Source organism: Curvibacter sp. EU05-FHT14A10 (assembly GCF_058791075.1).
Window position 1 is genome coordinate 55,579 of sequence record NZ_JBYTDE010000010.1, and the last position, 46,982, is coordinate 102,560.

Here is a 46,982-nt window from a genome sequence, read left to right on the forward strand (position 1 = left end):
TCACCCACGGCGGCGTGCAGGGTGCCCATCAGGTCGATGGCCACGGCACGGGCGGCGGCCTTGCCTTCTTCGGTGGCCATGTTGCGGCCGAACTGTCCGACCCAGGGCTTGCCGTCCTTCTTGGCGATGTGGCCCGAGAGGAAGACCAGATTGCCGGTCTGGGCAAAGGGCACATAGGCCGCAGCCGGGGCGGCCACGGGCGGCAGTTGGATGTTCAGCGCTTGCAGCTTGTCGTAAATGCTCATGGAAAGGCGTCCTGAAAAGGGTTGGGCGGGCCGGCCGAAGCCGAAAGACGCATTGTGCCGCCTTGCCGCCGCAGCCGTGCCGTGAGCCGGCCTTCTGGGGCTTGAAAAGAAGTGATTGAATTTCTAAGAACGTGCAGACGATTTGTCGCGAGTTCATGCGAGATCGAAAGCACCCTCCAAGGGCTCCACGGTCACGGCCACGTTCAAACGGTGGTTGGCCCCGCCATGGATCACCCCGCGCATGGGCGACACGTCGGCGTAGTCGCGGCCGATGGCCAGGGTCACGTAGTCTTCGCCCGGAGAACGGTTGTTGGTGGGGTCGAAATCGAACCATTGGCCGAGCCCACCATCCTCGCCGGGTGAGTACACCGCCACCCAGGCATGGGAGGCGTCGCTGCCCACCAGGCGCGGCTGGCCCGGCGGCGGGGTGGTCAGCAGATAGCCGCTCACATAGCGGGCCGGCAGGCCCAGGCCGCGCAGGCAGGCGATCATGATGTGCGCGAAATCCTGGCACACGCCCTTGCGCTGGGCCAGGGCCTCGACGGCCGGCGTGTTGATCTCGGTGCTGTTGGAGGCGTAGGTGAAGTCTTCAAAGATGCGCTGCATCAGCGATTGAGCCCCATCGAGCACACTGACGCCGGCTCCGAAGCTGGGGCGGGCGTAGGTCAGAAAATCGTCGTGCCGCGGCACATAGACCGATGGAAACACGAATTCGGCGGCTGGGTCGTAGCGGCCACCGGCACGGTAGCGGAAGCGTTCGCGCACCTGTTCCCAGGGCAGGCTGCCGTCCGGCCCCAGGGGCGGCTGTGGCGGCTCGCGGGTCTCGACCACGCTGTGGGCGAGCACGCACAGTTCGGCATGGGCCGTCTGCAACGAGAAAAAGGCACGCGCATTGCCGAACACATCACGGGTCTCGCTGGTTTGCGCGGCTTCAGGCTCAATGGCCAGCCGATGGCTGACCAGGGTCTGGGTGGCCGTCTGCAGCGGCTTCAGATGCGCCATGTGCTGAGCGGTTTCCACTTGGGGGCTGTAGTCGTAGCGGGTCTCGTGGGTGATGCCGAGTCGCATGGCTTCAGGCTCCCAGGCTTTGCCGTGCTTCGCCCGAGTGGGTGAAGTACTGGGCGCTGATCTCGTCGGAGATGTTGTAGGCCGAACTGGTGCACAGGGCCAGCAGCTCGGCCAGCGGTGGCTGGGTCTCACTGGGCGCAGGGTGAGGCTCTTCGCTGCACAGCTGTTCCAGGCTCCAGATGTCGGGGTTGGGGATCAGCAGTGACAGCGTGCTCAACTGGCCCGGCGCACTGCCGGCCAGGCGGGCCAGACGTCCGCGCAGGGTCTGGGCCACCCAGGCCAGCGAGCGGGGGTTGTCGCGGTCCATCACCAGCAGGTCGAGCAGGGCAGGCAACTCGCGGCTTTGCTGGAACTGGGCGTGGAAGGTGATGGTGCTGTCGAACAGGGCCAGCGTGGCCTCAAAGCCGGCATCGTCGTGCAGGGCGCCGGCCTTGAGGCCCAGCGACAGCGCCGACGCCAGGAAGGCCAGGCGTTCGATGTGGCGCCCGATGGACAGCAGGCGCCAGCCGTCATCGCGGGTCATCCGGTCGGTCTGGCCCCCGGTGATGGCCGCCAAGTGTCCGCTGGTGATCTCCAGGGTCTGAAGCGCATCCGTCGATCCCATGGCGCCTGCGGATGCCGCCGCCTTGCATCGGCTGAAGAATTCGTCTTCGGCCTGCATGATCACGTTCCAGTGTTCTTGCGACAGCCGCTCGCGCACGGCCGAGGCCGACTGGCGCAAGGCGCGCAGGTTGAAGCCCACGCTGCTGGCATGGCTGGTCTTGTCCAGGCCATCGATCAGCGAGCGCTCGAACACGCGGCGGGCCTGGGTGGCGGGCGGCACACTGGGCAGCACCAGGCCACCGAACACGGCCATGTCGCTGAGCCAGGCCAGCAAGGGTTGGGCGGATTGGTCGTCGCCGTTCAGACAGGCCAGCGTGAGGCGGGCCAGGCGCAAGGTGTTCTCGGTTCGTTCGGTGTAACGGCCCAGCCAGAACAGGTTCTCGGCCGCCCGGCTGGTGACCAGGCGCTTGCGTTGCACCACGGCGGCCACGCCAGGGTGGGGGTTGAGCAGGCTGGTGCTGTCCACGCGCCCCTCGGTCTGCACCCACACGTCGGCACTGCTGCCGCCGCGTTGCATCGAGGCAATCTCGGCATTGGCACTGGCAATGCGGGCCATGCCGCCTGGCAACACCTGCCAGGAGCCCGGCCCATCGGCGACCGCAAAGACGCGCAGCATCACCGAGCGGCGGGCCAGCCGGCCCTGGCCCTTGACCTGGCGCCACACCGGCATCTGCGACAGCGGCAGCCGCTGCTGTACCGTGTGCTCGTCGCTCTGGCGCAGGATGCGGCCTGCCCATTCATCAAGCTGGCGCTGCGACAGTGTGGGACCCGACACCGATTCGAACCAGTGCCGGCCGGCGCTGGCCGGGTAGGTGGGCTTGATCACCGACTCACTCAGCAGGGGCAGCACCTCTTCGAGGGCTGCGCGCTCGCCGCACCACCAGGTGGGCAGGGCGGGCAGTTGCAGTTCTTCGTTGAGGAGATGCCGCGCCAGGGCGGGCAGAAAGCCCAGCAAGGCGGGGGATTCAAGGAAGGCCGAGCCCGGGGTGTTGGCCACCAGCACGTGGCCGGCGCGGATCGCCTGCAACAGGCCAGGAACGCCCAGGGTGGAGTCGGGACGCAGTTCCAGCGGGTCGAGGAACTCGTCGTCCAGCCGTTTGAGCAGGCCATGCACGGGCTTGAGGCCCTGCAGGGTCTTGAGGTAAAGGCGCTGATCGCGCACCGTCAGGTCGCTGCCTTCGACCAGGGTCAGGCCCAGGTAGCGCGCCAGGTAGGCGTGCTCGAAATAGGTTTCGTTGTACGGGCCCGGGGTCAGCAGGGCGATGTGCGAGTCGGCACCGGCCGGGCTCATGGCCTTCAGGCCTTCGATCAGCGCGCGGTAGGTGGCCGCCAGGCGCTGCACGTGCATGGCCTCGAAGGCCTGGGGGAACTGGCGCGACACGGCCAGCCGGTTTTCCAGGAGGTAGCCCAGACCTGAAGGCGCCTGGGTGCGCTGAGACACCACCCACCAGTTGCCGTCGGGGCCACGGGCCAGGTCAAAAGCGGCGATGTGCAGGTGGCTGCCCCCCACGGGTTTGACGCCTTTCATGGCGCGCAGATAGCCCGGATGCCCTTGCACCAGCGCGGCGGGCAGCAGGCCGCTGGACAGCAGGTGCTGCGGGCCGTAGACGTCAGCCATCACGCGATCAAGCACGCGCACGCGTTGCAACACGCCGGCTTCGATCTGTTGCCAGCTTTCGGGGCTGATGATCAGCGGAAACAGGTCCAGTGACCAGGGCCGTTGGGGGCCCGAGGCGTCGGCATAAACGTTGTAGGTGACCCCGTTGTCCCGGATCTGTCGCTTGAGGCTGGCCTCGCGGTGGTCCAGGTCGGCCAGGCCTTCACCGCCCAGGTGCTTGAAGAAGTCGCTCCAGGGGCCGGTGAAGCCGGGGGCTGCGCCGCCGTCGGCCGTTTCGGCTGCCGTGGCTTCTTCGCCGCGCAATTCGTCGTAATGCCCTTGGGTGGCGGGTAGCACCAGATCACGCGCCTGCTGGGGCGGGCGCGTGTCAGAGGGCTCGGACGAGAGGGGGGAGGTCGGTTCCACGGGCGTCATTGTCCCATGAGCGGCTTGTTGACCTGATGCAAGTCATGAAACCGTCATGCTGTTGAGGCAGGACGATTTCACGAAACACCAGGCCAGCTCAGCGCCGCAGGTCGAGCGTGAAGGGGAACTCACGGCTGCCCGGCACGCCCACGGTGGCTTCGGGCACCTGCAGGGTGCCCGGGGTGTGGCCCATGCGGAAGAAGCGCGACAGGCGGCGGCTTTCGGCCTCGTAGGCGTTGACCGGGAAGGTCACGTAATTGCGCCCGCCCGGGTGGGCCACGTGGTACTGGCAGCCCCCAACCGAGCGTTTCATCCAGCTGTCGACAATGTCGAACACCAGGGGCGCATGCACGCCGATGCTGGGGTGCAGGGCCGAAGGTGGGTTCCAGGCCTTGTAACGCACGCTGGCGACAAATTCGCCCTCGATGCCGGTGGGCTGCAGCGGCAGCGGTCGGCCATTGACGGTGATCACGTGCCGCGCATCGTTGAAGCCGCTCACATGCACCTCGATGCGTTCCAGTGACGAGTCGACGTAGCGCACCGTGCCGCCGGCCGAGCCTTCCTCGCCCATCACGTGCCAGGGTTCCAGCGCGTTGCGCAGGGTCAGCTCGATGCCCATGGACTGCACGTTGCCGACCAGCGGGAAGCGGAACTCGAAATGCGGGGCAAACCAGGCGTCGTCGAAGGCGTAGCCCGCCTGGCGCATCTCGGCCATCACGTCGTTGAAGTCCTGCCGCACGAAGGTGGGCAGCAGCCAGCGGTCGTGCAACTGGGTGCCCCAGCGGGTGACGGGCGCCTTGTAGGGCTGCTTCCAGAAGCGGGCGATCAGGGCGCGCAGCAGCAGTTGCTGGGCAATGCTCATGCGGGCGTGCGGCGGCATCTCGAAGGCCCGCAGTTCCAGCAGGCCGAGCCGGCCGGTGCTGCTGTCGGGCGAGTACATCTTGTCGATGCAGAACTCGCTGCGGTGGGTGTTGCCGGTGACGTCGACCAGGATGTTGCGCAGGGTGCGGTCCACCAGCCAGGGCGGCATGTCCTGGCCGTACAGCTCGCGGTTGCGCTCGATCTCGCGCAGCGCGATCTCGAGTTCGTAGAGCTGGTCATTGCGGGCTTCGTCCACGCGCGGGGCCTGGCTGGTCGGGCCGATGAACATGCCCGAGAACAGGTAGCTCAGCGAGGGGTGGTTGTGCCAGTAAAGGATCAGGCTGGCCAGCAGCTCGGGCTTGCGCAGGAAGGGGCTGTCGGCCGGCGTGGCGCCGCCCAGTACAAAGTGGTTGCCGCCCCCGGTGCCCGTGTGCCGACCGTCGGTCATGAACTTCTCGGCCGTCAGGCGCGACTCGAAGGCCGCCTGGTACAGGAACTCGGTGTGCTGCACCAATTGTTTCCAGTTGTGCGCCGGGTGGATGTTCACCTCGATGACCCCCGGGTCCGGGGTGACCTGCAGCAGCTTCAGGCGCGGGTCGCGTGGTGGCGGGTAGCCCTCCAGCACGATCTGAACGCCCAGTTCTTCGGCTGTGGCCTCGATGGCGGCCAGCAGGTCCAGGTAGTCTTCCAGCCGCGAAAGCGGGGGCATGAAGATGTACAGAAGGCTCGATTTGACGCTGGCCGCCTCGACCTTGGGGCCGTTGGCGCGCGCCGGGTTGCGCGCCTCGACACACAGGGCAGTGCGGGTGATCCAGTGGGCCGAGGTACCACGGGCGGGCGCCAAGTCCCATCGGCCGGGTTGGGGTTGGCCGGGCTGGGTGGCGGCGTCGCCATCGCCCTGGCCGTTCTGGCCCCCTGGGCCGGTGCCGAGGCCCTGGACGCGGCGCTGGGCTTCGCCCGGGCTGGCCGTGCCCGCGATGTAGGGCACGCCGCGCAGGTCGGTGCTGCCGCTGGCGTAGCGGCTGTGCAGGGCCTGGGCCGCCGGCAGGGTGGAGCGCGGGGCCATCGGGTCGGTCTCGACCATGTAGGGGTACTCGGCGCTGCTGACCCAGGGCAGGGAGTCCAGGGGCAGGCGGTAGCCCATGGGCGAATCGCCCGGGATCAGGTACATGCGCTCGTCGCGGAAGAACCACGGGCCGGTCTGCCAGCGCGGGCCGACCATGGCCGGGTTGTCGGCGTCGGGGTTCACATCCAGTGGCAGCACATAGCCCACCACCGAGTCAAGCTTCTGATCGAACACGCGGCGCAGGCGCACGCGCTCCATCTCGTCGTCGAGCTTGGAGTTGAAGGGGTCGACGTTGACGGGCAGGCGGCGCTCGCGCCACAGGTAGTACCAGGTGTCTTCGTAGCCCGCTTCGATGTACTGGTCGGTCATGCCCAACTTGCCGGCCAGGGTGCTGGTGAAGCGCTGGGCGTCGGCGGCGGTGTAGTGGGCCGTGACACGTTCGTCGGCGAACAGGGCCGGGTTGTTCCAGACCGGCTGGCCATCTGCCCGCCAGCAGATCGACAGGGCCCAGCGCGGCAACTGCTCACCCGGGTACCACTTGCCCTGGCCAAAGTGCAGGAAGCCGCCCTGGCCATATTCGTCACGCAGCCTGTGCACCAGCTCGGTGGCGTAGGCGCGCTTGGTGGGGCCCAAGGCGTCGGTGTTCCATTCGGCGCCTTCGCGGTCGTCGGTGGCCACATAGGTGGGCTCGCCGCCCTGGGTCAGGCGCACATCGCCCGCCACCAGTTCGGCATCCACCGCTTCGCCCAGGGCCAGCACGCGGGCCCATTGTTCGTCGGTGTAGGGCATGGTGACACGCGGCGATTCGTAGATGCGCGTGACTTCCATGTGGTGGCTGAACTCGACTTCACACTTGTCGACCGCCCCTTCAACGGGGGCGGCCCCCGAGGGCTGCGGCGTGCAGGCCAGCGGAATGTGGCCCTCGCCGGCCAGCAGACCGGAGGTGGGGTCCAGGCCGATCCAGCCGGCGCCGGGCAGGTAGACCTCGCACCAGGCGTGCAGGTCGGTGAAGTCGACTTCGGTGCCGCTGGGGCCGTCGAGCGCCTTCACGTCAGGCTTGAGCTGGATCAGGTAGCCCGACACAAAACGGGCCGCCAGGCCGCAGTGGCGCATCAATTGCACCAGCAGCCAGCCTGAATCACGGCAGGAGCCCGAGGCATTGCCGAGGGTTTCCTCAGGCGTTTGCACACCGGGTTCCATGCGGATCAGGTAGCGGATGTCGTTTTGCAGCTTCTGGTTCAGGCGCACCAGAAAGTCGATGGTCCGGCATTCGCTGCGGTCGATTTCGGCCAGGTATTTCTTCAGCAGCGGTGTCGGGGGCTCGGTGGCGAGGTAGGGCGCCAGTTCCTGCTTGACCAGCTCCTCATACTGGAACGGGAAGTTCTCGGCCGCAGGCTCCAGAAAAAAGTCGAAGGGGTTGTACACCGCCATCTCGACCACCAGATCGACCGTGACCTTGAATTCGGTGGTGGGGTTGGGAAAGACCAGGCGGGCCTGGTAATTGGCAAACGGGTCTTGCTGCCAGTTGATGAAATGGTTTTCGGGTTCGATGCGCAGCGAGTAGGAAATGACCTTGCTGCGGCAGTGCGGTGCCGGGCGCAGGCGGACCACCTGGGGGCCCAGGTTGACGGGCCGGTCATAGCGGTAGTGGGTGACGTGGTTCAGTGCAGCGTGGATCGACATTCGTCTTGTCTCTCTGGCAAAAGTGCCGGGAAACGGCCGCCTCGGGTTGGCAGCCTCTAAGAGCCTGTTCAATGTCTCGCACGGACCGAGGGAGACATTGAACAGGCTCCAAGCTCATCCTAGCAAGAGCCGCGCCACTGTGTGTGTCAATTCGACGGTGTCGGGTCACTTCTTTGAGTTTGATGCACTCCGGTCACCACAGTTTCCCGTGAGGGCAGGACCGGCGGCCCGACTGAGCGCACCGAGGGGGCCGCAAATGCACGGGGCCCCCCTGTGACCCCGGTGGGCTGCCGGTGGTCGTCCCTAGGATGCTTGATGAACTGGATTTCCCGGCGTGAGTCAGCGTCGTTGCACCTGAGCCGCGAGGCCGGCGCGCGCTGGCGTCTGCCCTGGCGGGCTTGGGGGGTGTTGGGGCTGGGGGTCCTGGCCGGAACCCTGCTGCAGGTGCAGCAAGGCCGGCTGTCAGCCTCTGGCGTGTATGTTGCAGTGCTGTTCTTCGGGCTGCTCGGCTTGCTTGGCGTGGCCTGGGGCCGACGCCGTGCCGCCGTGGCGTCCCCGGCCCGGCTGGCGCTGGTGGCGGCCCTGGCGGGGGCCGTGGCCTGGGGCGGCGCGGGCTTGCGGGCGGCTCAGTTGCTGCAGCAGGCGCTGGCGCCTGAGCTGGAGGGGCGGGATCTGGTGCTGGTGGGACAGGTGGCCAGCCTGCCGCAGGCGGGGCCCTGGGGTTGGCGCTTTGTCCTGCGGGTTGAATCCGCTGCACTGCAGGGGCAACCGGTGGCGTTGCCGCCCGACCTGTTGTTGGGTTGGAACCCGCTGCAACACCCCGCCAGTCCCCCGGGGGCGGACGAGGAGGGTGAGCAAGATCTGGTCGAGGGGCTGATGGGCGGTGTCGATGCGGCCTCAGGCCTGGCCGTCGCCGCGCCCGAGGCCCCGGTGCCGGGCCAGCGCTGGCGTTTCACGGTGCGGCTCAAGCGCGTGCATGGTGCGCGAAACCCGGGGGGCTTTGATCATGAACTCTGGCTGTGGGAGCAAGGCATCCTGGCCTCGGGCTGGGTGCGCGCCCGCACGGCTGCGCAGGCGCCACGTCTGCTGGCCGTGACCGCGGCCTACCCGGTCGAACGGTTGCGGCTGCGAGTGCGTGAGGCCATCGTGAGCACCTTGGGCGCTGCGGCCGACCCCGGAACCGGCGCCGGGGTGGTGGTGGCGCTGGTCACCGGGGACCAGCGATCCATCCGCCGCGAGGATTGGTTGCTGTTCCGGCAGACCGGCGTGGCGCATTTGATGAGCATTTCGGGCTTGCACATCACCCTGCTGGCCTGGCTGTCGGCGCGGGTTCTGGCCTGGCTCTGGCGCCAGACTGCGCGTTGGCCTGGCGCCTGGGGGCGGGGCTGCCTGTGGTGTCCGGCGCCGGTGCTGGGGCGCTGGGCTGGCCTGCTGGTGGCGCTGTGTTATTCGGTCTTCTGTGGGTGGGGGATTCCGGCCCAGCGCACCGTGGGCATGCTGGCGCTGGTCTGTGCGTTGCAGTCGGGGGGGCGCCGCTGGCCCTGGCCCGCGCTTTGGTCGGTGATGGTGGCGGGTGTCTTGCTGTGGGACCCGTGGGCCTGCCTGCAGCCGGGCTTCTGGCTCAGCTTTGTGGCAGTAGGTGTCCTGTTTGCCACGGATGTCGGGCGCCCCACCTCGTCGAAGGTGGCGGCCACGGCGCTGTCTCTCAGGGCGCTGAGGCCCCTGTTGGGTCTGCTGCGCGAGCAGGGCGTACTGGGCCTGGCCCTGGCGCCGCTGAGTCTCCTGCTGTTTGGCCAGGTGTCGGTGGTCGGCTTGGTGGCCAATCTGGTGGCGGTGCCGTGGGTGACGGCGGTGGTCACGCCGCTGGCCCTGCTGGGCTGCCTGCTGCCGCCCCTGTGGTGGCTGGCGCAGCAGGCGCTGCAACTGTTGCTGTGGGCCTTGCAGTGGATGGCGCAATGGCCGGGCGCCACTTGGTCGACGGCTGTGGCACCGGTTTGGGCGGTCTTGGCGGGCGGGTTGGGTGGCCTCCTGTGTGTCGGCCCCTGGCCTCCGGCCTGGCGCTGTCTGGGGCTGCCCTTGCTGGTGCCGGTGTTGCTGTGGCAGCCGGGCGTCCCAGCACCGGGGCGTTTTGACCTGCTGGCCGTTGACGTGGGGCAGGGCACCGCCGTGTGGTTGCGCACGGCCACTCGGAGCCTTCTGTATGACGCGGGGCCCCGGTACTCCCCCGACAGTGATGCGGGCGAGCGGGTCCTGGTGCCGCTGTTGCGGGCGCAGGGCGCTGACCTGAGCACTTTGGTGCTCAGCCACCGCGACACCGATCACACCGGTGGGGCTTCGGCGGTGCTGCAGGCCTACCCAGAAGCCCGCTTGCGGGCCACCTGGAGCGGGTTGGCCGCCTGGGCAGGGCGCCCGGCACAAGCCTGTGTCGCCGGTGAGCGCTGGCAATGGGATGGCGTGGGCTTTGAAGTGCTGCACCCTGCTGCAGCAGACGTGGTGCCGGGGGCGCGCAGCAATGCCCTGAGTTGCGTGCTGCGCGTGCAGGACGCGCAGGGCCAGACCGCCTTGCTGACCGGCGACATCGAGCGGGATCAGGAGCGCGCCCTGCTGGCGCGCGGGGCACCCTTGAAGGCCGATTTCCTGTTGGTACCGCACCACGGCAGCACCACGTCCTCCAGTGAAGAGTTCCTGCGGGCTGTGCAGCCCTCGGTGGCGGTGGCCCAGGCCGGTTACCGCAATCGCTTCGGTCACCCGGCCACGCGGGTGGTGGACCGATATGCCGGGCTGAACATCGCCTGGGCAGCCACCCCTGAATGTGGGGCCGTGCATTGGTCCAGCAGCCATCCGGATCGCTGGACCTGCCAGCGGGTGCTGGATCGCCGCTACTGGCAGTGGCCGCAGTTACCTTGATGTGGAAAATTTTCGTTTTGGATCAGCGCTGTGCACAAAACAAGTGCAGATTGGGCCCGGAAATTGCTATGCTGAAAGCAGGAGATGGTCCATGCTGAAATTTGACGAGATGTACACCCGTTTGCCCATCGCGGGCAGCCCCGTGCGAACCCACTACGAGGCGTATGAGCGTTGGCTGGCCCGACAGCCGGCCGAGATGATGAAGGCCCGCCGCGAAGAAGCAGAGATGATCTTCCGCCGTGTGGGCATCACCTTCGCGGTCTATGGCGCCAAGGATGAGGACGGTGCAGGCACCGAGCGCCTGATCCCCTTCGACTTGATTCCGCGCATCATCCCGGCGCACGAATGGCAGTCGATGGAAAAAGGGCTGGTCCAGCGGGTCACCGCGCTGAACCGCTTCATCCACGATGTCTACCATGATCAGGACATCATCCGTGCCGGTGTCATCCCGGCCGATCAGATTCTCAACAACGCGCAGTTCCGCAGCGTGATGATGGGCGTCGATGTGCCCAACAACATCTACTCGCAGATCTCGGGCATCGACATCGTGCGGGCCCCCAATGCCAATGGCGACGGCGAGTACTACGTGCTCGAAGACAACCTGCGCGTGCCCAGCGGCGTGAGCTACATGCTCGAAGACCGCAAGATGATGATGCGGCTGTTCCCCGACCTGTTCAGCCAGCACCGGGTGGCCCCGGTGGCGCATTACCCCGACCTGCTGCTGGAAACCTTGCGCGCCTCGGCACCTCCGGCCACGGCTGAGCCGACCGTGGTGGTGCTGACCCCTGGCATGTACAACAGTGCCTATTTCGAGCATGCCTTCCTGGCCCAGCAGATGGGCGTTGAGCTGGTCGAGGGGCAGGACCTGCTGGTGAAGGACGACTTCGTGTGGATGCGCACCACGCGTGGCCTCAAGCGGGTGGATGTGATCTACCGCCGGGTGGACGACGATTTCCTCGACCCACAGGTGTTCCGCCCCACGTCCACGCTGGGCTGTGCCGGGCTCATGAACGCCTACCGTGCCGGCAACGTGGCGATCTGCAATGCCGTGGGCACGGGCGTGGCCGACGACAAGTCGATCTACCCCTACGTGCCCAAGATGATCGAGTTCTACCTGGGCGAAAAGCCGATCCTGAACAACGTGCCCACTTACATGTGCCGCAACAAGGACGAGCTGCAGTACACCCTGGACAACCTCAAGGACCTGGTGGTCAAGGAAGTGCACGGTGCCGGCGGCTACGGCATGCTGGTCGGCCCTGCCTCGACCAAGGCCGAGATCGAAGAGTTCCGCGCCGCGGTGCTGGCCAACCCCAGTGGTTACATCGCCCAGCCCACGCTCAGCCTGTCGAGCTGCCCGACCTTCGTCGAGTCCGGCATCGCGCCGCGCCACATCGATCTGCGGCCCTTTGTGCTGTCGGGCAAGACGGTGCAGATGGTGCCCGGTGGCCTGACCCGCGTGGCCCTGAAAGAAGGCTCTCTGGTGGTCAACTCGTCGCAAGGCGGGGGCACCAAGGACACCTGGATTCTGGAAGTTTGAGAGGGGATATTGAATGCTGTCGAGAACCGCTGATCATTTGTTCTGGATGTCCAGGTACACCGAAAGAGCTGAGAACACCGCCCGGATGCTGGACGTGAACTACCAGACCTCTCTGTTGCCCCAGTCGGCCGCCGTGGCCCAGGTGGGTTGGCAGGGCCTGCTGTCCATCAGCGAGTTGTTGCCGTCCTACCAGGCTTTGTATGGCGAGGTGACGCCTGCTCGCGTGCTGGAGTTCATGGTGAAGGATGAGGACAACCCCTCGTCGATCATGTCCTGTCTGCGTGCGGCGCGCGAGAACGCCCGTGCGGTGCGCGGTTCGCTCACCACCGAGGCCTGGGAGATCCAGAACCAGACTTGGCTGGAGGTCAACCGCATGTTGCGCCAGGGCGATTTCGAGCGCGATCCGGGTCAGTTCTTCGAGTGGGTGAAGTTTCGATCCCACCTGTCTCGCGGTGTGACCGTGGGCACCATGTTGATGGACGAGGCGCTGCATTTCATGCGCCTGGGCACCTTCCTGGAGCGAGCCGACAACACGGCGCGTCTGGTCGATGTGAAGTTCCATGCCGTGCAGAGCGATTTTTTCGGCGCGGCCAGCGAGAAGGATCAGGAGTACGATTTCTACCACTGGAGCGCGATCCTGCGCAGCGTGTCGGCCTTCGAGATCTACCGCAAGGTGTACCGCGACGTGATCAAGCCCGAGCGGGTGGCCGAACTGCTGATTCTGCGTGCCGACATGCCACGCTCCCTGCATGCCAGCCTCAATGAGGTGGTGCACAATCTGGAGATGGTGTCCAACGACCAGTCGGACGAGACGCTGCGCCGTGCGGGCAAGCTGCGGGCCGATCTGCAATATGCCCGCATCGACGAGATCCTGGCCACCGGTCTGCACGCCTTCCTGACCCAGTTCCTGGACCGGGTCAATGAGCTGGGTGGGCGCATCAGCCGAGACTTCCTGATCCCGGCAGCGGCCTGAGGGGCTTCGCCGTCAGGCCCTGGGCCCTTGAGCAGGCCCGTGGCCCCAATGGCCGAAGTGCATCGCAGGAAGGTATCTGAGGTCATGGCGCCGTTCTTGGCACAGGAGGTTCGTGGGTGAGACTGTTGAAGCCCTTGATTGGCTGGCTGGGGCGTTTGAGCGTCGGGCGCAAGCTCACCCTGATTTACCTGCTGGATCTGACCGCGGTGATCTATGTGTCGGGCATCCTGATCCACGAGAAGTACCTCGCGATTGACTTCGCCCGCAAAGAGATCGTGGGCACCCGCTACAGCGTTGCGGTGCGTGACCTGTTGCTGCCGCCTTTCCGTGATGCGGCGCCCGGGAATCAGGCCGCCGCTGTTGAGCCCGCCAACACTCGCCAGGCCCGGCAAGGGCTGCTGGACGAGTTGCGCCAGCAGCACGATGAGTCGCTGGGGGCCGCTGAACTCAGCGCAGCCTGGCTGAAGGCCCTCGCAGCGGCCCAGGCCCAACCTGAGTCGCGCCAGCTGCTGGGGGCCGTGGCCCGGCAGGGGCGTGAGCTGCTGACCATGGTAGGCAACCAGTCCAACCTCATCCTCGACCCCGATCTGGACAGCTATTACGCCATGTCGCTCGGGGTTTTGAGATTTCCCGAATTGCTGGAGGTGCTGTACGACACGGCGCAAGCCCTTGATGGCGTCTCTGAGCAGGCACTTCGCTCGGGCCGACGGCGCACCGAGTTGTTGATCCTGGCCGGGCGACTTGATGCGGTCTCGCTGGGGATCGCCGCAGACTACCAACAGGCGCTGGCGGCCGGCCAGTTGCCCTTGCGGCAGGCCTTGGGCGATTCGCCCGCGCAGCTTCAGCAGCAATTGCAGGCCCTGTTGGCGGTGGTGCGAGCGCTGTCTGACGACAGCGGCCCGCCGCCTCCTGATCTGGCGGCATTCCGCGACGGCTATGGTCAGACCCTGCTGCGGCTGGATCAGGCCTGGGCCCAGGTGCTGGGCGCGCTGGACGCCATGCTTCACAAGCGCGTCGAGGCCTTGTTCCTGCGCATGTGGCTGCACCTGGGCACGGCCTTGTTGCTGCTGGGCTGCATCCTGAGCCTGGTCTATACCGTGGCGCGTCTGATCTCTCACCCGCTGCGTCACCTGGCCGAGGTGGCTGACGAGGTGAGTCGCACTGGCGATCACAGCCGGCGAGCGCTCTGGCACAGCCGCGACGAGATCGGGCAATTGGTGACGGCCTTCAATGACATGCTGGCGCAGTTGGATCGCGAGCGCCTGACGCAGCAGGAACTGGCGGCCAGTGCTCGCGCGGCCCAGACCCAGCACGACATGGTGGAGGCGATTCCCATCGCCATGGTGGTGACATCCGTGCCTCGGCATCAGGTGTTGCATGCCAACGCACCTGCGCAGCCCTGGTTGGCCGGGCGCAGCGAAGACCCCTGGGCCACCGGGCTCGAACCAGGTGTGCGGGCCCGCTTCTTCCAGCGCCTCGCTGATCAGGGGGCGGTGGACGAGTTCGAGGTGCGTTGGCTGGGCGGCGAGACGCCGTCCTGGGCCGTGCTGTCGGCGCGGCGCCTGCAGTTTCAGGGGCAGGATGCGGTGCTGACGGCCTTCACGCCGATCAACATGCTCAAGCTCATGGAGCAGCGCCTGGAGCTGTGGGCCAAGGTGTTCGAGGCCTCGTCCGAAAGCATCATCATCATGGACGAGCGCCAGCGCATCCTGAGCGTCAACAAGGCTTTCTGCCGCAGCACCTATTACGACTACTACGAGGTGATCGGGGAACAGCTCAGTCAGTTGATCCTGCCCGGCGAGGTGGAGCACTGGCCCGCCAGCCTGCCCGCCTTGCTGGGTGACCGCGATGCCTGGCAGGGCGAGGTGCATTTTCGTCGGCGCTCGGGCGAAAGCTATCCGGCCTGGCTGATGATTTCGGCGGTGCGCGACGCCTCGCGCCAGGGCGAGGTGTCGCACTACATCGGGATCTCGGTCGACATCACCGACCGCAAGCGCACCGAGGCGCGTGTGCAGTTCCTGGCCGAGCACGATGTGCTCACCGAACTGCCCAACCGTTCTCTGTGCATCACCCGGCTGGGTGAGGCCCTGAGCGCTGCCCAACAGTCGGGTGGGCGAGTGGCGGTGCTGTTCATCGACCTGGACCGGTTCAAAAACATCAACGATTCGCTGGGGCATCACATCGGAGATGGTTTGTTGCGTTCCGTGGCCCATCGCCTGACCCAGGCTGTGCGCGGTGGCGACACCGTGAGCCGTCTAGGGGGGGACGAGTTTGTGGTCATCATGCAAGGCGTGGCCGACGGCGACGAGGTGCGTTCGGTGGTCGAGCGCCGCCTGATCCCGCTGATCCGCCAGGCGCACCCGGTGGAGGGGCACAGCCTGCAGGTGTCCTGCAGCGTGGGCATGGCCATCTACCCCGATGACAGCACCGATCTGGACGAGTTGATGCGACAGGCCGATGCGGCCATGTACGAGGCCAAGTCTTCGGGGCGTGACACCGCGCGCTTCTTCAGCCCCGAGATCGACCAAAGCACCCGGGAGCGGCAAGAGATCGAGCAGTACCTGAGGCAGGCCCTGGCCCACGAAGAGCTGTCTGTTCATTACCAGCCGCGCATCGATGCCAACACCCTGGCGGTGGTGGGGCTGGAGGCCTTGCTGCGCTGGCAGCACCCGGTGCTGGGGTCGGTGTCGCCAGCGCGCTTCATTCCGGTGGCCGAGGAGACCGGCCTGATCCATCCGATCGGGCAATGGGTCATCCAGCAGGCCTGCGAGCAGATTGCCCGCTGGGGCGACGAGGGCCTGCCACCCCTGGTGGTGTCGGTCAATCTTTCTGCGGCCCAGCTCACGGATGAGGGCTTGGTGTCGCACCTGCAGACCTGCCTGCGGGCCAACCGCGTGGACCCAGGCCGGCTGGAGCTGGAGCTGACCGAGTCGCAGCTGATGGAGCATGCGGCGGTCTCGGGTCGGCTGCTGACGAACCTCAAGGCCCTGGGGGTGCAGTTGTCGATCGATGACTTTGGGACCGGCTACTCCAGCCTGGCCTACCTGAAGCAGTTTCCGATCGACAAGCTCAAGATCGACCAGTCCTTTGTGCGTGATCTGCTGACCGATCCGGCCGACCTGTCCATCGTCCGCGCCATCATCGCTCTGGGCCACAGCCTGAGCCTGGTGGTGGTGGCGGAGGGCGTGGAAACCGGCGAGGCCAGCGAACTGCTCAAGGCCCTGGGCTGCGACGAGCTTCAGGGCTATCACTTTGCCCGTCCCATGTCGCCGGCTCAGTTGCCCGCGTGGCTGGCCGACCGGGGGGTGCCCCAGGAGCGGCGGCGGTCTCAGCCTCGGGTCTGAGCGGGCAGGGCCCGAGGGCGCTCTGGCTCGCTCGTCATCAGCATCGGTAACTCGGTCTTCAGAAAGTCGACCAGGGCCCGTGCCGCGGGGGCCAGGCCGCGCCGACTCGGGAAGAGCACCACCAGGTGGCCCGCCATCGGGCGCCAGCCCGGCAGCACGCTGACCAGCCGTCCGCTGGCCAGGTCGTCGGCGCACAGGTAGCCGGGCAGTCCGCACAGGCCGAGATCGCTGCGCGCCGCCTGGCGCAGCACCCCCAGGTTGTCGCTTTGCAGGCGGATGGGCATGGGCAGCGCGTGGACCACACCTTGCTCGTCGATCAGGCGCAGGTCGGTGTCACCTTCATCGTTGGGGGTGTAGAGCAACAGGGCGGCCTGCTCCAGATCCCCCAGGCTGTTCAGCGGGCCGATTTTTGCCAGGTAGGCGGGGCTGCAGACCAGCTTCCAGGGCACGGTGCAGACACAGGCCTGAACCAGGCTGGAGGTGTCGAGCCGCAGCGCCGTGCCGACGCCGCGTACCACCACGTCAACCTGTTCGGCGATCAGGTCCACGCTGCGGTTGGTGGCCTGCACCGCCACCTGGACCTCTGGAAAGCATTGCAGAAAGCGCGGCAGCAGGGTGCCGGCAATCATTTCTGACAAACCCACGGGCAAGCTCAAGCGCACCTTGCCCATGGGCCGGGTGCTGCGCTGCTGCACGGCTGCGATCCCGGCCTCGGCCTCTTTCAGCATCACCTGGCAATGGGCGTACAGGGCCTGACCGGCATCTGTGAGGCTGAGCCTGCGCGAACTGCGTTGCAGCAAGCGGGTGCCCAGGCGCGCCTCCAGCAAGGTCACCCGGCGCGACAGGCGTGACTTCGGAATACCCAGCGCTTCTCCTGCAGAGGTGAAACCTTTGCGCTCCACAACTTGTAAAAAAAGCAACAAATCATTCCACTCGACACTCATATTTATCATATATAACAAATTTGTTCTATTGTTCCATTGAAATAAACAATTTTTGTAGATCGTTCTATATGTGGAACTTTACGTTATCAGCACGCCCCTTTTTCTTGGGCCTGAAACCTTTCACAGTCCAGTCCTGTTCATTCAACCTCTCAGGAAAACAGCATGGATCGACGACATTTTCTTGGCACAGGTTCGGTCAGCGCCGTCGCCTTGGCACCCCTGGCCGCTGGCATGGCCGCCGCCGCACTGCCGGCTTCTGCCGCTACCTCCTCCTCCAGCAAAGAAAGCAACGCCATGTCCAATGCCCAGAATGCCTACCTGAACCTGCTCAGCCGCGAGAACACCGTGCTGCTGCTGACCGACCATCAAGTGGGCCTGTACACCGGCGTGCGCGACATCACCGTGGGTGACCTCAAGCACAACGTGGTGGCGCTGGCCAAGGCCGCCCGCATTTTGGGTGTGCCGGTCATCCTGACCGCCACCATGACCGACGGCATGTGGGGCCCCGTGATCCCTGAACTGCTGGCGGCCGTGCCCGACGTGCAACCCATTGTGCGTTCCAAGATCAACGCCTGGGAAGATGCCCGCGTGGTGGCTGCCGTGGCCAAGACCGGCCGCAAGCAACTCGTGGTGGCCGGCGTGTCGCTCGAAATCTGCGCCACCTACCCGGCGCTGTCGGCCAAGGCTGCTGGCTATGACTCGCGCGTGGTGCTGGACGCTTCGGGGACCTTCTCTGAACCCAAGCGCACGGCCGGTCTGGCCCGCCTGGCCGGCGCAGGCATCCCGGTGATGGATTACGCCAGCGTGGCGGTCGAGATGCTGGGCGACAACAACGACCCCAAGGCCCATGACGTCTATGGCGCCCTCGACATGCCTTTTGCCACCCTGGTGTGGCAGGTGACCAGCTCGGCTGCCAAGAAGTAAGCCACCCAGCCCAAGAAGACGCCGAAGCCCGCTGCCCGCGGGCTTCGGCATGACAGGACCCAGCCTATGCAAGCCTCTCCCAGAATCGCCATCGTCACTGGTGGCTCACGCGGCATCGGCGCCGCCGTCGCCGTCAAACTGGCCTCCCAGGGCCTGGCGGTGGCCATCGTTTACCAGCGCAATGCCCAAGCCGCCGAACAGGTGCTGGAGCGAATCCGCGCCGCTGGCGGCGTGGCCGAGGCCTTTGCGGCCGACGTCAGTGATGAAGCCAGCGTGAAAGCCGTCATGACGCGCATCGTCGAACGCTTCGGGCAGGTGGATGCCTTGGTCAACTGTGCCGGCATGCTGGAGATGCGCACCCTGGCCGAGATGGACGCTGCCAGTGTGGCGCGGGCCTTCAACGTCAACTTCAACAGCGTGATCTACATGGTGCAGAGCGCCTTGCCGCACTTTCCGCTGCGCGGGGGGCGGATCGTGAACTTCTCCACCAACCTGATCTACCAGCCCCGGCCGGGCTCCGGTCTGTATGCGGCCAGCAAGGCGGCGGTGTCGGTGCTGACGAACGCGCTGGCCAAAGAGTTGGGTCCGCGTGGCATCACCGTCAATGCCGTGGCCCCATCGATGACACGCACCGACATGACCGCTGCAACACCGCCGGCACGCCGTGAGGCTGTGATGGCCGCCACCCCCTTGGGGCGCATCGGTGAGCCCGAAGATGTGGCCGATGTGGTGGCCTTTCTGGCCTCCGATGATTCGCGTTGGATGACGGGCCGAACCTTGCTGACGGACGGTGGTCTCACCGACGCCTTGTGATGCCATCCAGCGATGCTGCCCAGCCCTGGGTCATCACGGTGACCCTGCGCGTGAAGCCTGGTTGCCGGGACCAGCTGCTGGGCGAGCTGTTGGCCCTGCGCCAGCAGATCCTGCAAGAGGGGGTGTGCCTGGGCTTTGATGTGCTGGCCAATGCCGAAGAAGCCAACGAATTGCTGCTGTACGAGGTCTGGCCCAGCCGTGAATTCGTGCAGGAGGTGCAACTGAAGAAGGCCTATTACGACCCCTACTTCGAGCGCATCGACCCCTGGCTTGATGGCGTGCGCCCGATCCGGCATTGGCAGGCCCTGGCCCGCCAGGCCTGAGGCTGATTCAGCACCGCCGATCCGATCTTCTGCTTTCGAATCTGACTGGAGTCCTTGATGAGTTCATTGAAAATTTCCAAGCCTGTGGCGGGCCACGACATGCGGATTGGCACGGGTTTCACGGCCAAGCACCTGCCTGAAGATGCGTTCCAGGGCCTGATCGACCCGGTGGTGATGGTGGATCACTTCCACATGACCTCGCCCACCTTCCAGCCGCACCCCCACGCGGGCATTTCGGCCGTCACCTACATGTTCGAGGACTCGACCTCGCCCCATGTGAACTACGACTCGATGGGCAACAACGGGCCCATCCACCCCGGCGCACTGCACTGGTTTGCAGCCGGACGCGGTGCCGTGCACACCGAGCAGCCCGAGGGCCTGAATCCGCACGTGCATGCGCTGCAGATCTTCGTCAACCTGCCGGCTGCCAAAAAGGGCCATGCCCCGTTTGCCGTCCACCTGGAGCCCGCCGAGGTGCCCGAGATCCGCCACCCCGGTGTGCGGGTGCGCGTGGTGCTGGGCGAAAGCCAGGGCGTGGCCTCGCCAGCGACCGCCCAATTGCCCGAACCCTTCACCCTGCTGGACGGCTTTGTTCAGCCAGGCGCCCACTTCGAGCACGTGCTGCCGCGGGGCTGGGGGGGCTTGCTCTACGTGCTCGCGGGCGAGTTGCTCTTGTCTGCCGCTGGCGAGCAGCGCACCCTGACGGCCGAGCATGGCCTGGGCCTGCAATTGCCAGCCGAGTCGGCCACCGCCCAGGAAACCTTGCAGTTGCAGGCTCAGGGTTCGGCGGTCCTGCACTTTGCGTTGCTCAGCGGCCCGGCCCTGCGCGAGCCTCTGGTCAAGCAGGGCCCGTTTGTGATGAATACCGTCGAGCAGATGCAGCAAGCCATCCGCGACTTCCAGGCTGGCAAGTTCGGCCAGTTGGTCATGCCCTCCTGACGAGGGCCGTGTTCAAGAGCCGACGGCCGCTGTTCTCAGTGGGGCAGTGCGGCCTGGATGGCTTCGCCCAACTCGAGCACCGCCATCGCGTAGTAGCTCGACCAGTTGTAGCGGGTGATTACATAGAAGTTGTCGGTGCCGGCCACATAGCTGGGCTGGGCGCCGCCGTTGTGCAACTCAATCAGGGCCAGCTTGGTGCCTGGCGCCACCGGACCCTCGTCGATCACCGCCCCTTTGGCGGCAAACTGGGCCGGGCTGAACGTGGGCAGGATGTCGGGCAACAGCAGGGCCTCCTTGTCGAGCCGCTCCAGGTCGAAGTGCATGGCATAGCGCACCGGCAGGCCCGTCTGCCAGCCATAGCCTTTGAAGTAATTGGCCACCGAGCCGATGGCATCGGCGGGGCTGTTGAACAGATCGATGCGGCCATCGCCGTCAAAGTCCACCGCATAGCGCGCCCAACTGCTGGGCATGAACTGGGGCATGCCCATGGCGCCGGCGTAGCTGCCACGTGGCTGCAGGGCGTCGGTGCCGCTGCGTTGGTGGTAGGCCAGAAATTGTTCCAACTCGCCGCGAAAGTAGGCCTGGCGTTCGGCCGCGCGCGGGTGGCTGGCCGGGAAGTCGAAGGCCAGGGTGGCCAGTGCGTCGATCACGCGGTAGTTGCCCATGTGCTGGCCGTACAGGGTCTCGACCCCCAGGATGCCCGCGATCACCGACGCCGGCACGCCGAACTCGCGTTCGGCCCGTTCCAGGGTGTCGCGGTGGCGCTGCCAGAAAGCCACCCCGGCGCCGATGCGCACAGGCTCCACAAAGCGTGCCCGGTACGCCTGCCAGTTTTTGGCGCTGGGGCTGCTGGGGGGCAACATCAGTTTGGGCACTCCGGGCAGCAGCCGGGCCTGGCCCAGGGTCTCGCGCAGCACCACCCGATCCAGCTGGCGGCGATCTGCTACGTCGTCGGCAAAGGCCATGGCGTCGCTGCGTTGGGCATAGGGCAAGGTGCCGACCACTGATTCTGCCTTTTTGCGGGCTGTCGGGGTCGGCTTGACGGCCTTGACCGCCTTGCTGCCGGCGTGGTGCTTTTTGCCGGTCTTGGTCTCGTGACCCGCGATGGCCAGGGGGCTGAGAAGACTGGCGGTGATCAGGGTGGCCAGGGTTCGGGTCAGTGCGTGCATGGCCGTCATTGTCACAGCAGTCAAGCCGGCATCAAGGCGCCGCAGCCGCCCTGGGCCTCAAAAAAAGGGACTGCTGGCGCGCCGTGTCCTCAGGTGGGGCGGGGCGGCCAGTTCAACTGCCTGAGTTGCTGCTCCAGTTTTTTCAAGGGGACTGCCATGCGCGGCGCACCCGTCGATGCCGGTGCGGCATAACGCAGCCGCTCCAGTTGCAACAGCCAGTCGTTCAGGGCCTGCCCGGCCGGGCCCCAGTGCGCCAGGGCCTGCTGGCCCAGGGCGCGCGGTGTGGTCACGCCCGTGGCTGGCAGGCCGTGGACATGGGCCAGGGCCTGGGCTCGGTGCAGCAGGCGCAGCCACGGATCATGCTGGCGGCGGTCCCACAACTGCCAGCCACTGGCGCCCAGGGCGGCCGCGGCCAGCAGGCCGCCCAGGAGCATGGCCAGGTCTTCCCAACTGGGGGCTTCGAAGCCCAACTGGCGCAGCAGGTCAAGCTGGCGCCCCTGGGTGTAGTTGAGCACCCATTGGTTCCAGCGGTTGTTGGTGGCGTCCCAGATGCCACGCAGGCTTTGCATCAGCCCGGGGCTCATGGTCACCAGAGCGTTCGCCACCAACCCGCGCGGGGCCACCAGGCGTTGCATCGATCCGACGCGCCCAGGGGCGATGGCCGCGGTGGGGTCGACGCGCACCCAGCCCCGCCCCTTGAGCCAGACCTCTGACCAGGCATGCGCATCGCTCTGGCGCAGGGTCCAGTAGCCATCGAGCGGGTTGCGCTCGCCCCCCTGGTAGCCAGTGACCACGCGCGCCGGGATGTCGAGCGCCCGCATCAGCACCACGAACGATGAGGCCACGTGCTCGCAAAAGCCGGCCTTGCGGTCGAACCAGAATTCGTCGGCGGTGTCGCGCCCATACAGGCCGGGCTCCAGGGTGTAGCTGTAGCCGCCAGTGGCCAGGCGGTTCAACACCTGCTGGACCAGGGCCGCGTCGTCGGCCCCGGCCAGCTTCGGGTCGCGACGCATTTCACTGGCCAGTTGCAGGGTGCGCGGGTTGTAGCCAGCGGGTAGCTCGGTCTCCTGTCGCAGCAAAGGGTCGTTGGCCGCGGGGCCGTAGCTGAACTCGGGGTAGGCCACGGCCTGGTAGCGCAGCAACTCGGTGACGGGGCGCGCCATCACCCATTGCAGCTCGGGGGTGGCATAGGCGACCTGAGGGCCCAGGCGGGGCGCCTCGGCGGTCGCATCCAGGGTCAGCAGCCAGGGGCGGTTGTTGGGCTCCAGGGTCATTTCGTAGGGCACCGGCGTGCCCTGGGTCTTCAGGCTGGCGGGGGGGCGTCGGTAAAGCACCTGGTTCATCAGGTCTTCTGGCTGACGCGGCCTCCACTCGCGGCCATCAAAGTTCGAGAACACCGGCCCACGGAAGTAAAGCTGCCTTTGCTCCGGGGCGGCGCCGTTGGCGTTCAAGAAGCGCAGTCGGAAGGCAATGGCATCGTCCAGCGCCAGTTCGGTCACGTCGCCCACGCTCATGCGTGAGGACAGGCCGCTGCGGGCGCCTTGGGCGTCGGCCGGCAGACCCCACAGTGGCGCCACCCGTGGGAACAGCAGGAACAGGGCGACCATCACGGGCGCGCCCCAGGCCGTCATGCGCAGTGCCAGGCCGGCCGAGGTGGCCAGGGGCGGGCGGCCTACCGGCAGATTGGCATTGATGAGGGCGGTGAGCAGCCCCAGCAGGCCCAGCAACATGGCCAGCGCCACCAGCAGACTCTGAGAAAAGAAGAAGTGGGTCAACAAGGTGAAGAAACCCAGGAAGAACACCACAAAGGCGTCCCGCCGGGCCCGCATTTCCAGCGTCTTGAGTGCCAGCAGAGCCACCACCAGGGTGACCCCCGCGTCGCGTCCGAGCAAGGTCTTGTGGCTCCAGAAGGTGCCCGTCATGGCCAGCAGCAGCAGGCCCATCAGCCACCAGCGGGCCGGCAGTGGGCGGGCATGCCAGGCCAGCCAGCCACGCCAGCCCAGCGTCAGGCAGACCATCAGCAAGGTCCAGGCTGGCAGGTTGCTGGCGTGCGGCAGGACCACCCAGGCGACCACAGCCAGCAGAAAAAGGGTGTCGCGGCTGTCGCGCGGCAATTGGGACATGGGGAGTGGGTGCTTCAGCACAGGGCCAGGGCCTCCAGGCATTGTTGGCGGTGGGCCGGGCCCGTGCCGGGCGGGATCTCCCTCTGGGGCAGTCGCAGCCCGAAATTCAGGCCCAGGGTGTCGGCGGCCAGCACCCAGGCGCACAGCCTGGACCATCGCGCCTCGGGCGGCAGGGCGGTCAGGCTGGCGTGGTCCAGCCACAACTCGTGCAAGGGGGCCGGCGCACTGTCTCGGCTGACCAGGGCCGCCGAGCCCGTGGCCAGCGCCGTGGCCGCCTTCTTCCAGACCACCTGCCGCATCGGGTCGCCCCGCCGATAGGTGCGCACGCCGTCGAACTCCTGGCCGCGGGTCAGGCCGGCCGCCAAGGCTGGGGCCTGGTCTCGGGCCTGGCCCGGGGGCAGCGGGGGAGGGGCCGCCTCCGGTTGCGGGTACACCAGCACTTGTGCGGCCGGCCGCCAGATCGTCCAGACTCTGAAAGTGCCCAGGGGAAAACGGGTCTCCGCGCTGAGGACCGGCACCCGTTGCAGACCGCGCTGCCGTGGGCAGAAGGCCAGGTGCAGCACGCTTTGGCCTTGGGCCGGTACATCGGTCCACACCCAGTCGGCGCTGTCCAGCACGGCCAGTCCGATGCCGTGGCGAGCGGTTTTGCGGGGGTTGTCCAGCACCACTTCCAGGGTCTCGGCCTGACCGCAGAACGTCGGGGCCGGGGGCTGCAGGCGCATCGACAGGCCGCTCAGGGTGGCGTGGCCGACATGCATGCCTGCCACGGCACAACCGGCCAGCAAAAACGTCAGCAGGTAGCCCAGATTGAGTTGGTAGTTGATCGAGGCCAGCAGCAGGATCAGCAGGGTGGCCGCCAGCATCCAACCGGGTCGCGTGGGCAGGATGTAGACGTTGCGTTGGCTCAGCGTCATCAGATCGCTCAAGGGCAGGCGCCCCTGCCACCAGCGCCTGAATCGGGCCCGGGCCTGGCTGGCGGGGTTGAATCGGGCCCAACCGCCCGGCAAGGCTGCCTGGGGGGTGCTCATGGCAGCGGCACGGCCTCCAGCAGGGCGCGCACCTGCTCAAGGGCGCCCCGGCCGGAGGAGGTTACCGGCACCAGGCGATGGGCCGTGGTCTGCGGCAGCACGGCCTGCACGTCGTCAGGGGCCACATAGTCGCGGCCGCAGAGCAGGGCCTGGGCCTTGGCCGCGCGCAGCAGGGCCAGACCGGCGCGCGGCGACAGGCCCTGCAGGAACCAGCGGCCGTTGCGGGTGGCCGCCAGCAGGTCTTGCACATAGTCGAGCAGGGAGGGGGCAGCATGCACCGCCAGCACCTGTTGCTGCAGCGATTGCAGCTCTGGCAATGTCAGCAAAGGTTGCAGTTGTTCCAGCAGGTCGCGGCGGTCCTGCCCCGCCAGCAACGCTCGTTCGGCATCGCGCTCGGGGTAGCCGAGCGAAATTCGCATCAGAAAGCGGTCCAACTGCGATTCGGGCAGGGCATAGGTGCCCAGTTGGTCGTGCGGGTTCTGGGTGGCAATCACGAAGAACGGGGCGGGCAGGGGGCGGGTCTGGCCTTCGACCGTCACCTGCCGCTCTTCCATGGCTTCCAGCAGGGCGCTCTGGGTCTTGGGGCTGGCGCGGTTGATCTCGTCGGCCAGCAGCACCTGGGCGAATACCGGGCCCGGGTGGAAGACGAAATCCTCGCGCCCGCGCTCGTAGATCGATACGCCGGTCAGGTCGCTGGGCATCAGGTCGGAGGTGAACTGCACGCGCGCAAACTGCAGGCCCAGGGTGCGGGCCAGGGCATGGGCCAGCGTGGTCTTGCCCACGCCCGGAACGTCCTCGATCAGCAGGTGTCCACCTGCCAAAAGGCAGGCCAGGCTGTCCTGAATCTGGGCGGGTTTGCCCGCAATCACCGTGTTAAGCTGATCTTGCAGCGCCTTGAGTTTTTGCTGAGTGTGCATGGCCCGAGACGTTATCCCAAAAATATGAGAGACACGAGATCGCCTGTGAACAAAACCGGTTACTACACCCACCGTGACTGCTGGAAACACGAGATGGGCCATGATCACCCAGAATGCCCGGCCCGGCTGGACGCCATCGAGGATCGCCTGTTGATGACGGGCGTCGGTGATGCGTTGGACCGGCGTGAGGCCCCGACTGCCGCCTTGGCCGATGTGGAGTTGGCGCACGACCGCATGCACATCGCCGCCTTGCGGGGGCTGACCGATCGCCTGGTCGACGAAATCCAGGCCGGGGGCCCGCCGCACGCCCAACTGGACCAGGACACCAGCATCAATGCCTTCACCTGGCAAGCCGCCTTGCGCTCGGCTGGTGCCGCCCTGGCGGCCACCGACGCCATCATGGCCGGCGAGCTCGAGAACGCCTTCTGCGCCGTGCGCCCGCCGGGCCACCACGCCTGCCGCGACAAGGCCATGGGCTTCTGCTTCTTCAACAATGTGGCCATCGCGGCCCGTTACGCCTTGGAGCGCTACCGACTGCAGCGCGTGGCCATCGTCGACTTTGATGTGCACCATGGCAATGGCACCGAAAACATCCTCTCCGGTGACCCGCGGGCCCTGATGGTGAGCTTCTTCCAGCACCCGTTCTACCCCTATTCGGGAGACCAGCACCCGGCCGAGAACATGCTCAACATCCCCGTGCCGGCCTACACCCGCGGCATGGACCTGCGCGAGATCATCGAGATGATGTGGATTCCGCGGCTGGAGGCCTTCAAGCCCGAAATGATCTTCATCAGCGCCGGCTTTGACGCCCACCGCGAAGACGACATGGGCCAACTGGGCCTGACCGAGCAAGACTTTGCCTGGATCACCCTGCGCGTCAAGGACATTGCGCGCCGCTTCTCCAAGGGCCGGATCGTGTCCTGTCTGGAGGGGGGCTACAACCCGGCCGCCCTGGCGCGCAGCGTCGAGGCGCACGTGCGCGTGCTGGCTGACCTCTGAGCCTGGGGCCCATCACATGCCTGACACCCCGCAGCCCAGCCTGCTGCTCACCCGGCGCGATGCCCGCGGTGTGCTGACCCTGACCCTGAACCAGCCGGAGCGCTTCAATGTGCTCAGTGAGCCGATGCTGATCGCTTTGCAGGCCGCGGTGGACGCGGCCGCTGCCGACGAAGGCCTGCGTGTGCTGGTGCTGGCGGCCACTGGCCGGGCCTTTTGCGCGGGCCATGACCTCAAGGCCATGGCGGCACCCGGCCTGGCGCAGGCTGACCACCAGGCCTTGTTCGACCGCTGCAGCCGCTTCATGTTGTCTTTGCAGCGCCTGCCGGTGCCCGTGCTGGCGCGGGTGCAGGGCATGGCCACGGCGGCGGGCTGCCAGTTGGTGGCCCAATGCGATCTGGCGGTGGCCAGCACCGAGGCCAGCTTTGCCACCAGCGGCATCCGCTACGGCCTGTTCTGTGCCACCCCCAGTGTGCCGCTGGCACGCAATGTGTCGGCCAAGAAGGCGCTGGAGATGCTGTTCACTGGTGATTTCATCGACGCCCGCGAGGCCTTGGCCCAGGGCTTGCTCAATCGGGTGGCCCCGCCAGCGGAACTCGATGCGGTTTTGGAGACTCTGGTGCAAGGCCTGCTGCAAAAGCCGCGGGCCGCGCTGGCCATGGGCAAGGCCTTGTTCTATCGCCAGCGCGAAGCCGGTGTCGAGGCCGCCTACCAGTTGGCGGCCCAGACCATGGCCCTCAACATGATGGACCCGGATGCCCAGGAGGGCGCACGGGCTTTTGCCGAGAAACGGGTGCCCCGCTGGGCACCACAGGGAGATTGAAGCGTTGATGGATTTATTGGACAACCTGCAGGCCGAGTTCCAGACCTCGCGTGCCTGGATCGAATTGACCTGTCTGCTGGGCAGCCTGGTCGTGGCCTTTGGGATTTCATTCTGGGCCGGCCGGCGGGCGCGGGGCGCCGGTGACTCCGTCTGGTTTGGCCGCCGCACCCTGGACGGCCTGCTCTTCCCTGCGCTGGCGCTGGCCCTGGTCTACGCAGCCAAGGCCGTGGTGGCCCACCATCAAAGCGTCTTTCTGCTCAAGATCGCGATCCCGGTGCTGGTCTCGCTGGCCGTGATCCGCTTTTTTGCCCGGGTGCTGTCGGCTGCCTTCCCGGAGTCGGGGGCCATGCGCCTGGTCGAGCGACTGTTTTCGTGGGTGGCCTGGTTGGCCGCGGTGCTTTGGATTGTTGATCTGCTGCCTTCGGTACTCGAAGAACTGGACGCCATCCACCTGGCCTTTGGCAAGACCTCGATCAGTCTGCGCACCCTGATCGAGGGCTGCCTGAGCTCGGGTCTGGTGCTGGTGGTGGCCCTGTGGGTCTCGTCCACCCTGGAGCGCAAGGTGTTGAGCCATGCCATCAGCGACCTGTCGATGCGGCGGGTGGCCGTCAATGCCATGCGGGCGGTGCTGCTGCTCATGGGCTTGCTGTTCGCCTTGTCGGCCGTGGGGGTCGACCTGACGGCGCTGTCGGTGCTGGGCGGTGCGGTGGGGGTGGGGCTGGGCTTCGGCCTGCAGAAGCTGGCGGCCAACTACGTGAGCGGTTTTGTGATCTTGCTGGAGCGCTCGCTGCGCATCGGTGACAACGTGCGGGTCGACAGCTTCGAGGGCAAGATCACCGACATCAAAACCCGCTACACCTTGCTGCGCGCCACCAATGGACGCGAATCCATCGTCCCCAACGAAACCATGGTGTCGCAGCGGGTCGAGAACCTGTCGGCGGCCGACCTGCGATTCAACATCACGACCAATGTGGTGGTGGGCTATGACAGCGACGTGAGCCTGGTGCAACAGATCCTGTGCGATTCGGCCAAGGCACAGCCACGGGTGCTGGCCGATCCGGCGCCGGTGGCCTACTTGGTCAATTTTGCGCCTGACGGGCTGGAGTTCAGCCTGCACTTCTGGATCAATGATCCGGCCAGTGGACAGGTCAATGTCCGCTCCGCCGTCAACCTGGCCATGCTGGCGGGTCTGCGCGCGGCGCAGGTCGATATCCCCTATCCGCAGCGGGTGCTGCGGGTGCAAGGCCCCGAGGTCGCCGCGCTGGTGCCCGTTGCTGCGGCGGCGCCAGCGCCGGTGTCTGGGGGTTGAGCCCATCGCGGGCACTCGATCCATCAGGAGGTTTCTCATGAACTCAGGTCAACGCCTGCGCGAAGAGCGCGAACGGCTGGGCTTCAGCCAGAATGACTTTGCCGCCCTGGTGCCGGTCACCCGCAAGACCATGTTCAACTGGGAGTCGGGGGCGGGCCATGTGGCTACCGAAGCCCTGGCGGTCTGGGCTCGCTCGGGCCTGGACGTGTTGTATGTGGTCACTGGCGAACGCCTGCCGCAAAAAGACTCGATGCCAGGCCCGCGTCAGCAGGCCTTGCTGAGGCAATTTGATGCAGCAGACGAAACCGGCCGCCGGGCCATCGAAGCCGCCGCCGCCCAGGCCACGGCGACCCCATCCCATTGATCGGGGCCTGCCAGGCCTCCTTCTGAAAGCCCCTTCAATCTGCGCTGGTGATTGACGTAACGTCAATCTTCCCCTTGTATAATCCGAAAAAAGCACGGTCGTACTTTTTTGTGCTTGCCGCGATGGTGTCTCGAATTCGAGGACCATCTCTGTCAATCGACGTTGTGCCGCATAGAATCATCTGGTTTACGTGCACGTCAATTCAACTAATCAATTTGGAGCCGCAGCAATGAAGGTTTTGGTCCCCGTCAAACGCGTGGTGGACTACAACGTGAAGGTCCGGGTGAAGTCGGACAACACGGGTGTGGACATTGCCAACGTGAAGATGAGCATGAACCCCTTTGACGAGATTGCCGTCGAAGAAGCGGTGCGCCTGAAGGAAAAAGGCGTGGCCACCGAGGTGATCGCGGTGAGCTGCGGCGTGGCCCAATGCCAGGAGACCCTGCGCACGGCCATGGCCATCGGCGCCGACCGGGCCATCCTGGTCGAGACCGATGCAGAACTGCAGCCCCTGGCGGTGGCCAAGCTCTTGAACGCCCTGGTGGCCAAAGAGCAGCCGGGCCTGGTCATCCTGGGCAAGCAGGCGATCGACGACGACGCCAACCAGACCGGCCAGATGCTGGCGGCCTTGGCCGACCTGCCCCAGGCCACCTTCGCCAGCAAGGTTGAAGTGGCGGGCGACAAGGTCAACGTCACGCGTGAAATCGACGGCGGCCTGGAGACCCTGAGCCTGTCGATCCCGGCTGTGATCACCACCGACCTGCGCCTGAACGAGCCGCGCTATGTGACGCTGCCCAACATCATGAAGGCCAAGAAGAAGCCGCTGGAGACCGTCAAGCCCGAAGACCTGGGTGTGGACGTGAGCCCGCGCCTGAAGACCCTGAAGGTCAGCGAGCCGCCCAAGCGAGGTGCGGGCGTGAAGGTGGCCGACGTGGCCGCCCTGGTGAACAAACTGAAAACTGAAGCCAAGGTGATCTGAACATGACCGCACTCGTAATTGCAGAACACGACAACGCGACCATCAAAGGCGCCACCCTGAACACCGTGACCGCCGCGCTGCAGGCTGGTGGCGACGTGCACGTGCTGGTGGCCGGCCACAACGCAGGCGCTGCCGCTGCAGCCGCTGCCCAGATCGCCGGTGTCAGCAAAGTCATCCACGCCGACAGCGAAGCCCTGGCCCACGGCCTGGCCGAGAACGTGGCCGCCCAAGTGCTGGCCATGGCAGCCAACTACAGCCACATCCTGTTCCCTGCCACCGCCGGTGGCAAGAACGCCGCCCCGCGCGTGGCGGCCAAGCTCGACGTGGCGCAGATCAGCGAAATCAGCAAGGTCATCAGCGCCGATACCTTCGAGCGCCCGATCTACGCGGGCAACGCCATCGCCACCGTGCAAAGCGCCGACGCCACCAAAGTCATCACCGTGCGCACCACGGGCTTTGACGCGGCGGCGGCCACGGGCGGCAGCGCCGCGGTGGAAACCATCGCAGCCCAGGCCGACAGCGGCAAGAGCGCCTTCGTGGGCAGCGAGATCGCCAAGAGCGACCGCCCCGAGCTGACGGCGGCCAAGATCATTGTGTCGGGTGGCCGTGCCTTGGGCAGCAGCGAGAAGTTCAACGAAGTGCTGACCCCGCTGGCCGACAAGCTGGGGGCCGCCCTGGGTGCCAGCCGCGCGGCGGTGGACGCGGGCTACGCGCCCAACGACTGGCAGGTGGGGCAGACCGGCAAGATCGTGGCGCCGAGCCTGTACGTGGCCTGCGGCATCTCGGGGGCGATCCAGCACCTGGCGGGGATGAAGGACAGCAAGGTGATCGTGGCGATCAACAAGGACCCGGAGGCACCGATCTTCAGCGTGGCCGACTATGGCCTGGAGGCGGATCTGTTTGTGGCCGTGCCTGAACTGATCAGCGCTCTGTGAACTGAGGCCCAGGGCCCTTTTTGACAACAAGCCAAATGGGCATCGTTCGCGATGCCCTTTTCATATCCGGAGATGAACCCCATGAGTTACACCGCCCCCCTGAAGGACATGCTGTTCAACATTGAACACCTGGCCAACATCGAACAAGTCTCGCAGATCCCTGGTTTCGAGGAGGCCGGCCTGGAAACGGCCCAGGCCGTGCTCGAAGAATGTGCCAAGCTCAACGAGGGCGTGATCGCCCCCTTGAACTGGGACGGCGACAAGAACCCGTCGAGCTGGAAGGACGGTGTGGTCACCACCACCCCGGGCTTCAAGGAGGCCTTCAAGCAATACGCTGAAGGCGGTTGGCAAGGCTTGCAGCACCCGGTCGATTTTGGCGGCCAAGGCCTGCCCAAGACCATTGGCGCGGCCTGCACCGAGATCCTCAACTCGGCCAACATGAGCTTCGCCCTGTGCCCCTTGCTGACCGATGGCGCGATCGAAGCCCTGCTGACGGCGGGCAGCGATGAACTCAAGGCCATCTACCTTGAAAAGCTGGTGTCGGGCCAATGGACCGGCACCATGAACCTGACCGAGCCCCAGGCCGGCTCGGACCTGGCCCTGGTACGCACCCGCGCCGAGCCGCTGCCCGATGGCACGTACAAGATCTTTGGCACCAAGATCTTCATCACCTACGGCGAGCACGACATGGCCGAGAACATCGTGCACCTGGTGCTGGCCCGCGTGCAGGGCGCACCTGAAGGCGTGAAGGGCATCAGCCTGTTCGTGGTGCCCAAGTTCATGGTGAATGCCGATGGCTCGCTGGGGGCGCGCAACGACGTGCATTGCGTGAGCATTGAGCACAAGATGGGCATCAAGGCCAGCCCCACGGCGGTGCTGCAATACGGAGACCACGGCGGCGCCATCGGCTACCTGGTGGGCCAGGAAAACCGCGGCCTGGAGTACATGTTCATCATGATGAACGCGGCCCGCTATGCCGTGGGCATGCAGGGCATTGCGGTGGCCGAGCGCGCCTATCAAAAGGCCGTGCAATACGCCAAGGACCGCGTGCAAAGCCGCCCGGTGGACGGCAGCCTCAACGCCAGCGCGGCCATCATCCACCACCCCGATGTGAAGCGCATGTTGATGACCATGCGCGCCTACACCGAAGGCTGCCGTGCCATGGCCAGTGTGGCCGCCGCCGCCTACGACGCGGCCCACCACCACCCCGACGCCGACACCCGCAAGGTGAATGCAGCCTTCTACGAATTCATGGTGCCGCTGGTCAAGGGCTACAGCACCGAGATGAGCCTGGAGGTCACCTCGCTGGGGGTGCAGGTGCACGGCGGCATGGGCTTCATCGAAGAGACCGGCGCGGCCCAGTACTACCGTGATGCCAAGATCCTGACCATCTATGAAGGCACCACCGCCATCCAGGCCAATGACCTGGTGGGGCGCAAGACCGCGCGCGATGGCGGCCAGACGGCCAAGGGCATTGCCGCCCAGATCGAGCAGACCGAGGCCGCCTTGCTGTCTAGCGGCACCGACACGGCTGCCGTGGTGGCGAAGCGCCTGAAGGCCGCCCGCCTGGCATTCCTGGACGTGGTCGACTTTGTGGCGGGCAACACCAAGGCCTCGCCCAATGCCGTGTTTGCCGGCTCGGTGCCCTACCTGATGCTGGCCGGCAATGTGGTGGCCGGCTGGCAACTGGCCCGTTCGCTGCTGGTGGCGCAAGACCTGCTGGCCCAGGGCCAGGACGAGGCCTTCATGCGCAGCAAGATCAGCACAGCCCGCTTCTATGCCGACCACCTGCTGAGCAAGGCTTCTGGCCTGCGCGACAGCATCGTGGAAGGTGCTGACAGCGTCACCGCGCTGGCACCGGAAGCCTTCTGATCGGATGGGCCGCGCTGTCCCGAAACGGACAGTGCGGCCGACCTCCCGCCCGTCAAAATTCGCGCAGACCCATCCTGGAGACAAAACACATGTCGAAACTGCCTCCGGCGCTCGCCAACCGGCCTTTCCCGGTCATCGGCTCGCCGCTGTTCATCATCAGCAACCCCAAGCTTGTCATCGAGCAGTGCAAGGCCGGCGTGATCGGCTCGATGCCGGCGCTCAATGCCCGCCCAGCCGCCCAACTGGACGAGTGGCTGGCCGAGATCACCGAGGCCCTGGCGGCCCACAACAAGGCCAACCCCGACAACCCGGCCGCCCCATTCGCCATCAACCAGATCGTGCACAAGAGCAATGATCGCCTCGATCACGACATCGAGATGGTCATCAAGTACAAGGTGCCGGTGATCATCACCTCGCTGGGGGCCCGCACCGATGTGAACGAAGCCATCCACAGTTATGGCGGTGTGGTGTTGCACGACATCATCAACAACGCCTTTGCCCACAAGGCCATCGAGAAGGGCGCTGACGGCCTGATCGCGGTGGCGGCAGGTGCCGGTGGCCATGCCGGTACCAAGAGCCCATTTGCGCTGATCCAGGAAATCCGCCAGTGGTTCGACGGCCCCGTGGCGCTGTCGGGTTCGATCGCCTCGGGCGGGGCCATCCTGGCGGCTCAGGCCATGGGCGCCGATTTCGCCTACATGGGCTCGGCGTTCATCGCCACCGAAGAGGCGCGCGCGGCCGAAGCCTACAAACAGGCCATCGTCGACGGCAACTCGGACGACATCGTCTACAGCAACCTGTTCACCGGTGTGCACGGCAACTACCTCAAGCCCAGCATCCGTGCCGCCGGCCTGGACCCCGACAACCTGCCCGAGAGCGATCCCAGCAAGATGAACTTTGGCGGCGACGCCAAGAAGGCCTGGAAGGACATCTGGGGCTGTGGCCAGGGCATTGGTGCCATCAGCAAGGTTCAGAAGACCGCGGACCTGGTCGCCCAGCTCAAGCGCGAGTACGCCGAGGCCAAGGCCCGCCTGCTGGCCGCCTGATGGCCCGCCGCAAGGCGTTGGCACACCCACCCGCTGCGGCGGGTTTTTTTTCGCCCGAGGTACAGCGGGATCGCCCATGACGGCACAATGCGCAGCCTTTGTCATTTGAGTGCTGGAGCTCACCCATGAACCTGATCGCCGAACTGCAAGCTGCCCGCAAACGCCAGGGGCTCAAACAGCAGGAGCTGGCCGAGCAGGCAGGGCTGTCGCGCATGACGGTGCAACGCATCGAGTCGGGCGCCATCGACCCTCGCCTGAGCACCTTGGCCGAAATGGCCAGGGTGCTGGGGCTGCAGCTGGTGGCCGTGGCCTCGGAACAGCCCCATCCGCTGGTGGCCGCACCAGGTGCCCCCATCGTTGACGAGGGTCAGGCCTGAGCTGTCTGCAGGGCCGCCCGGATGAACTCAAGCCGGTCTTGTCCGAAGAACATCTCTTCGCCGACAAAACAGGTGGGCGCACCGAACACGCCGCGTCGCACGGCCTCGTCGGTGGTGTTCTTCAGTTGGGCCTTGACCTCGGCATCCGAGCACCAGGCCAGCACCTGATCCGCATCGAGCCCCGCGCCCGACAGCAGCTCGACCACCACGGCGGCGTGGCTGAGGTTGAGGCCCCGCACCCAGATGCCCTCGAACACGGCCTTCAGGTAGGCCTGCAGCTGTTCGGGCTGGTGCATCACAAAGCCGGTGGCCGCCCGCATCAGCATCAGGGTGTTGATCGGAAAGAAAGGGTTGCGCTGCAAGCTCACCCCGTAGCGCAGGGCGTAGCGCGCCAGGTCGTGGAACACATAAGCCCCCTTGGCCGGCACGGTGGCCGGCGAGGCGTTGCCGGTGGCCTGGAACACGCCGCCCAACAACATCGGGCGCCATTGCAGTTGGGCGCCGGTCTCGGCAGCCAGGGTGGGCAGCTGCGTCCAGGCCAGGTACGAGGCCGGGCTGCCCACGTCGAAAAAGAACTCCACTGTGCGACCCATGTTGTCTCCGAAGTCAGGTTGGGCGGATCGCTCACCGTAGGCAGGTGGGTGCAGGGTGTCAAGGCGGCCATCCCTGAGTGTCTCGCGCCAGGGTGACAGCGGCGGGCTTGCCGGCACGGCCGCCTTGCAGGCAAGATCGTTACCAGGCCGGTCACGGCACCCACCCTCCATGGAGATTCCGGTATGACGCAGACACAGCAGCCACGCGGCGTGGCCTTGGTGATCGGTGCGGGCGACGCCACAGGCGGCGCCATTGCCAAGCGCTTTGCCCGCGAGGGCTACATCAGCTGCGTCACGCGCCGCACTGCTGACAAGCTGCAGCCTCTGGTGGACGCCATCCGTGCCGACGGTGGCCAGGCGCACGGTTATGCCAGCGATGCCCGCAAGGAAGACGAGGTGCAGGCCCTGTTTGAACGCATCGAGGCCGAGCATGGGCCCATCGAGGTGCTGGTGTTCAACATCGGCGCCAACGTGCCCTGCAGTGTGCTGGATGAAACCGCCCGCAAGTACTTCAAGATCTGGGAGATGGCCTGTTTCAGCGGCTTCCTGAACGCCCAGGCCGCCGCGCGCCGCATGGTGCCGCGCGGGCGTGGCACCATCTTGTTCACCGGCGCCACCGCCGCCTTGCGCGGTGCGGCGGGCTTTGCGGCCTTTGCAGGGGCCAAGCACGCCTTGCGGGCGCTGGCCCAAAGCATGGCGCGTGAGCTGGGTCCGCTGGGCATCCATGTGGCCCATGTGGTGGTCGATGGTGCCATCGACACCGAATTCATCCGCAGCAACTTCCCCGAGCGCTACGCCCTGAAAGCGCAGGACGGCATCCTCAATCCCGAGCACATCGCTGACAACTACTGGCTGCTGCACCAGCAGCCACGCGATGCCTGGACCTTCGAGTTGGACCTGCGGCCCTACATGGAACGCTGGTAGGCCTGGGCAGGCGCAAGCCCCCACCTGAGCGGTGGCGGCGGGCTGTGAGCGCTCCAAGGCAGGGCGGCATCAGCTATTCACAACGGGCATACATCGCTCGGAGTTTTTCATTATTCAGGGCGCAAGGCCCTGGCTAAAGTGGCCGCGCACCGCTGCTGCCGGTCGTGCGGGCCTGCACGGACGTCTCCAGCGGAGAGCTGTCGCCCGGGTGTGTCTGTTTGCGTGAGCCCGGAGCAGCTTGGCTGCGTCATCGGCCCCTGTGCCGATCCCATCCCTGTGTGCCCGTTCCATCTAGAGAGTCGATTCATGTCTGCGAAGCAAGACCCCAACAGTCCGTTCATCCGAGAAGAAGGCGTCGTTCACCTGGGGGGCATTGACGCCCTGGTGCGATTGACGCTGGACCAGATTCGCACCGACCAGCGCCGCGGCCTGCGCACCGGCATGTTCGTGTCGGGCTACCGGGGCTCGCCGGTCGGCATGCTGGACGCCGCGTTGATCAAGCGGCAAAAGCTGCTGCTGGAGCACAACATCCGTTTCGTCGACGGCCTCAACGAAGACCTGGCGGCCACGGCGGTCTGGGGGACCCAGATGCTGGGCGCTGTGGGCCAGGAGAAGTTCGATGGTGTCACCGGCCTCTGGTACGGCAAGGCCCCGGGGGTGGATCGCAGCGGTGACGCGCTCAAGCACGCCAACTACACCGGCATGGGCAAGAACGGCGGGGTGCTGGCCGTGGTGGGGGACGACCCCAGCTGCAAGTCGTCGTCATTGCCCAGCCAAAGTGAGCCCATGTTGTTCCACCTGGGCATGCCTGCGCTGTACCCGGGCACCGTGCAGGACATCCTGGATCTCGGCTTGCATGGTTACCAGATGTCGCGCCTGTCTGGTTTGTGGGTGGGCCTCAAGATGGTCACCAATGTGGCTGATGGCAGCGGCAGTGCCGAAGTCTCGCCCGAGCGCCTGAACTTTCAGCTGCCCGACCTGGAGTTCGATGGCGTGCCTTTCACGCCGCGCATGAACCTGGGCATGAACGTGCGGGCCGAGGCCCTGGAGATGGAGCACTCGCTGTACACGCAGCGCCTGGAACTGGCCAAGCGCTACGCGAGGGTGAACAAGCTCAACAACGTGGTGCTGCCCAACCGGGACGCGTGGCTGGGCATCATGACGGCAGGCAAGACCTACAACGACCTGATGCAGGCCCTGCGCGAGATGGGGCTGGACGAGGCGGCCTTGAAGCGGCACGGCGTGCGCATTCTCAAGATGGGCATGTTGTTCCCCATGGAGCCCACCATCGTGCGCGAGTTCGCCGAGGGTCTGGAAGAGCTGTTCGTGATCGAAGAGAAGCGTCCGTTCCTGGAGATGTTTGCCAAGAACGTGCTGTACGGAAGCGCACGTGCCCCTCGCATCGTCGGCAAGTTCGATGAGCAGGAGCAGCCCTTGTTGCCGCCGGGCGGCGAGTTCGAATCCGACGTGATCGCCCGCGCGCTCTACAAGCGCCTGTCGCAGAAGGCGCGCATTGAATCGGCCGAGGCGTGGCTGCATCGCCTGGATGCGATTCACCTGCGCGACGATCCCGACACCGCAGGCCGCACCGCCTGGTTCTGTTCGGGCTGCCCGCACAACAGTTCGACCGTGGCCCCGGATGGCAGCGTGGTGTCGGCGGGCATCGGCTGCCACACCATGGCCATGTGGATGGACCGCAACGTGGTCATGGGCACGCACATGGGGGCCGAAGGCGCGCAGTGGATCGGCATGGCGCCGTTCACCGAGGTGCCGCACATTTTCCAGAACATGGGCGACGGCACCTACTTCCACTCCGGTAGCCTGGCCCTGCGCTACACCGTGGCAGCCGGCGTCAACATCACCTACAAGCTGCTCTACAACGCCCACACCTCCATGACGGGGGGCCAGGACATCCAGGGCAGCCACCCGGTGGCCAACGTGGTGTCCGAGTTGCTGGCCAACGGCGCCACCCAGGTGCTGATCACCACCGATGACCCGTCCAAGTACAACGGCGTGGCCTTGCCCGGCGGCACCGAGGTCTGGCACCGCGATCGCCTGGATGAGGCCCAGCGCACCCTGGCGGCCGTGCCTGGCACCACCGTTCTGATCCATGACCAGGAGTGCGCTGCCGAATTGCGCCGCCTGCGCGGGCGTGGCCAACGGCCCGAACCGGCGGAAAGCGTGGTCATCAACGAGCGGGTGTGTGAAGGCTGTGGCGATTGTGGCGAGCAGTCCAACTGCATGAGCGTGGAGCCCATCGAGACGGACTTCGGTCGCAAGACGCGCATCCACCAGGGCTCGTGCAACAAGGACTTTTCCTGTGTCGACGGCTTCTGCCCCTCGTTCCTGACCGTCACCCCTGCGCCCGAAGCGGCGGGGGCTGCGCCCGTGAAGAAAAAGAAGAAGGGTCGCATCCCGGCCATGGAGCATGCGTTGCTCGAACCCGAACTCAAGGTGCGGGGCGACTTTGGTGTGCACATCATGGGCATTGGCGGAACCGGCTCGGTCACGGTGGCCTCCACCATCGCCAACGCGGCCCGCATCGAGGGCAAGCATGTGATCGGGCTGGACCAGACCGGCCTGGCGCAAAAGGGTGGGGCCGTGATCTCGGACCTGAAGATCACGGCAGCACCGTTCCAGGGCGCCAACAAGATCAGCGATGGCTGTGCCGATCTGTACCTGGGCTTTGACATCCTGAACGCCACCGACCCCAAGAACCTGGACAAGTGCCATCCTGAGGTCACGGTGGCCGTGGTCTCGACCACCCGTACCCCCACCGGGCAGATGGTGTCCGACCGCCATGTCCAGTTTCCCGAACTGGACCCCTTGATGCAAGGCATCCAGCGTGTCAGCCGAGCCGCTGACAACGTCTTCCTGGATGGTCAGGGCCTGGCCGAAGGCCTGTTTGCCGACAGCATGGCCACCAACATCTTCATGGTGGGCGTGGCCTACCAGGCCGGTGCCTTGCCCTTGGAGGCCGCCTCGATCGAGGCGGCCATCGTGCAGGCCGGCGTGGCCGTCGACATGGGGCTGGCTGCTTTCCGCTGGGGCCGTCTGGCCGTGAGCCGCCGTGATCTGGTAGAGGCCGAGATTGCTCGCCTCAACCCCGTGGCAACTGCGGGCAGCGTGGTCACTTTGCACCGCCCGGCCCGCTTGAGTGCAAGCGCCCAGAAGATGGTCGATGCCTGTGGTGCCGATGGCGAGCTGCTGCGCCTGCTGCAGCGCCGGGTGCCCGAGCTGATCGACTACCAGAACGAGGCCTATGCCCGCCGATACACCCAGTTCGTGCGCCAGGTGGCCGACCTGGAGCGCCATGCCCTGCCGGGCAGCACCCTGATCGCCGAGGCCGTGGCGCGCAACCTCTACAAGCTCATGGCCTACAAGGACGAGTACGAGGTGGCCCGCCTGCACACCGCACCCGAGTTCCTGGCCCGCCTGGAGTCCGAGTTCAAACCCGGCCACCGCCTGCAGTTCCACCTGGCCCCACCGCTGCTGTCCAAGCGTGACCCGGTGACGGGCCATCTGATCAAGCGAGCCTACGGCCCCTGGGTGTTGACCGCCTTCAAATGGCTGGCCCGCTGCAAGGGCCTGCGCGGCGGCGTGCTGGATATCTTCGGCAAGACCGAAGAGCGTCGTCAGGAGCGGCAACTCATCGAGGACTACTGCCGACAGATGGTGGATGTTCTGAGCCGCCTGCGTCGGGACAACTTCGACACGGCCTTGAAGCTGGCCCAACTGCCTGATGCCATCCGTGGTTATGGCCATGTGAAGCACCGCAACCTCGAAGCCGCCCGCGCAGAACAGTCGCGTCTGCTTGCCGCGTTCAACCAGCCTGCACCACTGCGCCGCGCCGCCTGACGGGCGCGGGGTGTGTCCTCTGATCTCCTATCCATCGAAAGCCATCCATGAATGACCTCCAAGGCCATGATTTTGAAGACCTGCAGGCGGGCATGAGTGCCAGCTTTGCCAAGACCATCACCGAGGCCGACATCGTCCTGTTTGCCGGTGCCTCGGGCGACAACAACGCCATGCACATCAACGAGGAGTTCGCCAGTGCCACGCCTTTCAAAGGCCGCATCGCGCATGGCATGCTCACGGCCAGCGTGATCTCGGCGGCCATTGCCGGCAAGTTGCCCGGCCCGGGCACGATCTACCTCTCGCAAAGCCTGCGTTTCAAGGCTCCAGTGCACCCTGGCGATACGGTCAAAGCCACCGTGACTGTCAAGGAATTGTTTCCCGAGAAACGACGAGTGAGCTTGACGACTGTCTGCACGGTTGCTGGCAAGGTGGTGATTGAGGGGGAGGCGCTGGTCATGCCCACGGCACGCCAGCAGGCCACCTGATCGCCAGAGGGGGGCTCAGCCCCTAGCATTTGCTTACCCGGTCCGTACAGGACGCCTCTAAGCTGCCGAGCCACTGCGCCGCAGTGTCTGTCTATTCCGGGCAGCTCCATTCAAGAGGTCATGCACGATGCGGAACTTCAAACAGTCGCGCCTGTCTTTGGCGCGCTCCCTCAAACTCTCCCAACTGGTGGTGTTCGAGGCCGTGGTGTCAGCAGGCTCGATTCTGGCCGCCTCGCGCGAGTTGGCCCTGACCCAGCCTGCTGTCAGCAAGTCCTTGCACGAACTGGAGCGTTACCTCGACCAGGACCTGTTCGTGCGCAGCAAGAAGGGCGTGGCCCTGACCGAGTTCGGGCGCCTGTTCGAGCGCCATGCCCGCACCATGCTGCTGGAACTGCGCTGCCTGTCCGATGGGCTCAATGCCTGGCAGATGGGGGTGTCGGGCCACGTGGTGGTGGGCACGTTGATCACCGCCTCGGCGGTGTTGGTGCCCGAGGCCATCCACCGCCTGCGCGGAGGGGCGCCCGATGTGGAGGTCGAGGTGCGGGTGGGCACCAACACCACGCTCTTTCCAGCCTTGGCCCGGGGCGATCTGGACGTGGTGGTGGGTTACCTGCCGCGCGACAACGATGTCCTGCCCGGTGTCCTGCATCCCGACCGCCTGCAACATCAGACCCTTTACGACGAGGCACTGTGCGTGGTCGTCGACAGACAGCATCCGCTGGCCGCACGGCAGGGCCTCACCCTGCGTGAGCTGCATGACCAGGAGTGGATCCTGCCCACCCCCGATTCAGTGGCCTACGGCGCTGCCTGCGCCATGTTCGACAGCGAGAAGCTGCCCTTGCCGGCGCGGGTGGTGTATTCGGTGTCGGTGCTCACCAACATGGGCTTGCTTCGTCGGCGACCCATGGTGGCCTTGATGCCGCAACTGGCGGCCCAGCGCTTCGAGGAGACGGGCCTGCTGTCGCGGCTTTCGCTGGGCCCGCTTGAGGCCTTTGCCACCGTGGGCTACAGCGTCTCTTCGCATCGCCAGCCCAGCGCTGCGTGCCAGCGTTTCATCGAGGCCTTGCGCGCCTCGGTCTGAGTGCCGCCTGCCCCGACTCGAGGGTGGCGGCCGGCGCCAGCCTGAATCCCTCATGGCATCGATCTGATCTCAAGGCGTCCACCGGCCTGCGCAGGCCACGCTGAATGCCTCGGACGTGGGGCGGGTTTTCCGCTATTCCCGGGCGCTATAGATCGCGTCTTTGTTTTCATTATCCAAAGCGCGGTCTGCTCCCTACAGTGCCTCCCAGTTTCACGTCGGAGGTTTCTTTGTCCTACCCATTCATGCTGCCAGCCTCGCTGGACTCCCTGCGCAATTACGTCGATGGTGAGTTCGTCTCCACCGAGCGCCAGTTCGACAACATCAGCCCTTTGCATGGGCGCCTGCTGGGCCGAGTCCATGAAGCCGATGCGGCCCTGGTCGACCGTGCGGTACAGGCGGCCCGCAAGGCGCTGGAGGGCCCCTGGGGGCACAGCACGGTCGATGAGCGCGCCGCCTGGTTGCACAAGGTGGCCGATGTCATCGAACGCCGCTTCGACGAGTTCGTCGCGGCCGAGGTCGCCGATACCGGCCGCCCCGTGACCCAGGCCCGCAACCTGGACGTGTTCCGCGCGATTGCCAACCTGCGCACCTTCGCCGACCTGGGCAAGGTCGCCCACGGCGAGTGCTTTGAAAGTCGCACCGCTCAAGGCGAGGCCTTGCTCAACTACACCGTGCGCAAGCCGCTGGGTGTGGTGGCCAGCATCTCGCCCTGGAACCTGCCCATCCTGTCGATGACCTGGAAGGCCGCACCGGCGCTGATCTGTGGCAACACCCTGGTGGTCAAGCCCTCCGAAGAAACCCCCTCGTCGGCCACCTTGCTGGCCGAGGCCTTCCATGAGGCCGGCGTGCCCCCGGGTGTGTTCAACCTCGTGCATGGCTTTGGCGCCAATTCGGCCGGGGCCGCGATGTCGGCCCACCCGGGCATCGACGGCATCACTTTCACAGGCGAATCGCGCACCGGATCGACCATCATGAAGGCTGTGGCCGACGGGGTGAAAGAGGTGTCGTTCGAACTGGGTGGCAAGAACGCCGCCATCGTGTTTGCCGACTGCGATTTCGACGCGGCAGTGGAGGGGGTGCTGCGCTCTTCCTTTGCCAACACCGGACAGGTCTGCCTGTGCTCGGAGCGGGTGTATGTCGAGCGTCCGATCTTCGATCGCTTTGTGCAGGCCCTGAAGGCTGGTGCCGAGAAGCTGCGCATTGGCTACCCCGACGAACCCGGTGTGGACATGGGCTCACTGATCTCGCACAAGCATCGGGCCAAGGTGCTTTCGTACTTCAAGCTCGCCGTGGAGGAGGGCGCCAAGGTGGTCACAGGCGGCGGCATTCCTCATTTCGGCGACGAGCGCGATGACGGTGCCTTCATTCAGCCCACCATCTGGACCGGTCTGCCCGACACGGCCCGTTGCGTGCGCGAAGAGGTGTTCGGACCGGTGTGTCACATCGCGCCGTTCGACACCGAAGAAGAGGTGATGCGCCGAGCCAACGACTCCAACTACGGCCTGGCCGGCACTCTGTGGACGACCAATCTGCAGCGCGCCCACCGCGTGGCACGCCAGTTCGATACCGGCATCGTGTGGGTCAACACCTGGTACGTGCGGGATCTGCGCACTCCGTTTGGTGGCACCAAGCTGTCAGGGCTGGGCCGTGAGGGTGGACGCTGGTCGCTCGATTTCTACTCTGAAGTCAGCAACATCTGCATCAAGGTGGGCTGAGCATGCAGCGGCAGAACCTCAGTTCGCCGCGCTTGGCGGCGCCGCGCTTTCGCTACACGCCCTGCGTGAAGGTGGGACCGCTGGCCTGGCTGTCGGGCATGGTGGCCCTGGATCCCGCCACGGGCCAACTGGTGCCAGGGGGCGTGGGCCCCCAGACCCAGCGCATCTTCGACAACCTCGCGTTGGCCTTGCCGGACTACGGATTGCACATGGCCGATCTGTGCGTGGCACGCCTCTACACCACGGTGTTCGAGGAGTTCGGTGCCATCAATGAAGTCTGGGAGCGCCAGTTCGCCAACCTCACACCGCCGGCCCGCACGGCCTTGGGTGTCACCCACCTGCCCCTCGGGGCTCTGGTGGAAATCGAATTCTGTTTTTACCCCGCCTCAGGAGGGCTGTTGTGAATCCCACTTTGAAAGCCGTTGCGGACCTGCTCTGGTCCGCGGAGCAAACCGGTGAGGCCGTGGCCCCGGTGCGTGAACAAATCGAGCAGGGCGCCCAGGGGGGCGATGTGCTGCAAGCAGCCTACCAGGTCCAGCAGGACCTGACCCAGCGTCGACTGGACGCCGGCGGGCGCCTGGTCGGGCGCAAGATCGGCCTGACCTCGGTGGCGGTGCAACGCCAACTGGGCGTGGACTCGCCCGATTTCGGCGCCCTGTTTGCCGACATGGCCGTGGGTGATGGCGAAGAGATCGGCTGGTCGCGCCTGCAGCAACCCAAGATCGAAGCCGAGATCGCCCTGGTGCTGGGCCGGGACCTGCCGCACAGCCGTCACACCGTGGCCGACCTGATCAACGCCACGGCCTATGCCCTGCCTGCGCTTGAAGTGGTCGGCAGCCGCATCCGCAACTGGGACATCCGGCTGGCCGACACGGTGGCCGACAACGCGTCCTCCAGCCTGTTTGTGCTGGGCACCCGGCCCGTCAAGCTGAGCCGCCTGGAGCTGGCTGATTGCGGCATGGTGATGGAGCGCCGTGGTGATCAGGTGTCGGTGGGCGCGGGCTCGGCCTGCCTGGGCAACCCGCTCAATGCCGCCGTCTGGCTGGCCAATGTGATGGCGCGCATGGGCACGCCCCTGCGCGCGGGCGACGTGCTCATGACCGGTGCATTGGGGCCCATGGTGCCGGTGCAGCGCGGTGATGTGTTCACGGCCCACATCGAAGGCCTGGGGTCGATCCGCGCCGTGTTCGAACGATGAGCACCGGCCGTCACGCCACCCCCAGCCCCCAAGGAATTCAGAGAACCGACATGAACAAAATCGACAGCTTCGCCGCCGTCCTGGATGACGCGGCCCACCATGCCCATGATGTGCAGCAATTTCCGGCAGGGCAATTTGACCTTGCTGAAGCCTATGCCATCCAGCGCGCCTCGATTGATCGCCGGGTGGCGCGTGGCGAGCACCGCGTCGGCATCAAGCTGGGCTTCACCAGCCGGGCCAAGATGGTCCAGATGGGGGTGGACAACCTGATCTGGGGCTGGCTCACCAACACCATGCTGGACGAAGACGGCGGTGTGGTCGACCTGAAGCGATTCATCCATCCCCGCGTGGAGCCCGAGGTCTGCTTTCTGACCCGCCGCACCATCGATGCCCCCCTGACGGCACTTGAGGCCGCGGATTACCTGGAGGCCGTGGCGCCGGCGATGGAGATCATCGATTCGCGCTACCGCAACTTCAAGTTCACCCTGGAAGACGTGGTGGCCGACAACTGCTCGTCGGCGGGTCTGGTGGTCGGGGCCTGGAGCCGCGATTTCTCTGGCCTGCCCAATGCCGGTGTGCGCATGCAGTTTGATGGCCGCGATGTGCAGGTGGGCTCCACGGCCGCCATCCTGGGGCATCCGCTGCGTTCCATCGTGCAGGCCTCACGCCTGCTGCACCAGTCGGGCCTGAGCCTGCCTCCGGGCTCTTTGATCATGGCTGGCGCCGCCACCGCGGCCGAAGCACTGACACCCGGCTTGCACGTGCAGTGCCGCATCGGCAGCGGCGCAAGCGCCCTGGGTCAGGTGGCTTTCAGCACCCGCTGAAGACCGCCATCGGGCCCATCCAGAACAACAGACTCACAGGAGACAAGCACATGACTTCAGGTGCACAGGTGGTGGCCGGCAAGGCCACACCGCGAGGCCGCTTTCCCCACCTCAAGCGGGCCGGCGATTTCATCTACGTATCAGGGACCAGCTCACGCCGGCCCGACAACAGTTTCGAGGGTGTCCAGGTCGACCCGATGGGGGTCACGGCGCTGGACATCCGGGCCCAGACCCGGGCCGTGATCGAGAACATCCGCGACATCCTGAAAAGTGTCGGGGCTGGGCTCGCAAACGTGGTCGAGACCCAGGTCTTCCTCGTGAACATGAACGATTTCGGTGGCTTCAACGAAGTCTGGGCCGAGTATTTCGACTACGACGGGCCCACCCGCACCACCGTCGCAGTGCATCAGTTGCCACATCCCCACCTGCTCATCGAGATCAAGGCTGTGGCGTATCACCCCAGTGCCCCACAACAAACCAAGGAGACTCAAGATGTTTGAAATGAAATACGGCATGCCCCTGAACTTTGGCCAATGGCTGGGCGAACACAATCACCTGCTGCGCCCCCCGGTCGGGAATGCCCAGATCTGGCCTGATTCCGATTTCATGGTGACCGTGGTGGCCGGCCCCAATGAGCGCAGTGATTTTCACGACGATCCGGTGGAAGAGTTCTTCTACCAGTTCAAGGGCAACGCCTTCATCATCATCTGGGACCGGGACCGCTATGAGCGCGTCACCCTCAACGAGGGCGATGTGTTCCTGATGCCTCCGCACGTGCTGCACTCGCCTCAGCGGCCCGATGCAGACAGCCGTTGCCTGGTGGTGGAACGGCGCCGTCCGGCGGGCGAAGCCGACGCCTTGCAATGGGGTTGTGCAGCCTGCGGAACCTTGATCAAGCGCTATGAGATGCAACTGCAGAGCATCGTGGCCGACCTGCCGCCGGTGTATGAGCAGTTCTATGCCACGCCTGATGCCGAGCGTGTGTGCCCGAAATGTGGTCTGCAGCATCCGGGCCGTGACTTCAAGACCTGGCACCAGGACATCGCCAAGTCGTCTCACGCAAAGGTGTACGCATGATCGATATGCACGCCCATTTCTTCCCGCCGATCAGCGCTGATCAGGCCCGCGCCATGGCGCCCGAACGGGCCCCTTGGCTGGCTGTCGATGAGGGCGGACGGACCGGGCAGATCATGCTGGGTGAGAAGCCTTTCCGGCCGGTCTACCAGGCGCTGTGGGACCCTGGCTATCGGGTTCAGGAGCTGGATCAGCAAGGCATTGCCATGCAGCTCGTGTGCGCCACCCCGGTCATGTTCGGGTATGCCTGGCAGGCCCAGCGGGCGGCAGACTGGGCAGCGCGCATGAACGACATGGCGCTGGCCTTTTGCGCACCGCATCCAACGCGCCTGAAGCCGCTGGCCCAGGTGCCCCTGCAAGACCTGGAGGCCGCCTGTGCCGAGGCCTCGCGCGCCATGCAGGCCGGCTGCGTGGGCATTCAGATCGGCAACCACCTCGGGGACAAAGACCTCGACGATGAGCAACTGGTCGAGTTCCTGATCCATTGCGCCGAGCAGGACATCCCGGTGCTGGTCCACCCCTGGGACATGATGGGAGGCGACAAGCGCATGCAGAAATGGATGCTGCCCTGGCTGGTGGCCATGCCGGCCGAAACCCAGCTGGGCATGCTCTCCCTGATCATGTCGGGCGCCATGGAGCGCATTCCCGAGTCGCTGAAGATCTGCTTTGCCCATGGCGGTGGCAACTTCGCCTACGGTCTGGGTCGGGTCGACAACGCCTGGGAGCACCGCGACATCGTGCGCAAGGATTGCCCGCGCAAGCCTTCGGAATACGCACGGCGCTTTCACGTCGACAGCGTGGTGTTCAACCCGGGGGCCCTGCGCCTGCTGGTCGATGTGATGGGCGCAGACCGTGTGATGCTGGGCTCTGACTACCCTTTCCCCCTGGGTGAGCAAGACATTGGCAGCCTGGTGCGTGGGGTGGACTTCCTGACCCCCGCGCAGCGTCAAGGCATCCTGCGCGACAACGCTCAGGCCTTCTTCAAGCTGTGATGGCGGCCGGGGGGGGGGGGGGGGGGGGGGGTGGGGGGGGGGGGGGG

The 46,982-nt window shown here is 66.0% G+C and carries 38 protein-coding genes (1 of these 38 running past the window's edge); 28 read left to right on the forward strand and 10 right to left on the reverse strand.

Annotation, left to right across the window (positions count from 1 at the left end; translation table 11 throughout):
- The 4 genes from AC3WUT_RS19230 to AC3WUT_RS19245 form a co-directional block, all read right to left on the reverse strand.
- Positions 1–245, reverse strand: the 5' portion of a protein-coding gene (locus tag AC3WUT_RS19230; RefSeq protein WP_492348695.1) for a RidA family protein. The gene continues 214 nt to the left of window position 1, outside the view; only the first 245 of its 459 coding nucleotides appear in the window; it begins with the start codon at positions 243–245; the stop codon falls past the left edge of the window.
- 153 nt (positions 246–398) lie between these two features.
- A complete protein-coding gene (locus AC3WUT_RS19235; RefSeq protein WP_492348696.1) occupies positions 399–1,313 on the reverse strand; it encodes a transglutaminase family protein in 915 nt (304 codons plus the stop codon).
- Between the two features lie 4 nt (positions 1,314–1,317).
- On the reverse strand, positions 1,318–3,948 hold the full coding sequence (locus AC3WUT_RS19240; RefSeq protein WP_492348697.1) for a circularly permuted type 2 ATP-grasp protein: 2,631 nt from the start codon (positions 3,946–3,948) through the stop codon (positions 1,318–1,320).
- Positions 3,949–4,036: 88 nt separating this feature from the next.
- Complete coding sequence (locus tag AC3WUT_RS19245; RefSeq protein ID WP_492348698.1) at positions 4,037–7,549, reverse strand: transglutaminase family protein; 3,513 nt, start codon at positions 7,547–7,549, stop codon at positions 4,037–4,039.
- Positions 7,550–7,864: 315 nt separating this feature from the next.
- Between AC3WUT_RS19245 and AC3WUT_RS19250 the strand changes: the two genes are divergently transcribed.
- The 4 genes from AC3WUT_RS19250 (at position 7,865) to AC3WUT_RS19265 (ending at position 16,310) form a co-directional block, all read left to right on the forward strand.
- Positions 7,865–10,456: a DNA internalization-related competence protein ComEC/Rec2 gene (locus AC3WUT_RS19250; protein WP_492348699.1), complete on the forward strand. Its 2,592-nt coding sequence runs from the start codon at positions 7,865–7,867 to the stop codon at positions 10,454–10,456.
- Between the two features lie 91 nt (positions 10,457–10,547).
- A complete protein-coding gene (locus AC3WUT_RS19255; RefSeq protein ID WP_492348700.1) occupies positions 10,548–11,993 on the forward strand; it encodes a circularly permuted type 2 ATP-grasp protein in 1,446 nt (481 codons plus the stop codon).
- Positions 11,994–12,006: 13 nt separating this feature from the next.
- A complete protein-coding gene (locus tag AC3WUT_RS19260; protein ID WP_492348701.1) occupies positions 12,007–12,966 on the forward strand; it encodes an alpha-E domain-containing protein in 960 nt (319 codons plus the stop codon).
- 116 nt (positions 12,967–13,082) lie between these two features.
- On the forward strand, positions 13,083–16,310 hold the full coding sequence (locus AC3WUT_RS19265; protein WP_492348702.1) for an EAL domain-containing protein: 3,228 nt from the start codon (positions 13,083–13,085) through the stop codon (positions 16,308–16,310).
- Here AC3WUT_RS19265 and AC3WUT_RS19270 read toward each other — a convergent pair.
- Positions 16,295–17,230, reverse strand: coding sequence for a LysR substrate-binding domain-containing protein (locus tag AC3WUT_RS19270; RefSeq protein WP_492348703.1), 936 nt, complete (start codon positions 17,228–17,230; stop codon positions 16,295–16,297). The genes AC3WUT_RS19265 and AC3WUT_RS19270 overlap by 16 nt on opposite strands.
- Before the next feature lie 186 nt (positions 17,231–17,416).
- On the opposite strand from AC3WUT_RS19270, the gene AC3WUT_RS19275 reads away from it, so the two are divergent.
- The 4 genes from AC3WUT_RS19275 (at position 17,417) to AC3WUT_RS19290 (ending at position 20,253) form a co-directional block, all read left to right on the forward strand.
- On the forward strand, positions 17,417–18,178 hold the full coding sequence (locus tag AC3WUT_RS19275) for an isochorismatase family protein (protein ID WP_492348704.1): 762 nt from the start codon (positions 17,417–17,419) through the stop codon (positions 18,176–18,178).
- A gap of 66 nt (positions 18,179–18,244) precedes the next feature.
- Positions 18,245–18,991, forward strand: coding sequence for an SDR family NAD(P)-dependent oxidoreductase (locus tag AC3WUT_RS19280; RefSeq protein WP_492348705.1), 747 nt, complete (start codon positions 18,245–18,247; stop codon positions 18,989–18,991).
- Positions 18,991–19,314 (forward strand): putative quinol monooxygenase, encoded by a 324-nt coding sequence (locus tag AC3WUT_RS19285; protein ID WP_492348706.1) that lies wholly within the window; start codon positions 18,991–18,993, stop codon positions 19,312–19,314. The genes AC3WUT_RS19280 and AC3WUT_RS19285 overlap by 1 nt, the downstream gene beginning before the upstream one ends.
- A 57-nt stretch (positions 19,315–19,371) precedes the next feature.
- On the forward strand, positions 19,372–20,253 hold the full coding sequence (locus AC3WUT_RS19290) for a pirin family protein (protein WP_492348707.1): 882 nt from the start codon (positions 19,372–19,374) through the stop codon (positions 20,251–20,253).
- Positions 20,254–20,288: 35 nt separating this feature from the next.
- Here the strand turns inward: AC3WUT_RS19290 and mltB are convergent, their stop codons facing one another.
- The 4 genes from mltB to AC3WUT_RS19310 all read right to left on the reverse strand — a co-directional run bounded on the left by mltB (position 20,289) and on the right by AC3WUT_RS19310 (position 25,490).
- A complete protein-coding gene (gene mltB / locus AC3WUT_RS19295) occupies positions 20,289–21,431 on the reverse strand; it encodes a lytic murein transglycosylase B (protein ID WP_492348836.1) in 1,143 nt (380 codons plus the stop codon).
- A gap of 80 nt (positions 21,432–21,511) precedes the next feature.
- The gene (locus AC3WUT_RS19300) at positions 21,512–23,545 is read right to left on the reverse strand and encodes a transglutaminase TgpA family protein (protein WP_492348708.1); all 2,034 of its coding nucleotides are present in this window, start codon (positions 23,543–23,545) and stop codon (positions 21,512–21,514) included.
- Between the two features lie 14 nt (positions 23,546–23,559).
- Entirely contained in the window at positions 23,560–24,573 is a 1,014-nt protein-coding gene (locus AC3WUT_RS19305; protein ID WP_492348709.1) for a DUF58 domain-containing protein, read from the reverse strand.
- Positions 24,570–25,490, reverse strand: coding sequence for an AAA family ATPase (locus tag AC3WUT_RS19310; protein ID WP_492348710.1), 921 nt, complete (start codon positions 25,488–25,490; stop codon positions 24,570–24,572). The genes AC3WUT_RS19305 and AC3WUT_RS19310 overlap by 4 nt, the downstream gene beginning before the upstream one ends.
- 45 nt (positions 25,491–25,535) lie before the next feature.
- On the opposite strand from AC3WUT_RS19310, the gene AC3WUT_RS19315 reads away from it, so the two are divergent.
- The 9 genes from AC3WUT_RS19315 (at position 25,536) to AC3WUT_RS19355 (ending at position 34,191) form a co-directional block, all read left to right on the forward strand.
- The gene (locus AC3WUT_RS19315; protein ID WP_492348711.1) at positions 25,536–26,489 is read left to right on the forward strand and encodes a histone deacetylase family protein; all 954 of its coding nucleotides are present in this window, start codon (positions 25,536–25,538) and stop codon (positions 26,487–26,489) included.
- A gap of 16 nt (positions 26,490–26,505) precedes the next feature.
- Positions 26,506–27,309: an enoyl-CoA hydratase gene (locus AC3WUT_RS19320; RefSeq protein ID WP_492348712.1), complete on the forward strand. Its 804-nt coding sequence runs from the start codon at positions 26,506–26,508 to the stop codon at positions 27,307–27,309.
- Positions 27,310–27,316: 7 nt separating this feature from the next.
- Positions 27,317–28,618 (forward strand): mechanosensitive ion channel family protein, encoded by a 1,302-nt coding sequence (locus AC3WUT_RS19325; protein ID WP_492348713.1) that lies wholly within the window; start codon positions 27,317–27,319, stop codon positions 28,616–28,618.
- Positions 28,619–28,655: 37 nt separating this feature from the next.
- Complete coding sequence (locus AC3WUT_RS19330) at positions 28,656–28,982, forward strand: helix-turn-helix transcriptional regulator (RefSeq protein ID WP_492348714.1); 327 nt, start codon at positions 28,656–28,658, stop codon at positions 28,980–28,982.
- A gap of 229 nt (positions 28,983–29,211) precedes the next feature.
- On the forward strand, positions 29,212–29,961 hold the full coding sequence (locus AC3WUT_RS19335) for an electron transfer flavoprotein subunit beta/FixA family protein (protein WP_492348715.1): 750 nt from the start codon (positions 29,212–29,214) through the stop codon (positions 29,959–29,961).
- A 2-nt stretch (positions 29,962–29,963) separates the two neighbouring features.
- Complete coding sequence (locus AC3WUT_RS19340) at positions 29,964–30,896, forward strand: electron transfer flavoprotein subunit alpha/FixB family protein (protein ID WP_492348716.1); 933 nt, start codon at positions 29,964–29,966, stop codon at positions 30,894–30,896.
- 81 nt (positions 30,897–30,977) lie between these two features.
- The gene (locus AC3WUT_RS19345) at positions 30,978–32,768 is read left to right on the forward strand and encodes an acyl-CoA dehydrogenase (protein ID WP_492348717.1); all 1,791 of its coding nucleotides are present in this window, start codon (positions 30,978–30,980) and stop codon (positions 32,766–32,768) included.
- Between the two features lie 89 nt (positions 32,769–32,857).
- Positions 32,858–33,814: an NAD(P)H-dependent flavin oxidoreductase gene (locus AC3WUT_RS19350; RefSeq protein WP_492348718.1), complete on the forward strand. Its 957-nt coding sequence runs from the start codon at positions 32,858–32,860 to the stop codon at positions 33,812–33,814.
- 125 nt (positions 33,815–33,939) lie between these two features.
- Positions 33,940–34,191, forward strand: a complete 252-nt coding sequence (locus AC3WUT_RS19355; protein WP_492348719.1) for a helix-turn-helix transcriptional regulator — start codon at positions 33,940–33,942, stop codon at positions 34,189–34,191.
- Here the strand turns inward: AC3WUT_RS19355 and AC3WUT_RS19360 are convergent.
- Entirely contained in the window at positions 34,182–34,784 is a 603-nt protein-coding gene (locus AC3WUT_RS19360; RefSeq protein WP_492348720.1) for a 2-hydroxychromene-2-carboxylate isomerase, read from the reverse strand. The two genes, AC3WUT_RS19355 and AC3WUT_RS19360, sit on opposite strands and share 10 nt — an antisense overlap.
- Before the next feature lie 183 nt (positions 34,785–34,967).
- Here AC3WUT_RS19360 and AC3WUT_RS19365 point away from each other — a divergent pair, with 183 nt between their 5' ends.
- The 11 genes from AC3WUT_RS19365 to AC3WUT_RS19415 all read left to right on the forward strand — a co-directional run bounded on the left by AC3WUT_RS19365 (position 34,968) and on the right by AC3WUT_RS19415 (position 46,935).
- On the forward strand, positions 34,968–35,708 hold the full coding sequence (locus AC3WUT_RS19365) for an SDR family oxidoreductase (RefSeq protein ID WP_492348721.1): 741 nt from the start codon (positions 34,968–34,970) through the stop codon (positions 35,706–35,708).
- Positions 35,709–36,014: 306 nt separating this feature from the next.
- The gene (locus AC3WUT_RS19370) at positions 36,015–39,566 is read left to right on the forward strand and encodes an indolepyruvate ferredoxin oxidoreductase family protein (protein ID WP_492348722.1); all 3,552 of its coding nucleotides are present in this window, start codon (positions 36,015–36,017) and stop codon (positions 39,564–39,566) included.
- Between the two features lie 47 nt (positions 39,567–39,613).
- Positions 39,614–40,051 (forward strand): MaoC family dehydratase, encoded by a 438-nt coding sequence (locus AC3WUT_RS19375; protein WP_492348723.1) that lies wholly within the window; start codon positions 39,614–39,616, stop codon positions 40,049–40,051.
- A gap of 127 nt (positions 40,052–40,178) precedes the next feature.
- Positions 40,179–41,132, forward strand: coding sequence for a LysR substrate-binding domain-containing protein (locus AC3WUT_RS19380; protein WP_492348724.1), 954 nt, complete (start codon positions 40,179–40,181; stop codon positions 41,130–41,132).
- A 242-nt stretch (positions 41,133–41,374) separates the two neighbouring features.
- A complete protein-coding gene (locus AC3WUT_RS19385; RefSeq protein WP_492348837.1) occupies positions 41,375–42,847 on the forward strand; it encodes a 2-hydroxymuconic semialdehyde dehydrogenase in 1,473 nt (490 codons plus the stop codon).
- Positions 42,848–42,849: 2 nt separating this feature from the next.
- Complete coding sequence (locus AC3WUT_RS19390; RefSeq protein WP_492348725.1) at positions 42,850–43,251, forward strand: RidA family protein; 402 nt, start codon at positions 42,850–42,852, stop codon at positions 43,249–43,251.
- Positions 43,248–44,045: a 2-keto-4-pentenoate hydratase gene (locus AC3WUT_RS19395; RefSeq protein ID WP_492348726.1), complete on the forward strand. Its 798-nt coding sequence runs from the start codon at positions 43,248–43,250 to the stop codon at positions 44,043–44,045. Before AC3WUT_RS19390 ends, AC3WUT_RS19395 begins: the two co-directional genes overlap by 4 nt.
- A gap of 50 nt (positions 44,046–44,095) precedes the next feature.
- Positions 44,096–44,869, forward strand: coding sequence for a 2-keto-4-pentenoate hydratase (locus AC3WUT_RS19400; RefSeq protein WP_492348727.1), 774 nt, complete (start codon positions 44,096–44,098; stop codon positions 44,867–44,869).
- Between the two features lie 50 nt (positions 44,870–44,919).
- On the forward strand, positions 44,920–45,369 hold the full coding sequence (locus tag AC3WUT_RS19405) for a RidA family protein (protein ID WP_492348728.1): 450 nt from the start codon (positions 44,920–44,922) through the stop codon (positions 45,367–45,369).
- A complete protein-coding gene (locus AC3WUT_RS19410) occupies positions 45,362–45,946 on the forward strand; it encodes a 3-hydroxyanthranilate 3,4-dioxygenase (RefSeq protein ID WP_492348729.1) in 585 nt (194 codons plus the stop codon). The genes AC3WUT_RS19405 and AC3WUT_RS19410 overlap by 8 nt, the downstream gene beginning before the upstream one ends.
- Positions 45,943–46,935, forward strand: a complete 993-nt coding sequence (locus AC3WUT_RS19415; protein WP_492348730.1) for an amidohydrolase family protein — start codon at positions 45,943–45,945, stop codon at positions 46,933–46,935. Before AC3WUT_RS19410 ends, AC3WUT_RS19415 begins: the two co-directional genes overlap by 4 nt.
- Positions 46,936–46,982: the final 47 nt, after the last annotated feature.

Bases quoted from the DNA above. Each gene is read 5' to 3' on its own strand.
- AC3WUT_RS19305 (WP_492348709.1), bottom strand. From the start codon at position 24,573: ATGAGCACCCCCCAGGCAGCCTTGCCGGGCGGTTGGGCCCGATTCAAC.
- AC3WUT_RS19400 (WP_492348727.1), top strand. From the start codon at position 44,096: ATGAACAAAATCGACAGCTTCGCCGCCGTCCTGGATGACGCGGCCCAC.
- AC3WUT_RS19355 (WP_492348719.1), top strand. From the start codon at position 33,940: ATGAACCTGATCGCCGAACTGCAAGCTGCCCGCAAACGCCAGGGGCTC.
- AC3WUT_RS19235 (WP_492348696.1), bottom strand. From the start codon at position 1,313: ATGCGACTCGGCATCACCCACGAGACCCGCTACGACTACAGCCCCCAA.
- AC3WUT_RS19290 (WP_492348707.1), top strand. From the start codon at position 19,372: ATGAGTTCATTGAAAATTTCCAAGCCTGTGGCGGGCCACGACATGCGG.
- AC3WUT_RS19380 (WP_492348724.1), top strand. From the start codon at position 40,179: ATGCGGAACTTCAAACAGTCGCGCCTGTCTTTGGCGCGCTCCCTCAAA.
- AC3WUT_RS19360 (WP_492348720.1), bottom strand. From the start codon at position 34,784: ATGGGTCGCACAGTGGAGTTCTTTTTCGACGTGGGCAGCCCGGCCTCG.
- AC3WUT_RS19245 (WP_492348698.1), bottom strand. From the start codon at position 7,549: ATGTCGATCCACGCTGCACTGAACCACGTCACCCACTACCGCTATGAC.
- AC3WUT_RS19255 (WP_492348700.1), top strand. From the start codon at position 10,548: ATGCTGAAATTTGACGAGATGTACACCCGTTTGCCCATCGCGGGCAGC.
- AC3WUT_RS19410 (WP_492348729.1), top strand. From the start codon at position 45,362: ATGTTTGAAATGAAATACGGCATGCCCCTGAACTTTGGCCAATGGCTG.
- AC3WUT_RS19335 (WP_492348715.1), top strand. From the start codon at position 29,212: ATGAAGGTTTTGGTCCCCGTCAAACGCGTGGTGGACTACAACGTGAAG.
- AC3WUT_RS19415 (WP_492348730.1), top strand. From the start codon at position 45,943: ATGATCGATATGCACGCCCATTTCTTCCCGCCGATCAGCGCTGATCAG.
- AC3WUT_RS19365 (WP_492348721.1), top strand. From the start codon at position 34,968: ATGACGCAGACACAGCAGCCACGCGGCGTGGCCTTGGTGATCGGTGCG.
- AC3WUT_RS19325 (WP_492348713.1), top strand. From the start codon at position 27,317: ATGGATTTATTGGACAACCTGCAGGCCGAGTTCCAGACCTCGCGTGCC.
- AC3WUT_RS19350 (WP_492348718.1), top strand. From the start codon at position 32,858: ATGTCGAAACTGCCTCCGGCGCTCGCCAACCGGCCTTTCCCGGTCATC.
- AC3WUT_RS19330 (WP_492348714.1), top strand. From the start codon at position 28,656: ATGAACTCAGGTCAACGCCTGCGCGAAGAGCGCGAACGGCTGGGCTTC.
- AC3WUT_RS19340 (WP_492348716.1), top strand. From the start codon at position 29,964: ATGACCGCACTCGTAATTGCAGAACACGACAACGCGACCATCAAAGGC.
- AC3WUT_RS19345 (WP_492348717.1), top strand. From the start codon at position 30,978: ATGAGTTACACCGCCCCCCTGAAGGACATGCTGTTCAACATTGAACAC.
- AC3WUT_RS19240 (WP_492348697.1), bottom strand. From the start codon at position 3,948: ATGACGCCCGTGGAACCGACCTCCCCCCTCTCGTCCGAGCCCTCTGAC.
- AC3WUT_RS19405 (WP_492348728.1), top strand. From the start codon at position 44,920: ATGACTTCAGGTGCACAGGTGGTGGCCGGCAAGGCCACACCGCGAGGC.
- AC3WUT_RS19280 (WP_492348705.1), top strand. From the start codon at position 18,245: ATGCAAGCCTCTCCCAGAATCGCCATCGTCACTGGTGGCTCACGCGGC.
- AC3WUT_RS19310 (WP_492348710.1), bottom strand. From the start codon at position 25,490: ATGCACACTCAGCAAAAACTCAAGGCGCTGCAAGATCAGCTTAACACG.
- AC3WUT_RS19275 (WP_492348704.1), top strand. From the start codon at position 17,417: ATGGATCGACGACATTTTCTTGGCACAGGTTCGGTCAGCGCCGTCGCC.
- AC3WUT_RS19320 (WP_492348712.1), top strand. From the start codon at position 26,506: ATGCCTGACACCCCGCAGCCCAGCCTGCTGCTCACCCGGCGCGATGCC.
- mltB (WP_492348836.1), bottom strand. From the start codon at position 21,431: ATGACGGCCATGCACGCACTGACCCGAACCCTGGCCACCCTGATCACC.
- AC3WUT_RS19385 (WP_492348837.1), top strand. From the start codon at position 41,375: ATGCTGCCAGCCTCGCTGGACTCCCTGCGCAATTACGTCGATGGTGAG.
- AC3WUT_RS19370 (WP_492348722.1), top strand. From the start codon at position 36,015: ATGTCTGCGAAGCAAGACCCCAACAGTCCGTTCATCCGAGAAGAAGGC.
- AC3WUT_RS19375 (WP_492348723.1), top strand. From the start codon at position 39,614: ATGAATGACCTCCAAGGCCATGATTTTGAAGACCTGCAGGCGGGCATG.
- AC3WUT_RS19300 (WP_492348708.1), bottom strand. From the start codon at position 23,545: ATGTCCCAATTGCCGCGCGACAGCCGCGACACCCTTTTTCTGCTGGCT.
- AC3WUT_RS19390 (WP_492348725.1), top strand. From the start codon at position 42,850: ATGCAGCGGCAGAACCTCAGTTCGCCGCGCTTGGCGGCGCCGCGCTTT.
- AC3WUT_RS19250 (WP_492348699.1), top strand. From the start codon at position 7,865: ATGAACTGGATTTCCCGGCGTGAGTCAGCGTCGTTGCACCTGAGCCGC.
- AC3WUT_RS19285 (WP_492348706.1), top strand. From the start codon at position 18,991: ATGCCATCCAGCGATGCTGCCCAGCCCTGGGTCATCACGGTGACCCTG.
- AC3WUT_RS19260 (WP_492348701.1), top strand. From the start codon at position 12,007: ATGCTGTCGAGAACCGCTGATCATTTGTTCTGGATGTCCAGGTACACC.